Consider the following 57,671-nt stretch of genomic DNA (forward strand, 5'->3'; position numbering starts at 1 on the left):
CCATGGTTATCGAGCACTTGATATTTGACATTAAGTTGCGAGCCCATTTGGTTCACTAACTGTTGATTATTAGCTGAATTTGATGCGCATCCAGTTAATGCAAATAGGGTCGCCGCAGCAATAGCAGATAGTTTTAACACGATAAAAACTCCTCAAATTAACGCAAAGTTATCCCAAAAGCCTGAAAAAAGGGTAAGCAGGCTGTAAAACCCAGCCCGTAAGGGCTGGGAATGTGAAAAGATAAGTGTGGAGAGGTATTACGCTTTGGCGGTAGGAATACTGACGTGAGTCAAGTCTTCTGTTGCAGGAATACGTTTCATTTCAGTTGCAATAATTTCAGCTTGTGGGCCAAGAATTACCTGTAAGTTCGTTTCACCAAGCTTTACAACACCTTTAGCACCTAACGCTTTTAATACACGCTCATCAGCAAGACTACGATCTTTCATTGTTAGGCGCAGACGAGTAATACAAGCATCAACAGTTACCAAGTTTGCGTGGCCACCTAATGCTTTTAGGTACTTTTTCGCTAACTCATGGTTATCACTTGATACAACCTCAACCAGTGAATCCTCTTCGTCATCTTCACGGCCTGGTGTTTTCAGGTTGAATTTAACGATAGCGAAACGGAACACAAAGTAGTAAATCGCTGAGAATGCAAAGCCTTGCAGGATTAGCATATACCACTGTGTTGCTAACGGATTACGTGAAGAGAGCACCATATCGACCAAGCCTGCACTGAAACCGAAACCAGCAATCCAATGCATAGAGGCAGCGATAAAGACAGACACACCTGTTAAGAATGCATGGATAACATACAGTACAGGTGCAACGAACATGAAGGAGAACTCTAGCGGCTCAGTAACACCGGTAAAGAACGCAGCAAATGCCGCAGCCAACATAATAGAAGCAACTTTATCGCGGTTCTCAACTTTTGCAGTGTGGTAGATAGCAAGTGCAGCACCTGGCAAACCAAACATCATAATTGGGAAGAAGCCCGCTTGGTACATACCCGTGACACCTACAACAGCTTTACCTGCTTCAATAGATGCTTGGCCACCCAAGAAATTAGGAATATCGTTGATACCTGCCACATCGAACCAGAACACAGAGTTCAGCGCGTGGTGCAGACCTACAGGGATTAGCAGACGGTTGAAGAATGCATAGATACCGGCACCTACAGGGCCCATACCTTGAATGCCTTCACCGAAGTTTACCAGACCGTTATAAATCACTGGCCAAACGTACATCAGCACAAAGGCAACAGCGATCATCAGGAATGAGGTTAAAATAGGGACTAAACGGCGGCCACTGAAGAAGGCTAATGCTTTGTGCAGCTCAACAGTGCTATAACGGTTATACAACTCAGCAGAGATGATACCAACCAAAATACCGATGAATTGGTTGTTAATTTTACCAAATGCGGCAGGTACTTGATCCATCGGAATACCTTGGATCTGAGAAACTGCTGCAGGAGAGAGCAGAGTGGTTAACACCAAATAACCGACAAAGCCGGTCAGTGCAGCAGAACCATCTTTATCTTTAGACATACCGTAAGCAACACCGACTGCGAACAGTACTGACATGTTGTCGATAATTGCCGAACCTGATTTGATGAAGAATGCTGCCAATGCACTATTGCCACCCCATGCAACAGGGTCAATCCAGTAACCCACTCCCATTAAAATGGCAGCGGCTGGCAATGTGGCAACAGGTACCATCAATGCGCGGCCTACTTTTTGAAAGTATCCTAAAATATTCACGTTGGTATCCCCTATTTCGGTTTCCAAACCAATAATATCTGTCGTCCAGATGTGTTGTTTTTTGTTAGCGATTCGATATGTAAACATGCATTTCAGTGTGTTTACTGTTGAATGCCACTTTCGACATCGCTTTTTATACCAATCTTCTACTAATGTATGACCGAGTGTAATAGTTTTATTTTGCCTCGCAAATTAAAACCCCTTTGTTTGTGATCATAGTCACCGAGGATGAGTGGTAAGTAGGCAATTTGCTAGCGAGATCATAAAACTTATTTTATCATTCAAAACATGCTCCAATTTGCGATAAGCTCACACAATAAATACGATTTTACTCAGTTTTAATCCGTTAAAGAGGTATATAATGCGTTTGATTCCGCTTGCAACAGCTAAAGATGTTGGCCTTTGGTCTGCCCGTTACATTGCTGATCGCATTAATGCGTTTAAGCCGACGACCGAACGCCCATTTGTGTTAGGGCTACCTACCGGTGGAACACCATTGGCAACCTACAAACGTCTGATTGAGCTGTATCAAGCAGGTGAAGTGAGCTTTACCAATGTTGTTACCTTTAACATGGATGAATATGTAGGCTTACCGAGCCATCACCCGGAGAGCTATCACACATTCATGCACAGTAACTTTTTTAATCACATTGATATTAAACCAGAAAATATTAATTTACTCGATGGTAATGCTATTGATGTTGATGCTGAATGCCGCCGTTATGAAGATAAGATCAAATCTTACGGTAAAATTAACCTGTTTATGGGCGGTGTAGGCAATGATGGCCATATTGCATTTAATGAGCCGGCATCCTCTCTTTCTTCACGTACGCGCATTAAAACACTGACTGAAGACACCCGTATTGCCAACTCCCGTTTCTTTAATGGCGATATGACTCAAGTACCAAAGTATTCACTTACTGTCGGGGTTGGTACACTGCTTGATTCAGAAGAGATTATGATTTTGGTCACCGGTCATGGTAAAGCACAGGCTTTACACGCCGCGGTAGAAGGTAGCGTAAACCATCTATGGACTATTTCAGCTCTACAATTGCATCCAAAATCAATGATGGTGTGTGATGAACCATCAACAATGGAGCTGAAAGTAAAAACGGTAAAATATTTCCGTGAGCTTGAAGCTGTGAATATCAAGCACTTGTAAGAGCTAAAAATTCAACAAAGGTTATAAGCGCATGAAATACGCACTCATTAATTGCCGGATCTATACCGGCTACCATATTTTAGATAACCATGCAGCTGTCATTAATAACGGCATGATTGAAACTGTGTGCCCGATTGCTGAGTTGCCAGCAGGTATTGAAACTCACGATCTTGAAGGTGCAAACCTCAGCCCTGGGTTTATTGATCTACAACTGAACGGTTGTGGCGGCGTGATGCTCAATGATGATGTCTCTGAACAAACTATTGATATTATGCATCGTGCCAATCTCAAATCTGGCTGTACCAGCTTTTTGCCAACACTTATTACGACCAGTGATGAAGAGATGAAGCAGTCTATTCAGGTGATGTGCAGCTATCTTGCCCAGCATCAGAATCAGGCATTGGGTTTGCATTTAGAAGGCCCATATTTGAATATCGCAAAAAAAGGTATTCACAGTACTGATTTTATCCGTCAGGCCGATGCGCAAATGGTGCAGTTTATTTGTGATAACGCAGATACCGTGACCAAGGTGACATTAGCCCCTGAACTAGCACCGAAAACACTGATCAGCCAGTTGAATAATGCCGGTATTGTTGTTTCCGGTGGACACACCAATGCAACCTACGCAGAAGCGCGTGCAGGTTTTGATGCTGGTGTATCATTTACCACCCACCTGTTTAATGCCATGACCTCAATCACTGGCCGTGAGCCAGGTATGGTTGGCGCAATTTTAGATACGCCAGATGTCTATACCGGTATTATTGCTGATGGATTCCATGTTTCATGGTCAAATATCCGTTTAGCACACAAAATGAAAGGTGAAAAACTGGTTTTAGTCACTGATGCCACTGCACCAGCAGGAGCAAACATTGATCACTTTATTTTTGTGGGTAAAAAAGTATATTACCGTGATGGGAAGTGTATCGATGAAAATGGCACGCTAGGCGGGTCAGCACTGACTATGATTGAAGCTGTACAAAACTGTGTACAACACATCGGCATCGCACTTGATGAAGCACTGCGAATGGCTACGCTGTATCCGGCTCGGGCAATTCACGTTGAAGATCGTTTAGGTCAAATCAGCGCCGGAAAAGTGGCTAACCTTACCGTGTTTGATCGTGACTTTACAGTCAAGGCGACTATCGTCAACGGACACCTAGAACGGCACTAATTTTATGAGCACTGGCGGACAAATTGGCAATATAGATCTGGTTAAACAACTCAATAGCGCAGCGGTTTATCGTCTGATCGACCAACAAGGGCCGATTTCGCGTATTCAGGTTGCCGATCATAGCCAACTTGCTCCTGCCAGTGTGACAAAAATTACCCGTCAGTTACTTGAACGTGGCTTGATCAAAGAAGTTGAGCAGCAGGCCTCAACAGGTGGTCGCCGTGCCATTTCTATTGTCACTGAAAATCGGCCTTTTCACTCTGTTGCTGTTCGCCTTGGACGTACTGATGCAACAATTGCATTATATGATTTGAGTGGTAGAACCTTAGTAGAAGAGCGTGCAGTATTACCTCAAGAGAGCCAAATACAGTTACAAACGGATCTCTTTACGTTAATACAGGGCTTTATTAATACGCACCAGCGTAAAGTTCGCCAGCTTATTGCGGTTTCTGTTACGTTACCAGGCTTAGTTGATCCTGAAACGGGTGTGGTTGAATACATGCCACATGTCAGTATTACACATTGGCCATTAGCAGATGCCTTAACTCAGCATTTTGGCGTTAGCTGTTTTGTAGGAAATGATGTACGTAGTTTAGCCTTAGCCGAGCACTATTTTGGTGCAGGCCGAGATTGTGAGGACTCTATTCTCATTCGTCTACATCGTGGTACAGGCGCAGGTATTATTGTTCATGGGCAAATTTTTCTTGGTTATAATCGCAATGTTGGTGAAATAGGGCATATTCAAATAGATCCATTAGGAGCACAGTGCCATTGTGGTAATTTTGGCTGTTTAGAAACGGTTGCTGCTAACAGTGCAATAGAGCAACGAGCACATCAATTATTATCGGCAGGATATCCAAGTAAATATCTTTCACTTGATGACACCCGTATTAATACTATTTGCCATGCAGCAAATAAAGGTGATTTACTCAGTGTTGAGCTAATAGAGCAAGTCGGGCGTAAATTAGGACAAGCAATAGCAATTACGGTCAATTTATTTAATCCACAAAAAATTATTATTGCAGGTGAAATTACCGAAGCACAAAAAGTATTATTTCCCGCAATCTTGAGTTGTATTCAAACACAATCACTTAAAGCATTTCGGCAAAAATTAGTGATCGTTGCTTCTGAGCTCTATGATAAACCAACAATTGGTGCATTTGCGCTGATTAAGCGTTCGATGCTTAACGGTATATTATTGCAGCGTTTACTTGACCAATAACTGATAAAGAGAAAATACTATTTATATATCACGTAAATAGAGTTCTTTCTCTATCGAGAGGCTCCGTGCATGGTACAATATAAGGCTACGTAATCACGCAGTCTTATAGCTGTGACGGAGATGGCATGAAAAAAAGTGTGATCTGTGATATTGATGGTGTATTACTGCACGACAACACCGCAGTGCCCGGTGCAAAAGAGTTTTTAGCCCGTTTGATAGAGCACCAAACCCCATTGGTTATTTTAACTAATTACCCCGTTCAAACTGCACAGGATCTGGCTAATCGTTTTCATTCGGCTGATTTACATGTACCCGAAAGTGCTTTTTATACCGCAGGTATGGCCACAGCCGATTTTCTCAAGCGTCAAGAAGGGAAAAAAGCCTTTGTGATAGGTGAAGGGGCGTTGATCCACGAACTGTACAAAGCTGGATTTACCATTACTGATATCAACCCAGATTTTGTCATTGTAGGTGAAACGCGCTCTTATAATTGGGATATGATCCATAAAGCGGCATATTTTGTGGCTAACGGAGCGCGCTTTATTGCTACCAATCCTGATACTCATGGGCCTAGCTATTCACCTGCGTGTGGTGCATTGTGTGCACCGATTGAAAAAATCACAGGCCGGAAACCCTTTTTTGTTGGTAAACCTAGCCCGTGGATTATTCGTGCCGCATTAAATAAAATCCAAGCCCACTCAGAAAATACACTGATTATTGGTGATAATTTGCGCACAGATATTTTAGCAGGATTTCAAGCTGGATTAGAGACTGTATTAGTCCTCTCTGGCGTATCAAAACGCGCGGATATTGAAACGATGCCATTTCGACCTAATCATATTTTTGATTCTGTTGCTGAAATTAATATCGTCTAAATAGGATGTTTTACAGTATTAATGTTATTAGCAATAAAATATTGCCATAACATTTTGTACGAGTTTTCACAGATTATTATGGATAGGTCAGCATAGCTGACCTTTTGTAAGGATACAATGACAGACACTCACTCCCTATTAGTTCTTATTGGTGTAGCATTTATTGCGGGTTTTACCGTACAACGATTAGGATTACCTCCGTTAGTAGGATTTTTATTAGCTGGATTTGGCCTGCACTCATTCGGTTTTCAATCAATGGCCCTGCTTACTGATATTGCCGATATTGGTGTCATGTTGTTATTGTTTACGATTGGATTGAAATTAGATATTTGTCAATTATTACGTCGAGAGGTGCTTGCTGGAGCTACAGGTTATACCGCACTTTCTACGGTGACTGTTGCCTTATTCCTCGTATTACTTAAAATTGGCGGATTAGCACTGGTACAACATGTAAATGCTGGCCATGGAATATTACTGGGATTTGCACTGAGTTTTTCCTCTACTGTACTTGCTGTAAAAAACATGCAAGAAAAAGGGGAATTAAACAGTACATATGGGCGTTTAGCGTTAGCTATTTTGGTGATCCAAGACCTGTTTGCTGTCATTTTTTTAACGGTGTCAACAGGGAAAGCACCTGAAATATGGGCAATAGCACTGTTACTACTTCCTTTCTGCCGCCCACTGATGTTTCGTATTCTTGATAAATTAGGTCATGATGAACTCCTTGTGTTAGGGGGCGTATTCTTTGCACTTATCGTCGGTGCTGGGTTATTCAGTTTGTGTGGATTAAAACCCGATCTCGGGGCATTGATATTAGGAATGCTCTTAGCAAGACATACACGTGCTTCAGAGCTATCAAAATCACTGTTTAATTTAAAAGAACTTTTCCTCATCTGTTTTTTTCTTAATATTGGCCTAGAAGAGAGCCCTACATGGGAAGGATTGGGAATGGCGCTGTTGTTAGTGCTGTTTTTACCATTGAAAGCCGGATTATATTATGTCATTGCTCGGTTATTTCGTTTTCGCATCAGAACTAGCTTACAATTAGCTATTACGCTTTGTAATTACAGTGAATTTAGCCTAATTGTAGGGGGGATTGCAGTAAAACAAGGGTTAATTAGCAGTCACTGGTTAGTTGTATTAGCTTTAAGTACGGCGATATCTTTTCTGATAGCAGCACCCATAAATCGACAAACTGATCGTATTTACGCCTATTTGCGTGCAAAAGCAAAACCGGATGAAAATCAGCAACTTCACCCAGATGATCGTTTGATTGATCCTGCTCAAGCAAAAGTACTTATTTTAGGGATGGGCAGAATCGGTACTGGGGCATACGATGAATTACGTGAACGCTACGGTGATATTTTACTCGGCGTTGAATCGAATCCTGATACCGTATTGAAACACCGGAATATCGGTAAAAACGTTATTCAAGGGGATGCTACTGATCCAGATTTTTGGGAGCGAATCCGACCTCACAGTAACGTTCGCTTAATTTTATTGGCTATGCCACACTGGCAAGGAAATCACTTTGCACTCGCCCATTTGCAAGGGCAGCACTTTAGTGGTCGGATCGCAGCTATTGCTGAATATCAAGATGAGATGAGTACATTAATGGCATCAGGTGTTGATGCTGCATTCAATATTTATCATGAAGCCGGTAGCGGTTTTGCCCGCCATGTCATCTCACACCTAAATACTGATCAACTGCTTAATCGTTTTGATGATGATATAACAAAAATACCTGCAGTACGTTTGCATAACATGTAAATCTTTGCAGATATCAGCTCAGTACTCTCTTTTACTGGGCTTTTTTTTCGTAAAATGCTTGCAAAAAATTCATGCATTGGCACATTGAATATATAAATATTTAGCAGGAAAATAACATCAATAATCTTGGTATTATTCTTTGGCTGACCAACACCATTACGAGCAAGGAAAGAGCGTATGTGTTCCATTTTTGGTATTTTAGATCTTAAATCAGACCCTGTAGAGTTGCGCAAAAAAGCCCTTGAACTCTCAAAATTACAACGTCATCGTGGCCCTGATTGGTCTGGTATATATGCTACGGATAATGCCATTTTAGTGCATGAACGTTTAGCTATTGTCGATGTAAATAATGGTGCACAACCTCTATTTAATGCAGACAAAAGTCATATTTTGGCAGTGAATGGTGAAATTTATAATCATAAAGATTTACGTGATGCTTTGCCTAATTATACGTTTCAAACAGAATCCGATTGCGAAGTGATTCTGGCACTGTATCAGGAAAAAGGCATTGAGTTTCTTGATGATCTCTATGGCATGTTTGCTTTTGTTTTGTACGATGAAAAGCAAGATGCCTACCTGATTGGCCGTGACCATATGGGTATTATTCCGCTGTATATGGGCTATGACGAGTTCGGCAATCTCTATGTTGCCTCAGAAATGAAAGCACTTGTACCTGTTTGTCGAACCATTAAAGAGTTTCCAGCAGGGTCATTTTTGTGGAGTAAAGACGGTCAAATCCGTCAGTATTACCAGCGTGATTGGATGGAGTATGACAACGTCAAAGAGAACCATACTGATAAAGCGGAATTAAAAGAGGCCTTTGAAGAAGCAGTAAAAAGCCATTTAATGTCAGATGTTCCGTATGGCGTACTGCTGTCAGGTGGATTAGATTCATCAGTGGTCTCTGCAATCACCAAAAAATTTGCCGCCCGCCGTATTGAAGATAATGAGCAGAGCGAAGCATGGTGGCCTCAGTTGCACTCGTTTGCTGTAGGGTTAAAAGGTTCACCTGATTTGGTTGCAGCGCGTGAAGTGGCCAATCATTTAGGCACGGTCCACCATGAAATTCACTTTACGGTACAAGAGGGGCTCGATGCTATTCGTGATGTGATCTATCACATTGAAACGTATGATGTCACCACGATTAGAGCGTCTACTCCCATGTATTTGATGGCCCGAAAAATTAAAGCAATGGGCATTAAAATGGTACTGTCAGGTGAAGGTTCAGATGAAGTCTTTGGCGGATACCTTTATTTCCATAAAGCACCGAATGCCAAAGAGCTGCATGAGGAAACGGTACGGAAACTGGCTGCACTACACATGTTTGACTGTGCTCGAGCTAATAAAGCGATGGCTGCGTGGGGTGTGGAAGCACGCGTGCCTTTCCTTGATAAGCGTTTTCTTGATGTTGCAATGCGTATTAACCCACAAGATAAAATGTGCGGTAACGGTAAAATTGAAAAACATATTATTCGTGAATGTTTTGAAAGTGATTTACCTAGTAGTATTGCATGGCGGCAAAAAGAGCAATTCTCTGATGGTGTAGGATATAGCTGGATTGATTCGCTAAAAGCACAGGCCGAAGCGCAGATAACAGAGCAACAAATGGAAACTGCACATTTTCGTTTTCCTCACAACACACCAACAACGAAAGAAGCGTATACTTACCGAGTCATTTTTGAAGAGCTGTTCCCACAGCCGAGTGCTGCTGAGTGTGTTCCAGGAGGCCCTTCAGTTGCGTGTTCATCAGCAAAAGCTATTGAGTGGGATGCGGCATTTAAAAATATGGCCGATCCTTCTGGACGTGCAGTTTCTGGTATTCATGTTGATGCTTATATAGCTAAATGATTGTTATCATAAATTTGTTTATTACATAAGTGTAATATTAACAGCACTGAGACATACAAAATGTACAGTGCTGTGGTTTACGTTTAGATTAGAATCGTTTTGTTAAAACAACCAAATAACCGATTAATTTTTAACCTGTTATTGTCTTTTTTGCAGCAAACTGGTTGCAAGACAAGCAAACAGTCTAAAATTGGAAAGTTGCTTATAAAAAAGGGTTGACGGTTTTCGTTAGGATACGCATAATGCGCCCCGCAACGCCGATAAGGTGATGTGAAATTTGAGATGGCTATGTAGCTCAGCTGGTTAGAGCACAGCACTCATAATGCTGGGGTCACAGGTTCGAATCCCGTCATAGCCACCATAAATTCGCGGAAGTGGCGAAATTGGTATACGCACCAGATTTAGGTTCTGGCGCCGCAAGGTGTGTGGGTTCAAGTCCCACCTTCCGCACCATATCGCTTTAAAGGTTGTTGAGTAACACGGTTTTAGATAATTGGGGTGTCGCCAAGCGGTAAGGCAGTGGGTTTTGATCTCACCATACCCAGGTTCGAATCCTGGCACCCCAGCCATATTTCCTGATGAAATATCTGTTAAAAGGCATTTAGTCAGTAAAAAGGTTAATCTGAGACAATAGAATTTGCGAAAATTGAATGGCTATGTAGCTCAGCTGGTTAGAGCACAGCACTCATAATGCTGGGGTCACAGGTTCGAATCCCGTCATAGCCACCATGAACGAAAATTCACCATTTGGGGTGTCGCCAAGCGGTAAGGCAGTGGGTTTTGATCTCACCATACCCAGGTTCGAATCCTGGCACCCCAGCCAAATTATACAAATATTGAATGCCCAGATGGGGTGTCGCCAAGCGGTAAGGCAGTGGGTTTTGATCTCACCATACCCAGGTTCGAATCCTGGCACCCCAGCCATTCAATAATAGCGTTAAAGAAATATGTGTAGGCTATGTAGCTCAGCTGGTTAGAGCACAGCACTCATAATGCTGGGGTCACAGGTTCGAATCCCGTCATAGCCACCATTGTTTAGATTTTGCGGAAGTGGCGAAATTGGTATACGCACCAGATTTAGGTTCTGGCGCCGCAAGGTGTGTGGGTTCAAGTCCCACCTTCCGCACCATTAATTTAAGTAAGTATTACAGCATTGGGGTGTCGCCAAGCGGTAAGGCAGTGGGTTTTGATCTCACCATGCCTAGGTTCGAATCCTAGCACCCCAGCCATTTTACGATTGATTATCTTCAAAGATAAGATTGATTTTATTTAAGTTTATGGCAAAGTTACCATTGAAAATTTATGGTATTAAATTAAGTTTTAACAAAAAGCTCACTTATTTATAAGTGGGCTTTTTGTTGTTTGTTGTTTGATGATGGAATAGGGTTAATTACTAAGGGAATACTGTGTAATCAACACATTGTCTGTGCTGCTTATTTATACTATAAGCCTAATGCATATTTCAGTGCTTGTTGTTTTAATGGGCCCGATTTATTTGCAACTAATAAACTTAGATTTCTGAAGAGTTGTACAGGCTTTAATTCATTACTGAATAAAGTGTAGAAAAAATCCATTCCTGACTGCATTAACAGGTTATCGGGCTTGCGACGCCGTTCATAGCGTTGTAATACCTGTAAACTGGCAATATCTTCTTGGTGCGTTAATGCTTTGTTAAGTACATTGAGTAGCACTTGAACATCTTTAAAACCTAAGTTTACACCTTGCCCTGCAAGCGGGTTAATGGTGTGCGCTGCATCGCCGATAATAGCTAATCCAGGAAGCACGTAGCGTTGGGCATGCTGCCTGACTAATGGAAAATGTCCGCAGGCGATCACTTCACACTCACCAAGACGAGAGGGAAAAGCTTGCTTAATTTGGGTATGTAACTGTTGTGGGCTGAGTTTGGCCAGTTGTTGTATTTTGCTTGGGCTGTCATACCATACCAGTGAACCATAATTTCCATGCAGCGGTAAAAATGCACGCGGGCCAGTAGGGTAGAATTTTTGCCAAGTAATATCTTGCTGAGGCTGTACAGTTTTTATATTGATAAGTAAACATGATTGCCGATATTGCCAACCAGTTAGGCCAATATGTGCTTGCTGCCTAACCTGCGAATGTGCACCATCAGCACCAATTAATAGGCGAGGCAGGAGTGTTTGCTGGTTATTTAATGTGATACTCCAACCTGTCGGTGTTGAGCGCATCTGTTGAATATGCTGCGGGCAAAGTACAGTAATATTAGGCTCACTTTCTAGAGCTTGCCACAGTGCAAGTTGAATCAAACGATTTTCAACAATATGTCCAAGCTCTGCAATATTCAGTTCATTTGCTGAAAAGTGAGTACTTGCACCTTCCCATTCCCAAGTTTCAAGATGGCGATAGGGACAGGTGCGCATCGCCAGAATGGTTGACCATACATTAAGCTTTTCAAGCAAGTGAATGGAGGCCAAGCTAATTGCTGAAACACGCAAATCAGGTAATGCGTTAGCATTCCATGGTTGTGGCTTAGTTTGTTCAATCAGCGTAACGTGCAAGCCTAAACGCGCTGCGCCAAGCGCAAGTGCTGCTCCGATCATTCCAGCACCGACCACAAGCAAATCAGGTTGTGCGAAGTCAGGTTGTATTGTTGATAGGAGGGGGAGAGTATGAGCGAGAGTAGAACTGTGCACTATGGTGAGTACCTTGATGATTAAGTGGTTATTATTAATAAATAATTATTGTTAAATCGTCAGATGAGTTTACCGTGTTTTTATCTTCTTTGCTGTGTGTTGCAAATCAGCACGAATAAAAAAACCCGTAAAAACGGGCTTGTTTGTTGTTAATTATTGCTTAGTTATCAAGTTCAGCCAAGCACATCTCTTCGTAAACTTGTTTAACCCAGCTATCAACGCGTTGAGCTGTTAACTCTGGCTGGCGGTCTTCATCAATACACAAACCGACAAAATGTTTATCGTCACTTAATGCTTTTGACGCTTCAAAATGATAACCCTCAGTTGGCCATTGTCCTACAAGGATTGCACCATGGGCTTCAACAATATCACGAACAGTACCCATCGCATCGCAAAAGTACTCGGCATAGTCTTCTTGATCGCCACACCCAAAGATAGCAACTAATTTATTAGTAAAATCAATTTCTTCAAGAGTAGGGAAGAAGTCATCCCAATCACACTGGGCTTCACCGTAATACCATGTGGGGATGCCAAGCAGTAACAGATCAAAGTTATTAATATCCTCTTTGCTGCTTTTGGCAATATCTCGGACATCAACCAGATGTTTGCCAAGCTGTTTTTGGATCATCTTGGCGATGTTTTCGGTATTGCCAGTATCGCTGCCAAAGAAAATTCCTACACTTGCCATTCTCTCTACCTTAATGTCTATTTTGTGCTGTCAGTATGATTAAGTGCGAACTCTGCCGCGTCTAAGCCTAATCTTTCCAACAAAATACGTTCAATTAATTCACCACGGCTCAACGCATGATCGTGAGCCAGTTCATTTAATGTTGCGACCACTCGGCTATCTATTTTTAGCTCGATTCTGCGTAGCCCTTTTGACTTATCTCGCTTAAGTTGGTTACGTTTATTGATACGTAACTGTTCATGACGAGGAAGCGGATTCGTTTTCGGCCGACCAGGGCGGCGTTCATCTGCAAATAAATCCAGAGTGGTACGATCGGTATTCTCTTTTGCCATTTAAACTACACATGTTGCTCTTGCGAAGACTCAACCAATACCAGCACCCTCCCAGAGCAACTGGATCAGACCTTTGGCAACAAATCCCGCACAGCCAAGGAACAAGACTAGCCAGACAATGCAGCGGCCAAATGGAGGCACATTGCCACGTTTCAACACATCTTGTATTGCCATTCCAATAAAAAAGAAGATAACAATAAAAAAGAGATTAAGGCCAATAGCCTCAAGCGTTTCCATGTGTCGATAAATCATGTGGCAATTCCATTTTGCCGACAAATATAGATCTGAACTATATCATAGCGTCTGCAGCCTGTTAACGGGAAACCGTCAGCAAAAATCGCCGAATAGTACGCAGAACAGCATCAGGTTTTTCAGCATGTAACCAATGGCCAGTGCCAGCAACGATATGTGCTTTTGCTGCAGGAAATTGACGCATAATTTGTTCACGGTATTGATCTTGAATATAGGAGGAGCGTTCACCTTTAATAAAAAGTGTTGGCCCGTGCCATGGTAAGCCTTCTTGCCAACCGACAATGTTGGTATATTGGTGCTCTAAAGCGGTAACATTAAAACGCCAGCGGCTTTCTGCATGAGCATCAAATGATTTTAACAAAAATAAGATTACACCCTCTTCTTTTAAAAAAGGCTGCATTAAGCTAGCTGCAGTATTACGACGAGTAGGTTTCGCTTGGCTTACGGCATGTAATGCTTTAAACACGTTATCATGGCGGCGAACTTGGTAATCAACCGGTGACATATCCAAGATAATTAGATGCTCTACACGATCAGGTGCAAGTTGAGCAATCTTCATTGCCACTTTTCCTCCCATAGAGTGGCCAATAAATGTTGCTGTAGCAATATTTAGATAATCAAGGAGGGTGATAATATCTTCAGCCATCAGGCTATAATTCATGTGCTCACTGAAAAAACTTTGCCCATGGTTGCGAAGATCAACGTGTACGATATGATGATCTTTAACCAGGTCTCGTGCAAGTAATCCTAAATTATCTAATGTGCCAAATAGCCCATGAATGAGCACTAAAGTTGGACCTTGCCCCTGTTGTTTGTAGTTGATCATAAGCTAAACCAAGTTGGTGTATAGAGAATCATGGCCTGAAAAGGTATAATCACACAGTTATTCATGCAAGAGAACGATATTGGATCGACATGAAAATCATTGAAGTAGACGAAGAGTTGTACCGCTACATTGCAAGTCATACCCAGCATATTGGTGAGAGTGCCTCTGAAATTTTACGCCGAATGCTGAGTTTGTCACCCAATACTGAGCCTCGTAGCCCAGGGATCGTGGTTAGCCGCGATGCAGGAAAAGAGAATACTGTAGATCGCGTACGTGCTATTCGTGAGCTTTTGTTATCAGATGAATATGCAGTGCAGACAAAAGCCATTGGGCGTTTCATGCTGATCCTCTCTTTTTTGTATTCACTCGATGTATTAGGATTTACTGCCGCTACTGAAGAGTTGCGGGGCCGTACTCGTGTCTATTTTGCAGAAGATGAAGCAACATTATTGCAACACGGTACGCACACAAAACCTAAAGTTATTCCAAATACACCGTACTGGGTTATCACCAATACTAATTCTGGCCGCAAACGCGCGATGATCGAACAGATCATGAGTGGTATGCAGTTCCCGTCGGAACTGACAGAGAAAGTTTGCAGCACTATTTGAGTTGAGCGTTAGGGAGCAACGCCGTATGGCAATTCATCCTCGAGCTGGGCAACAAGCTCAACAAGACGATTTGATCAATATTGGTCAACTTGTTTCTGAATATTATGTGTTACAACCTGATCCGACTAACCCTGCACATGCTGTTCAGTTTGGTACATCAGGTCATCGTGGTAGTTCAGTAAACAGCAGTTTTAATCAATCACACATTCTTGCAATTGCACAAGCTATTGCTGAAATTAGGGTTAAACAAGGTATTTTAGGCCCTTGTTTTGTGGGTAAAGATACTCATGCATTGTCAGAGCCTGCATTTATTTCAGTGATCGAAGTGCTGATTGCGAATGGTGTACAAGTTATTGTTCAAGAGAATAATGGTTTTACACCAACACCTGCGGTTTCTTACAGCATACTATGCCATAACAATGCTAATGGAGCGTTGGCAGATGGTATTGTCATTACGCCTTCTCATAACCCACCTCAAGATGGTGGTATTAAGTATAATCCACCTAATGGTGGTCCTGCTGATACCAATATTACGAAGGTGATTGAGCAACGCGCTAATGATCTTATTGCCGGTAATTTAGCTGATGTACGTCGTGTACCGTTTAGCGAAGCATTAAGCAATGAGTTGTTGTTGCAAAAAGATCTAGTACAAGCCTATGTCGAAGATTTAGTCAATGTTGTTGATATGGACGCCATCCGCAATGCAGGGCTAAAACTCGGTGTTGATCCACTTGGTGGAGCAGGAATTGAGTACTGGAAACGGATAGCGACACATTACCAACTTGATCTTACTCTGGTAAATGATCAAATTGATCCCTCTTTCCGTTTTATGCCATTAGACAAAGATGGTGCGATTCGTATGGATTGTTCATCGCCCTATTCAATGGCAGGTTTGTTGGCACTGAAAGATAAATTTGATCTGGCATTTGGTAATGATCCTGATTATGACCGCCACGGTATTGTCACTCCTGTAGGCTTGATGAATCCAAATCACTATCTGGCCGTTGCCATTGATTACCTGTTTAGCCATCGTCCACAGTGGAATACTGAGGTAGGAGTGGGGAAAACGTTGGTCTCAAGTGCCATGATTGATCGTGTTGTATCTGCACTCGATCGCCGTTTAGTTGAAGTGCCGGTTGGTTTTAAATGGTTTGTTGATGGTTTACACGAAGGTTGGCTGGGTTTTGGTGGTGAAGAGAGTGCAGGAGCATCATTCCTGCGTTTTAACGGCAGTGCATGGTCAACAGACAAAGATGGTATTATTTTATGTCTATTAGCTGCTGAAATAACTGCAGTTACGGGGCTAAATCCACAACAGCACTATACACAGTTAGCAGAAAAGTTTGGTCAACCTTACTATTCACGTATTCAAGCTACGGCAAACAGTGCACAAAAAGCTATTTTAAGCCGGTTATCTCCAGAAATGGTGAGTGCAGACTCACTCGCTGGCGATCCGATTATTGCTCGTTTAACCAATGCTCCAGGTAATAATGCGCCAATTGGTGGACTGAAAATTGTGACTCCAAATGGTTGGTTTGCAGCGCGCCCTTCAGGTACTGAAAACGTCTACAAAATTTATTGTGAAAGTTTTGTAAGTGAAGAACATCTGAAATTGATTGAAACACAAGCTGTGCAAATTATTGATCGTATTCTATCTGAGGCGTTGGTGGTTTAAAGCTGTAAAGTAACGCTCTGATCAAGCAAAGTAATGATGAAATTTTAATGTTTTAGCTTTAACTTCATCGATTTTATTGTATCTGTTGTATTTTGAATAAAGATATCACATATAAAGCACACTGTTTCTGACAGTGTGCTTTTTTATTATCTCACTGGTGTTTATTTCATGTAATTTATTTGTAAATAAATTACATGATTAATCTATAATTGCTGCCTTTCAGCACAAATTGATTAAAAAATGTGTAGTAAACTTACGTATTACTGATTACACTGAAGATTATAAGAGTAAGAATAGTTTCTTATTTAGAGGGTGTTCTATGTACCAGAAGTTTCCACGTGCTCAGATTCTTCTTCGTCGTATTGGCGTATTGGTTGCAGGCTCTCTAGCATTGCCTGTAATGGCGTTTCATCCTAGTCGTGCTCGATTTTATAGCTATTTACACCGAGTTTGGAGTAAAACGAGTAGTAAGCCGGTATGGTTAGCAAACTCTGAGCGTAGTATCCGCGATTTTTATTAAGAATGTTTTTGTTTATAACGTAGGGCTTATTGAGCCATTACGTGATAAATACAAAAAGCCTTCATCATGATGAAGGCTTTTTTATTGCAAGCATTGATGCAAAATAATGTAATTTTATAATTTTGCATCAAAATAGATACGCAAACTAAAAATATCTTTCATAGTGTATATACTCTGTTTTGATACCCCGTGGTTATTCATAAAATGGTAAAGCAGCCAACTGTTTTACAAATATAAATCGGAAAGTAACGTGTTGTCTGCATGGAGGTATGGCAATGAGTACATTAATTCCAATAGGCGTAAGTGCTTGTACACTGGGTGAAAAAGTGCGATTTGATGGTGGGCATAAACGGCTTGCTTTCGCAACTGATGATTTAAAGCCATATGTGCGGTACTACCCTATATGCCCAGAAATGGCGATTGGTTTACCAAGCCCACGTCCAGCAATTCGACTGGTTAATACCAAAGAAGGGATTCGACTTGTTGGTAGTAGCCACGATATTGATGTTACGGATGCTATGTCCACATTTGCGCAGAACAAAGTGCCTGAGCTGAGTCATTTGTGTGGTTATATTGTCTGTGCTAAATCACCCTCTTGTGGTATGGAGCGGGTGAAAGTGTATGATGCCGAAGGCAAAAATGCAGAAAAAAGTGGCATTGGTATGTTTACCCACATGTTGATGGAGAAACTGCCATGGTTGCCGGTAGAAGAGGACGGGCGCTTAAATGATCCAGTACTGCGCGAGAACTTTGTTACCCGTATTTTTGCCCTACATGATTACAATCAGCACTGTGCTGCGGGTATGACACGCGGTAAGCTTGTGACATTTCATAGCCGCTATAAATTGCTACTTTTGGCGCATAATCAGGCCGAATATCGCACATTAGGTCGAATGATTGCCGATCTTGATGCTATGCCATTTGATCAATTATTGATTGAATACCGTAATAAACTGATGGCTGCACTTACCCATAGAGCTTCACGCCGTAACCATACTAATGTGTTATACCATATTCAAGGTTATTTCACTGATAAGCTCTCTGAAAAACAACGAGCTGAACTTTCTAAATTAATTGAGCGTTATCATTTAGGTACTCAACCCTTACTTGCTCCTATAACTTTATTGCGTCACTACCTACAAGAACACCCTAATGAATATTTAGGGCAACAAGTTTACTTTGATCCTTATCCAGAAACGTTACTATTGCGTTATGGCCGTTAACTCACACAATAGGCTAAGTATTTATTATTTAATAAATACTTGGCCATAAAATAGGATAATAGGTCTCTATGCGTCATTTAGTCTGGTTTAGACATGATTTACGCATACAGGATAACCGTGCATTGTTTGCTGCATGTGCTGATCCGAAAGCACAGGTGTTTGCACTGTTTATTGCTACGCCACAGCAGTGGGTAGAACATGCAATGTCATCTCGCCAAGCAGAATTTATCCGACAAAATATTGAATGTATTGCAAATAAATTAACTTCGATGAATATTCATTTCTTGTATCGTGAAGTTGCATTATTTGCTGATATACCAGACGTATTAGCTGCAATTATCACAAAATATAACATTAATGCTCTGTTTTTTAACCGCCAATACGAGTGGAATGAGCAACAACGTGACACGGCTGTTATCTCAATACTTACGCCAAACTTACCGTGTTATTCTTTTGATGATCAATTGCTTACGCCACCAGGAACAGTAAAAACAGCGTGTGGTGAAATGTTTAAGGTATTTACGCCTTTCCGCCGTGCACTACTTACACAACTCTTTGCTGATGGTGTCCAATGCTTGCCTGCTCCAACGGCACGTTTAGCTCCTCAAGTAGGTACACTTATTACTGAAACTATAACGCCATTTAGTTATCCGTGTGAAACAAATCCTTTTTTCCCGGCAGGAGAGCAGGCCGCACTACAGCGTTTACGTCTGTTTTGTCATCAATATGTATCTGATTATCATCAGTACCGGGATATTCCTGCACTCTCTGCAACTAGCCGTTTATCCGCTTATTTAAGTATTGGTGTACTCTCGGTTCGACAGTGTTTTAATCGATTACGGTTAGCACATCCAGAAGATTGGAACAAAGAGGAAACCGGTAGTTTCAGTTGGCTTAATGAACTCATTTGGCGAGAGTTTTATCATCACTTATTAGCCGCACATCCTAAGTTATGCCGTTATCGCCCCTTTATTGCATGGACAGACTATGTACCTTGGAAAGATGATGCGACTTTACTCAACGCATGGCAACAAGGGAAAACAGGCTATCCTATTGTTGATGCAGCCATGCGTCAGCTTAATGCGACTGGCTGGATGCATAATCGTTTACGCATGATTACAGCAAGTTTTTTTACTAAAGATTTACAACTTGATTGGCGTTTAGGTGAGCGTTATTTTATGCAGCAATTAGTCGATGGCAACTTTGCAGCCAATAATGGTGGATGGCAGTGGTCAGCATCTACCGGTACAGATGCCACACCATATTTCCGCATATTTAACCCTACGACACAAGGGCAACGGTTCGATCCACAAGGTCATTTTGTCCGAGAATGGTTACCTGAATTGAGCAATGTACCTGATAAGTTTATTCATACCCCACATGTATGGGCCGAAAAAACGCAGATAGAACTTATATATCCTAAACCTATTATTGAACATGCTATTGCTCGTCAAGAGACATTACTTGCATTTGAACAGGCAAAGTTATACTCAAAAATATAATTGATAGATATTTCAATATTTAACCTAAACAGTAAAACTTAACAATTTCACAGTGTAGCCCTGTATTTTGTTAAAAACCACGCATGGTATGATACAAACTATCAGTCTTTTCCTTTTTAGAGTGATTTTTGGCCATGATAATGAAAAATAAAGAGTTAGAGCGTTTACTAAATAGTGAGCTTAGTGTAAATGCAATACATGATTATTGCCCTAATGGGTTACAAGTAGAGGGTTGCCCTGAAATTAAACGGATCATTACGGGTGTTACTGCAAGTCAAGCGTTAATTGATACAGCAGTCACCCAAAATGCTGATGCTATTCTTGTTCATCATGGTTATTTTTGGAAAAATGAATCTCCTGTTGTAAAAGGCATGAAAAAACAGCGTTTAAAAACGTTATTACTCAATGATATTAATTTGTTAGCCTACCATTTACCGCTTGATGTTCATCCTGTTTTAGGTAATAACGCCCAATTAGCACAACATCTTGGTATTGAAGTTAGCAGTGGTTTAGAGCCTGATAATCGTTTTTCAGTCGCACTACAAGGGCATTTTGCGCTGCCGATTACAGCTGAACAATTAAATGAACGTTTAGCTCACGTGTTACAACGTGCACCATTGCAATGCAGTAGTGATAATGCCCCAGCATTAATTCAGCGAGTGGCTTGGTGTACTGGCGGGGGGCAAAGCTATATTGAACAAGCTGCAGAAGCTGGGGTTGATGCCTTTATTACTGGTGAGGCTTCTGAACAAACTATTCACGTAGCACGTGAAATGGGTATTCATTTTTTTGCAGCGGGCCATCATGCTACAGAACGTTTTGGTATTAAAGCTCTTGGTAAGTGGTTACATAGCTCATATGGTTTACATGTGACATTTATTGATATTGAAAACCCTGTCTAGTTAATTAAGAAATCAAGTTATTAGCGTCTAATTTTATTTTTAGTATAGGGATAGGCGCTACATAGTCTCTTTTCATATAAAGTCTTGTGCATACGGTCACTATAGTGAAATATTCAGTCAGTAGCATGCAGTGCTTCGCATGGTTACTCTTGAAAGTTTATTTATTGCATGGTCATGCTACGAAAAATATTGTTAGATAACACAGTATTTAGGTTTTTATCGCCTGACTTTGGGAGAGGGCATTTGGTCATAAAATAATGCATAACGTTATCTGTCAGTATTATTTTCTGCTGTTTTACCTGATGAGTTTTGTCGGTTAAGCCCCAACTTATTCAGGTAATCAATTGATAATGTAATAAAGCTAATATTTATTTTATACTTTACACGGATGAGGACTTGCTCATGGATAAATCACAAGTATGTTTGGTTACAGGTGGTGCAGGCGGTATTGGTCGTGAAATTTGTCGTCGCATGGCTATTGAAGGGTTTACTGTTATTGCCGGTTGCACCAGTCTTGAAAGTAACAATGCACGCGAATTTGTGCAAGAAATAGAGCAAAATAATCTTAATATTATACTACGTGCGTTTGACGTTAGTGATTTTGAGATGTGTCAACGAACCATTTTAGATATTGAAGAGACCATTGGCCAAATAACCGTATTAGTTAATAATGCAGGTATCACGCGTGATGGTACTTTACGTAAAATGAGCCGTAATCAATGGGATGAAGTGCTCTCTGTAAACCTAGACAGTGTATTTAACCTTTCGCGTGCGGTGATTAATCCGATGCTTGAGCGTCAATATGGCCGAATTATCAATATCTCATCAATTAACGGGCAAAAAGGGCAATTTGGACAGTGTAACTATGCAGCAGCAAAAGCTGCTATGTATGGTTTTAGCAAATCACTGGCACAAGAAACCGCATCAAAAGGGATCACCGTTAATTGCATCTCCCCTGGTTATATTGAGACGGACATGATCTTGGCTATTGACGAGCCTATTCGTGAAAATATCCGCAAGCAAATTCCAGTACAACGCTTTGGTCAGGCAAGTGAAGTGGCTCGTTCAGTTGCTTTTTTAGCTGCTCCTGAAGCCGGCTTTATTACCGGTGCCAATTTAGCCATGAATGGTGGCCAGTACATGGATTAACTTGCCACAATCAATGGCACACGTAAAATTGTAAAAATAGAAGCAAAGATAGAGATAAAATAAACAGATTTCTAAAGTGATATCGAAAAGAAAAGCCTCAATGTAAATGCATTGAGGCTTTTTTCGGTCTGTTGCTTGAGGCGTTATTTCTGCAAAGCTGTTATTTTGTCATCGTAGTGATATCGTTTAAAAATAGCTTTGCGTTTATGAGCGTTACTGCCATACCGCATTTAAGTACAATATTTATACTATTCAGCTATTCAGCTATTCAGCTATTCAGCTATTCAGCTATTCAGCTATTCAGCTATTCAGCTATTCAGCTATTCACGTTCATGCATTGATTTAAACTCACGTTGTGCTTCACCCGTATATAACTGACGTGGGCGAGCAATGCGTAATGCACCCTCACTGTGCATCTCATTCCAATGAGCGATCCAACCTACTGTACGAGCAATAGCAAAAATCACTGTAAACATTGATGTTGGAATACCCATCGCTTTTAAAATAATGCCGGAATAGAAATCAACGTTCGGATACAGTTTTTTCTCAACGAAGTAAGGGTCTGATAGTGCAATACGCTCAAGCTCCATAGCTACATCGAGTAGAGGATCACGGATATCCAACGTTTTTAGTACTTCATGACATGTATCACGCATAACAGTGGCGCGCGGATCGTAGTTTTTATACACACGATGGCCAAAACCCATCAAGCGGAAAGGGTCATTCTTATCTTTAGCTCTGGCGATAAATTCAGGAATGCGATCAACTGAGCCAATTTGCATCAGCATATTTAAACAAGCTTCGTTTGCCCCACCGTGAGCAGGCCCCCATAAAGAAGCGATACCCGCTGCGATACAAGCAAACGGATTTGCACCTGAAGAGCCAGCTGTTCTAACGGTCGATGTTGAGGCATTTTGCTCGTGATCAGCATGTAAAATCAGGATTTTATCCATTGCACGGGCAAGTACCGGATTCACTTCATACTCTTCACACGGCGTTGCAAACATCATATACAGAAAGTTAGCAGCATAAGAGAGATCATTGCGCGGATAAATAAAAGGCTGACCAATAGAGTATTTGTAGCACATTGCAGCCAGCGTTGGCATTTTGGATAACAAGCGGAACGCAGCAATAGCCCGGTGTTCATCATTGTTAATATCTAATGAATCATGATAAAACGCTGCTAATGCGCCGCTTACCCCACACATCACAGCCATCGGATGTGCGTCGCGGCGAAACCCATGATAGAAACTGGATAATTGCTCATGCACCATAGTGTGGCGTTTTACAGTATGTAAAAAGTTGTCATACTGGGTTTTGGTTGGTGTTTCACCGTATAACAAAATATAGCAAACTTCGAGATAGTCAGATTTATTCGCGAGTTGGTCAATCGGAAAGCCTCGATGCAGCAATATCCCAACATCACCATCAATGTAAGTAATTTTCGACTCACATGCAGCAGTAGACATAAATCCGGGATCGAAAGTAAACAAGCCGTGCGTCCCTAACGGGCGAACATCGACCACATCATTACCCAATGTACCTTTATAAATGGGCAAATCAATGGACTCATTGTCGCTCAATTGCAGAGTGACTTTTTGTTCTGCCATAACATTCTCCTTTGCTCTTATTTTTTGAATCCCGATGCAGAATCTAGCCTAAAAATAGAGTGACGTAGGGTGTATCGAATCATTTGGTACTGCTGTGCCGCCGTTCACCCCAGCTAGTTTGAATTGCTTTTGCCAATGTTGCACAAGTTCACGAGTAGGAAAAGAGGTATCTGGTTGAACTTTGCACATTAGCAGCATTTTTAATGCGTATTTTGTAACCGACCGTGATGATACATGTCAATTTTGTTTGTTATATTTCATTTAATAATAAAACACGGTCTATGTCTCATAGTTTGTTTAAAATTTATTAACAACTCTTTCTTGAATTGTAATGCCATGTTGCGAAAAGTATACTATGCACAGGTCTTCAGGCTAATAAATATGTTACTACGCTGTAAAACAAACTTGTTTATACGCAGGGTTACTGTACTGCACGTTGACATGTCGTTTAAGCGCGTCGTGTTGTTGTGTATGTTGTTATTATCAATGTGGTTATATAACAGCATTATCGAGTTGCGGTACTGAACAATACTGAAATGAACAATGTGGCCAGTAACGTTGAGTGGCATGAAGGTTAATAAGGAAAACAAACTGAGCTCACATGGAGCGGCATGGGCAGAACCGTGAATAAGCAAAGACCTGTTAACCTTGATCTGAAAACGATCAGCTTCCCGATTACCGCTATCGCCTCTATTCTTCATCGAGTTAGCGGTGTTATTACCTTCATCTCTCTGGGAATACTTTTATGGTTACTCTCGCTTTCGCTCTCGTCTGAGCAAGGTTTTGAGAGTGCCCGCGCTATTGTTGACTCTTTTTTCGTCAAACTGATTTTATGGGGCATGCTAACTGCACTGGCTTACCATGTGGTCGGTGGTATTCGCCATTTATTGGCTGATATGGGATATGGCGAAGAGAGTCTTAGAATAGCAAGCCGTACTGCAAAAATTGCTTTTATTATTACCGCTATTTTATCTCTATTAGCAGGAGTCTTGGTATGGTAACGAATGCAACTGCGTTTGGCCGTAGTGGGATACATGACTGGCTGTTATTGCGTGCTACAGCAATTATCATGACCTTGTATATCCTGTACTTATTAGGTTTTATCATCTCTGCACCAGCCATAACTTACGGTATCTGGAAAAGTTTTTTTTCATTGGGTATCACGCAAGTTTTTACACTTTTAGCTGTAGTGTCGGTACTGGTACATGCATGGATTGGCCTATGGCAAGTGCTAACCGATTACATCAAACCTTTGGCGTTACGCTTAGCACTGCAATTTGCTGTGATCATTGTTTTGTTGGTTTATGTCATTGCAACTGCTGTTATTGTGTGGGGTGTTTAAGTGAAGATTGCAACGAAACAATTTGACGCTGTCGTGATCGGTGCAGGTGGAGCTGGCATGCGTGCTGCACTGCAAATCTCACAATCAGGCCTAACCTGTGCGTTGATTTCTAAAGTTTTTCCAACGCGTTCACACACGGTTTCTGCACAAGGCGGAATTACAGTTGCACTGGGTAATGCCCATGAGGACAACTGGGAATGGCACATGTATGACACCGTTAAAGGGTCTGATTACATTGGTGACCAAGATGCTATTGAATACATGTGTAAAATGGGCCCAGAAGCTATTTTAGAGCTGGAAAATATGGGGCTACCATTTTCCCGTTTTGATAATGGGCGGGTTTATCAGCGCCCATTTGGTGGTCAATCACGTAACTTTGGTGGTGAGCAAGCCGCTCGTACAGCGGCAGCCGCAGATCGTACTGGCCATGCTTTGTTGCACACGTTGTATCAGCAGAATATAAAAAATAAAACCACAATTTTCTCTGAATGGTATGCCCTTGATCTGGTTAAAAACCAAGATGGTGTGATTGTAGGGTGCACTGCAATTTGCCTTGAAACAGGTGAAATTGTCTACTTCAAAGCCAAGGCAACCGTACTTGCAACCGGTGGTGCTGGGCGGATTTTTTCCTCTACAACCAATGCACATATCAATACCGGAGATGGCGTTGGCATGGCTGTGCGTGCAGGCGTTCCTCTTCAAGATATGGAAATGTGGCAATTCCACCCAACAGGTATTGCAGGTGCTGGAGTCTTAGTCACAGAAGGTTGCCGCGGAGAGGGCGGTTACCTGTTAAACAAAGATGGCGAACGCTTTATGGAGCGTTATGCACCGAATGCCAAAGATCTGGCTGGGCGTGATGTAGTTGCCCGCTCAATGATGATTGAGATTCGCGAAGGCCGTGGCTGTGAAGGCCCGTGGGGGCCACATATTAAATTGAAGCTCGATCATCTGGGTAAAGAGGTGCTCGAGTCACGCTTACCAGGTATTTGTGAACTGTCACGCACCTTTGCGCATGTTGATCCGGTTAATGAGCCCGTACCGGTTATTCCAACCTGTCACTATATGATGGGGGGTATTCCAACACAGGTCAGTGGGCAAGCGTTAGGGCAACATGCTGATGGCACTGACTATGATATTCAAGGTTTGTTTGCTGTCGGTGAAATAGCCTGTGTATCGGTACATGGTGCTAACCGTTTAGGCGGAAACTCCTTGCTAGATCTTGTGGTTTTTGGCCGAGCTACCGGGTTACACCTTGGTGAAACGCTAGCGGCGGCTGCCGAAGCACGCGAAGCTAGCGAATCTGATATTGAAGCCTCCTTGAGCCGAGTTAATCGCTGGAATAATACCCGCCAAGGCGAAGATCCTGTTCAGATTCGTAAAGACCTGCAAAGCTGTATGCAACGTAATTTCTCGGTATTCCGTGAGGGCGATGCGATGGCCGAGGGGCTAGCAGAGTTAAAAACCATCCGTGAACGTCTACAATCTGCGCGGCTAGATGATACATCGCCTGACTTTAATACCCAGCGAGTAGAGTGTTTAGAGCTAGATAACCTGATGGATACGGCTTATGCCACTGCAGTAGCGGCAAACTTCCGTACAGAAAGCCGGGGGGCACATAGCCGCTTTGATTTTCCTGACAGAGATGACAGCCAGTGGCTATGCCATACCCTGTACAACCCTGTCACTGATACGATGAGTCGCCGTCAGGTCAACATGGAACCGCATTTACGTCCGGCATTTCCACCAAAAGCGCGTACTTATTAAGTCAGGGATAAGGAATTTACTGAATGAACGTTCATTTTTCAGTGTATCGCTATAATCCAGAAACAGATAATGCGCCTTATATGCAGGATCTGACCCTTGAGACAGAAGAGGGGCGCGATATGATGGTACTCGATGCGCTTATTAAGTTAAAAGAGAGCGATCCGACGCTGTCATTCCGTCGTTCTTGCCGTGAAGGTGTGTGTGGTTCTGATGGCCTCAACATGAATGGTAAAAACGGGTTGGCCTGTATTACACCACTGTCGGCATTAACGGGATCTTCGCAGGGTAAAGTAGTGATACGCCCTCTGCCAGGATTACCCGTAGTGCGTGATCTGATTGTTGATATGACTCAGTTCTATACACAGTATGAAAAAATCAAACCGTATCTGATTAATGATGGCAAGCAACCACCTGAGCGTGAATTTATTCAGATGCCTGAAGAGCGTGAACATCTTGACGGGCTGTATGAGTGTATTTTATGCGCTTGCTGCTCTACATCCTGCCCATCATTTTGGTGGAATCCGGATAAATTTGTTGGCCCTGCAGGACTGTTAGCTGCATATCGTTTTCTGATTGATAGCCGTGACACTGCTACATCGGAACGTTTATCTGAATTAGATGATGCTTTTAGTGTTTTCCGCTGCCATGGCATTATGAATTGCGTTAATGTTTGTCCTAAAGGGTTGAATCCGACAAAAGCTATCGGGCATATTAAATCGATGCTTTTGAGTCATGCGGTATGATTGTTCACTTTTTGACAAATTTGTGGCTAAGTTCTGACATTTCATACCCTATTAACGGTATGTTAACGGAGTGTAGAGCAGATACAGTAGAACAGTGCGAAACACCAATATAAAACACCTTGTAATACGTGATTAAAGCAATAGTTACATTAAGTAACAGGTATAAACCATAATCAGAATGTTCGGTTTTCCCACCCGAACAGAAGCCACGGCAAAACAACAAATAATATAAAAGGGATCAAGATGGAAAACGGAGCTATTCAAGACTGGTTAGAATCATCACCTCTGGCCGGAGCTAATCAAACCTATGTTGAGCAGCTCTATGAGGACTACCTCACTGACCCTACAAGTGTAGATGATAATTGGCGTGCGGTATTTGATCGTTTACCCATGGTTAATATTACACCTGAACAGCCACATTCACGAGTAAGGGATTACTTTCGCCGTTTAGCACAAGATCCTTCACGTTATAGTGGCTGTACAGTGACAGATCCTGAGGCTGATGCAAAACAAGTCCGTGTATTGCAATTGATCAATGCATTCCGTTTTCGTGGACACCAGCAAGCAAATTTAGATCCACTCGGTTTGTGGAAACAAGATCCGGTTGCTGATCTTAACCCTGATTTCCACACGCTAAATACAGAGGATTTCTCGACAAGTTTTAATGTCGGTTCATTTGCTTGTGGGCAAGATACCTTAAAATTATCAGCACTTTATCAAGCATTAAAAGAGACTTATTGTGGTTCGATTGGTGCAGAATATATGCATATCACAAGTACTGAAGAGAAACGTTGGATTCAGCAACGTTTAGAGTCAGTACAAGGAAAACCTGAATTTACACCATTAGAGCAACAGATGTTTTTGGCTGAGCTAACGGCTGCTGAAGGGCTAGAGCGTTATATTGGTGCTCGTTTTCCTGGAGCAAAACGTTTTTCTCTTGAAGGCGGCGATGCCATGATCCCGATGGTTAAAGAGCTAATTCGTGGTGCGGCAAAACACGGTACCCGTGAAATTGTTATGGGTATGGCACACCGTGGCCGTTTGAATATGCTGGTTAACGTTCTAGGTAAAAAACCAGCAGACTTGTTTGATGCATTTGCTGGTAAGCATGATGAAGGCTGGGGAACCGGTGATGTGAAATATCATCAAGGGTTCTCTTCTGATTTTGCAACTGAACAAGGTTCTGTTCATTTAGCATTGGCGTTCAACCCTTCACATCTTGAAATTGTTAACCCTGTCGTGGTGGGTTCAGTACGTGCTAGACAAGATCGTTTAGGGGATACAGAAGGCAGTACGGTATTACCCATTACTATTCATGGTGATTCAGCGATTGCAGGGCAAGGTGTAGTACAAGAGACATTTAATATGTCTCAGGCGCGGGGTTATAAAGTTGGCGGTACCATTCGTTTAGTGATTAATAATCAGGTTGGCTTTACTACCTCTAACCCAAAAGATACACGTTCAACCCAGTATTGCACTGATATTGCAAAAATGGTGCAAGCACCTATTTTCCATGTCAATGCCGATGATCCTGAAGCAGTAGCTTTTGTCGCCCGTTTAGCACTTGATTACCGTTTTGAATTTAAACGTGATGTGGTGATTGATTTAGTCTGCTATCGCCGTCACGGGCATAACGAAGCTGATGAGCCAAATGCAACTCAGCCTCTGATGTATCAAAAGATTAAAAAGCATCCTACACCACGTAAAATCTATGCTGATCGTTTGATTGAGAAAGGCATTATTTTGCAGGAAGATGCAACTGAAATGGTCAATGGCTATCGTGATGCGCTTGATAAGGGTGACTGCGTTGTTCCTGAATGGCGACCAATGCAGATGCATTCTGTTGATTGGGCACCTTATTTAGGGCACGACTGGAATATTGAGTATCAGTCTACGGTTGATCTAACCCGTTTGCAGGAGCTCGGTCGCCGAGTTTGCCAATATCCTGAAAACCATGTGCTGCACCCGCGCGTTGAAAAAATTTATGCTGATCGCAAAGAGATGACCGAAGGCAATCGTCTGCTTGATTGGGGCTTTGCTGAAACACTGGCATATGCCACTTTGCTGGATGAATCCGTTGATGTGCGTTTATCTGGTCAAGATGCCGGTCGCGGAACATTTTTCCACCGCCATGCTGTCTTACACAATCAAAATGATGCCAGTGTGTATGTTCCGTTATCGAATATTCATCATGGTCAAGGGCAATTTGAAGTTTGGGATTCAGTACTCTCTGAGGCTGCAGTGCTGGCATTTGAGTACGGCTATGCGACTGCAGAACCAAGCTCTTTGGTTATTTGGGAAGCACAGTTTGGTGATTTTGCTAACGGTGCACAGGTGGTTATTGACCAATTTATCAGCTCAGGTGAGCAAAAGTGGGGTCGGATGTGTGGCGTCACCTTGTTATTGCCGCATGGCTATGAAGGTCAAGGCCCAGAGCACTCCTCTGCCCGTTTAGAACGTTATTTACAATTGTGCGCAGAACAAAATATGCAGGTTTGTGTGCCTTCAACTCCGGCACAGGTTTACCACATGCTGCGCCGTCAATCTGTACGCCCGATGCGTCGTCCGCTCGTGGTTATGTCACCGAAATCGTTATTGCGTCATCCGCTTGCTGTTTCAAGTTTAGAAGAGCTCGCTCATGGTGCATTCCTTCCGGCTATTGGTGAAATTGATGCACTTGATCCGAAAGGGGTCACGCGCGTTGTATTGTGTTCAGGCAAGGTGTATTACGACCTGTTAGAACAACGCCGTAAGAATGGGCAGACTGATGTTGCTATTATGCGGATAGAGCAGCTATACCCTTTCCCTTACGATACTGTGCGTGAACTATTACAACCTTATGTGCATGTGACTGATTATGTGTGGTGTCAGGAAGAGCCGTTAAATCAAGGCGCTTGGTATTGTAGCCAACATAATTTCCGTCAGGTGATCCCTGCCGATGCGACATTGGCGTACGCAGGGCGTCCGGCATCCGCATCACCGGCTGTCGGGTATATGTCTTTGCACACGAAACAACAAAAAGATCTAGTAGAAGATGCCTTGCGCACGGAATAAGAACGTATAACGAAGGATGTTAGATATGAGCAGTATTGATATTTTAGTTCCCGATTTGCCTGAGTCTGTGGCAGATGCCACGATTGCGACTTGGCGTAAAAAACCAGGTGATAATGTAGAACGTGATGAAGTTTTAGTTGAAATTGAAACTGATAAAGTGGTGCTAGAAGTTCCCGCAACAGAAAACGGTGTGCTTGATAGCGTGTTAGAAAATGAGGGCGCAACGGTGGTTGGTCGTCAATTGATTGGCCGCGTTCGTCCGATTGCTGTGGCTGGTGAGCCAACATTAGCAAAAGTATCTGAGCCAGAATCAACACCGGCACAACGCCATACCGCCGGGTTGGTTGAAGAGTTTTCTGATGCATTAAGCCCTGCTGTACGCCGTTTAGTTTCAGAGCACAATATTGATCCAGCACAGATCAAAGGTTCGGGCGTGGGTGGTCGTATCACCCGCGAAGATGTCGAGAAATTTGTACAAGATATGCGTAGCTTAAAAGCTACGCCAGCGGTAAGTGTGGTTAGCAATACTAAACCGGTATCTACTCCTGCACCTTTAGCGCATCGCAGTGAAAAACGCGTACCGATGACACGTTTGCGTAAGCGTATTGCTGAGCGTTTGTTAGAGGCGAAAAATACAACGGCAATGTTAACAACCTTTAACGAAGTTAACATGAAACCTATCATGGATTTGCGTAAGCAATACGGTGATGTGTTTGAAAAGCGTCACGGTGTCCGTTTGGGCTTCATGTCTTTCTATGTAAAAGCCGTGGTTGAAGCGTTAAAACGCTTCCCTGAAATTAATGCCTCTATTGATGGTGATGATGTTGTTTATCATAACTATTTTGATATTAGCATGGCCGTTTCTACACCACGTGGATTGGTGACACCGGTGCTGCGTGACGGTGATGTCCTTAGTCTGGCGGATATTGAAAAAAGCATTAAAGCACTGGCAGAGAAAGGGCGCGACGGTAAATTAACGGTTGAAGACCTTACCGGTGGTAATTTCACCATTACCAATGGTGGCGTGTTTGGCTCATTAATGTCGACTCCGATTATTAACCCACCACAAAGTGCAATTCTTGGTATGCATGCGATCAAAGACCGCCCAATGGCGGTAAATGGTCAGGTGCAGATTTTACCAATGATGTATCTGGCACTCTCTTATGATCACCGCTTAATTGATGGCCGTGAATCGGTCAGCTTCTTGGTGACAGTAAAAGATCTGCTTGAAGACCCAACCCGACTTTTACTCGATATTTAATCAGAGTAAGAAGGCCCGGCAGTCGAAAAAGACCGGGCTATTTCAAGCAATGACACCCAGGAATAGATCATTAACACGGATAGAACATCATGAATTTGCATGAATATCAGGGTAAACAGTTGTTCGCACAGTATGGCCTACCAGTATCGGAAGGTTATGCGTGCCGTTCTCAGCAGGAAGCTATTGATGCTGCCGATAAAATTGGTGGAGATTGCTGGGTTGTAAAATGTCAGGTACATGCGGGTGGCCGTGGTAAAGCGGGCGGTGTGAAACTGGCAAAATCAAAAGATGAAATTCGCGCGTTTGCCGATCAGTGGCTGGGTAAAAATTTAGTTACTTATCAGACTGATGCCAAAGGTCAGCCAGTCAATACCATTTTAGTTGAGAGCTGTACTGATATAGCTAAAGAGCTGTATTTAGGCGCGGTGGTCGATCGTGCTACGCGTCGGGTGGTGTTTATGGCATCAACCGAAGGCGGTGTGGATATTGAGACGGTGGCAGCAAAAACACCTGAGCTCATCCACAAAGCTGCACTTGATCCTATTTGTGGGCCACAGCCGTATCAGGGCCGTGAGCTGGCGTTTAAATTAGGCTTAACTGGTGAGCAAATCCGTCAGTTTACTCATATTTTTATGGGGCTCGGTAAGCTGTTTATCGAAAGTGATTTGGCTCTGCTAGAGGTGAACCCACTGGTGATCACTACCGCCGGAAATTTACACTGCCTTGATGCAAAAATTGTGGTTGACTCTAATGCGTTGTATCGCCAACTGGCACTGCGTGCAATGCAAGATCCGTCACAAGAAGATCAGCGTGAAGCATATGCTGCGCAGTGGGAAATCAACTATGTTGCACTTGAGGGCAATATAGGTTGTATGGTTAATGGCGCAGGTTTGGCGATGGGTACCATGGATATCGTTAAGCTGCATGGTGGTGCACCGGCTAACTTCTTGGATGTTGGCGGTGGTGCAACGAAAGAGCGTGTGACTGAGGCTTTTAAAATCATCTTATCTGATGAGAATGTGAAAGCGGTACTGGTCAATATTTTTGGCGGAATAGTGCGCTGTGATCTGATTGCTGACGGTATTATTGGTGCTGTGGAGGAGGTCGGTGTCAGTATTCCGGTGGTTGTGCGTTTAGAAGGCAATAATGCGGAGTTAGGTGCGAAAAAACTGGCAGACAGTGGATTAAATATCATTGCTGCAACCAGTTTGACTGATGCTGCTCAGCAAGTTGTTCATGCTGCGGAGGGTAAATAATGTCTATTCTGATTGATAAGAATACCAAGGTTATTTGCCAAGGTTTTACCGGCGGGCAGGGCACGTTTCACTCTGAACAGGCACTGGCATACGGCACACGTTTAGTCGGTGGTGTTTCACCGGGTAAAGGTGGTTCGTATCACTTAGATTTACCGGTATTTAATACTGTGCGTGATGCAGTCGAAGTGACTGGTGCTACTGCATCAGTGATTTATGTTCCCGCACCATTTTGTAAAGATGCCATTTTAGAAGCCATTGATGCTGGTATTGAACTGATTGTTTGTATCACTGAAGGCATTCCAACGCTGGATATGTTGCAGGTTAAAGTACGCCTTGAGCAAAGCGGTGTGCGGATGATCGGCCCTAACTGTCCAGGAGTGATTACACCGGGTGAGTGTAAGATTGGGATTATGCCTGGCCATATTCATCTTCCAGGACGTGTAGGTATTGTGTCCCGCTCTGGTACATTGACTTATGAAGCGGTGAAACAGACAACAGATGAAGGTTTTGGCCAGTCTACCTGTGTAGGTATTGGCGGTGATCCGATCCCTGGTTCTACATTTATTGATATTTTGCGCCTGTTCCAAGATGATCCCAAAACAGAAGCTATTGTGATGATTGGTGAAATCGGTGGCAGTGCAGAAGAAGAAGCGGCCGCCTTTATTAAGGCGAATGTGACCAAGCCTGTAGTGTCTTATATTGCCGGTGTTACTGCACCAAAAGGTAAACGCATGGGGCATGCGGGGGCGATTATCTCTGGTGGAAAAGGAACAGCAGATGAGAAATTTGCTGCACTTGAAGATGCTGGCGTTAAAACGGTACGTTCATTAGCTGATATCGGTGCTGCATTGCGTGAAGTTACCGGTTGGTAAGCGCGGAATGAAGCTTGCTCGGTCATGAAATTTAAGCGTACAGTGACTGAGTGAAGTGATTTCCCAAATATGTATCCATAAAAACGCCTCTTTAAAGAGGCGTTTTTTGTTTTATGCTTTTTGTGTTTTACATAAGCTGAGTATAAACAACGCTGCAGAGCAGATAACAACCGAAGGCCCTGCGGGTGTGTCATATTCCCATGAGAGCAGTAAACCACCGGTAACGGATAACATACCAAACAATGTGGAAAAACCGGCCATTTGTTCTGGTGTGCGTGAGAACCGGCGTGCTGTTGCGGCAGGGATAATCAATAACGAGGTGATTATCAGAGCGCCAACAAACTTCATGGCTAATCCGATAGTAATTGCGGTTGTCAGCATCAGTAACAGCCGCATTTTATTTAGGTTAATACCATCAACATAGGCCAGTTCTGGGTTAATGGTGACAGAAAGCAGAGCATCCCATTGCCAGCGAAGTACCGCAAGCACAGCTAGTGAGCCAATACAGATCCAGCTGATATCTCCCCATGTGATGGCGAGCAGATCGCCAAACAGATAGGCCATCAGATCAACACGAACATCGCTCATCAGGCTGACGGTCACAAGACCTAACGATAAGCTACTGTGTGCCAAAATGCCCAGCAGGGTATCAATGGCGAGATAAGGTTTACGTTCTAACCAAACAAGACCAGCACCTAATACTACTGTAAGCCCTAAAATCGTAAAGTAGGGGTTTACATCCAGCAAAAATCCAAGTGCAACGCCCAATAATGAGGCGTGTGCCAGCGTATCACCAAAATAGGCCATCCTGCGCCAAACCACAAAAGAGCCTAATGGGCCAGTTGCCAGCGTTAACAGCATTCCGGCCAGCCAGCCGGGGAGCAAAATCTCAATCATGCTTAGCTCCTTTGGTGATGGAGTGAATCACACAACCATTTAGGCCATGCGCATGATCATGATGATGTTGGTATACCGCTAATTTCTTTGGCAATTGCCCACTAAACATAGATAAAAATTCGGGATGATGCGAAATATGTTCGGGCGTGCCTGAACAGCAAATGTGCTGGTTAATACAGAGCACTTCATCCGTTTTTGCCATCACTAAATGCAGATCATGCGAAACCATCAGTACACCGCAACTGAGTGTATCGCGCAATACAGTAATCAGGTCGTACAGTGCCATTTGACCATTAACATCAACACCTTGCATAGGTTCATCAAGTACTAAAATATCAGGTTGGTTGATTAATGCACGAGCTAGCAAAACCCGCTGTGTTTCACCGCCAGAGAGTTTTTGCATAGGCTGATCAAGTAAATGAAGTGCTTTGACTTGTGAAAGAACCGTAGAGATATCACTTAGATGGCCATTTTTTTTCAATGAAAGAAAGCGTTTGACAGTCAGCGGAAGAGTAGTGTCAAGGTGTAATTTCTGTGGAACATAACCAATTTTTAACCCATTTTTACGAATGACGTGGCCTGCTGATGGGGTAATTAAACCTAAAACGGTACGAACCAGTGTTGATTTTCCAGCCCCATTTGGCCCTAAAAGCGTAATGATTTTTTTCTTATGGATGGCGAGTGAAATATTCTTGAGTACCGTTTTATCACCAAAAATGACATTGATATTCTTAAGCTCAATCAAAGCAGAAGAGGGTTCAACCGTATTTGGTATGGCTGAGTGGGATAGAGTTGATTGCGACATAATAGGCGTTAAACCAGTGCTCCTGAAAAAGGATGCATAAAGGGAATTTATCTTCAAAAGATGTAATGTTATATTATAACACCAGCATTCCGGCTAGAGCAGAGATTTTTGTATGATTAAGCGAATTTGTCTACTAAGTTTACTATTACTCCCTACATTTCATGCAGCAGCGTATGTACTCACGTCAGTAAAACCGTTAGGTTTTATCGCTTCAGCCATTTCTGATGGTATAACGACAACAGAAGTCTTGTTGCCTAATGGCGCTTCACCGCATGATTATGCACTACGACCTTCTGATATTCAGCGTATTCAGGGTGCTGATTTGGTGGTGTGGGTAGGTAGTGATATGGAGTCTTTTTTAGTGAAGCCACTCGCGAAAAAAGACAGTGCACAACAAATTCAGATAAAAACATTGCCATCAGTCATACCACTTTTACATGATGATGACGATAATAAGACTAGAGCAAAAAAAGATGCTGATGTTAAAGAGACTATCAAGCCTCATTTTACTGATCAAAATAGCATTGGCTCTCATGATAAGCATAAACATGCAGACATTAACAAAGTGGATGAACATCGTATATATCCAGATAATCATGATGGGCACAATCATGGTTCAGTTGATTTACATGTCTGGATGTCACCTTCGATTGCTTTGTATACAGCCGTTGCAATTCATGATCATTTATTGGAACTTTTTCCAGAACAAAAAGACAAATTAGATGCCAACCTTCAAGATTTTAAAATGCAAATTGCGCATTTACCTGAAAAAGTTGGTAGCATACTCCGCCCAGTTCAGAATAATGCGTATATTGTGTTTCATGATGGGTATGGGTACTTTGAGTCTTTTGCCAATTTACGTAACGTTGGGCACTTCACGGTAAATCCTGAAGTTGCGCCTGGAGCTAGAACGTTAAAGGAAATTAAGCAAAAAATTCAGCAGCAAAACGTGACTTGTGTTTTTACAGAGCCTCAGTTTAGGCCTTCGGTGGTTAATGCTGTGACTCGGGGAACGCTTGTCAATATTGGCACGCTTGATCCTCTCGGTGAGAAGGTTTCTCTCAGTAAGGACAGCTATATTCAATTTCTTGAGCAGCTTTCTCGACAATACGCGAGCTGCTTAAAAAAATAAAAAAAATTGAGGTAACAAAGTGCAAGAATTTGTCAGGTCTGTCTCACTAGCTCTCAACAGCCTGCCACGATTACATAAAATGCTTTTAGGGATGCTCACGGTGCTGACATTAACTGTTGCAACGTGGGATCCTGTATTGCATCACAACTCGTCGTTAATGCGAGAAGTGCCGCTGGATGATATTGAGACACAGCGGATATTACAGCCGGAAGCCAGTGAACCATTAGATCAGGTCATGCCTAATGATGCGCCTGAACTTGAGCCAGAGAAAGATGATCTGGATCAAAAAATGGAAGAGGCGGTACACGAGCATACAGTAGAGAGCGGTGAAACCCTCGGCAGTATTTTAACGCAATACGGTATTGATATATCGGATATTCATGCACTGACCAAAAGTAATCCTGAAGTACAAAAGCTGGGTATTGGTCAAGAGTTATCGTGGAAGTTGACAGATGACGGAGCTTTACAACAGCTCAGTTGGATTGTGAATAACCGTGATACTCGCGTTTATGATCGTAGTGCTAATGGTACGTATAAGCGTACAGTACAAACAATGCAAGGTGTGTGGAAAAATGACCGTGTTACTGGAACGGTTAATGGTAGCTTTGTAACCAGTGCAAAAGCAGCAGGCTTGTCTACCCGTGAAATTCAACAAGTAACAAAAGCACTGCAATGGCAGATTGATTTTCGTAAGCTTAAAAAGGGTGACAAATTTAGTGTATTGATGTCACGTGAGTTTCTTGATGGCAAAGTAACCGGTTCAGGTGAGGTAAAAGCGGTTCGTTTGAATACAGCAAGTAAAGATTACTATGCAATTCAAGCAGAAGATGGCCGTTTTTATAACCGAGAGGGCTCTGGTTTAGCGAAAGGTTTTTCTCGTTTACCAACATTAAAGCAGCTTCGTGTGTCATCTAATTTTAATCCACACCGCTTACATCCAATAACAAAGCGTGTTGCACCACATAATGGAATCGATTTTGCTGCGCCAATTGGAACACCCGTTTTGTCTATTGGTGATGGTGAAGTTGTGAAAGCGGGTTATCATCCTTATGCGGGTAATTATGTTGTGATTCGTTTAGGACGACAGTATCAGACTCGCTTTTTACATTTGAGCAAACTGTTGGTGAAGCAGGGGCAGAAAGTGAAAAAAGGTGATCGTGTAGCACTTTCTGGCAATACTGGCCGCTCAACAGGCCCGCATCTTCACTATGAATTTTTGCTTAATGGCCGTGCAGTTGATCCATTAAAAGTGAAACTGCCAATGTCTGATGGGCTTGCAGGTAAAGATCGACGTTCCTTCTTGGCAAGAACAAAAGAGTTTTTACCACAGTTAACCCTTGATTAAGTAGATATATTTCTCTACCCGCTATGTTCTTAGTGGGTAGAAATAAAAAAAGCAGTGCAATGAATAATTGCGCTGCTTTTTTATCTGGTAACTGCTTTTCTGTGTTTTTAGTTACTTATTCGCTATATGCGATAAGTAAAGTACGAGCAAGTTTATTTGTATTATTTAAGATCATGCTGGGTTGGGTCTTGTCGACAATCGCCATCAGCACAGTGCCCATACATATATAAACTATGGTTAGTTAGCCGAATCCCATAACGGCTAGCAATTTCTTTTTGACGCTGTTCAATGAAGTCATCACTAAATTCAATTACTTTTCCGCAATCTAAACAGATTAAGTGATCATGATGATGTTGTTGAGTTAGCTCAAAAACAGATTTTCCGCCTTCAAAGTTATGGCGGCTAACAATTCCTGCATCATCAAATTGGTTAAGAACACGATAAACTGTCGCTAAACCAATCTCTTCGCCCACATCGATTAGCTTTTTATATAAGTCTTCGGCGCTGATGTGTTGGCAATTGCCGGTTTGCAACAATTCAAGAATTTTAAGGCGTGGCAAAGTGACTTTAAGCCCCGCTTTTTTTAGCGCAGTGTTGTTATCTGTCATATATCCAGCGTTCCTGATTTTTATAGCCGAGGCAGAGGTAATCCATGCCGGAGTAAAAATGATCTTGTCAGGTATTATAAGAGTTGCTCGATCAACTTAAAACCGTTAAATCTGCCCTGTTTTGTTTAAATCAGAGAGCACAGTATGTCAGCATCCCTACAATAAGCACTGTTTGCAGAATAAACCGAGAGTTATTTCACGTTAGCTCTGTTGCTGTTATATCGTGCATAAGAGAGATAAGGCTATGATTATACCTTTATGAATTATAAGGTTATGCATATTGATACCAAATAAGCTTTCAATCAAGCTAAGTTGCAGGAGGCGCTCACGTTGATGAGCGCGTTCCCGCAATAAACGTTGTGTATTGGTGTAAAATCTACTGATTAATGAACAAACCAGCGTTTCACGGTTTGAGTCAGTACCATATACCCGCTGAGGATGAGTAATAGCCACGGGAAGTAGCTTAAAGGAAGTGCTTCAAGCTGTAAGTACGGTGCCAACGGTGAAAAGACTAGCCCGATACCCACAACGACAACAACCATTGTCATTACCATTAAAATCCACGATGGCCGGCTTTGTAGGAATGGGATCTTACGGGTACGGATCATATGCACAATCAATGTTTGTGATAACAACCCTTCGACAAACCAGCCAGACTGGAACAGAGTTTGTGCACCCACGTTATCGGCTTTGAACACATACCACATCAGACAATAGGTCAAAACATCAAAGATAGAGCTGATTGGGCCGAAAAATAGCATAAACTTGCCGAGTTCATCTGTATTCCAGCGTTGCGGAGTTGTCAGCTGATCGTCATCGACATTATCAAATGGAATGGCCACTTGTGAGATATCGTATAGCAGATTTTGGATCAGTAAATGAATGGGTAGCATCGGTAAAAAGGGCAGAAATGCACTGGCAACCAGTACACTAAAAACATTACCAAAATTCGAGCTGGCTGTGATTTTAATGTACTTCAGCATGTTGGCAAATGTTTTGCGCCCTTCAAGAACCCCCTGTTCGAGTACCATCAAGCTTTTTTCCAGCAAAATAATATCAGCCGCTTCTTTGGCAATATCAACCGCTGAATCAACCGAAATACCAATATCAGCAGCGTGCAGTGCAGGGGCATCATTAATGCCATCGCCCATAAAACCAACCACATGGCCCTCTGCCCGCAGAGTTTGCACTATCCTCTCTTTGTGCAGGGGTGTGAGTTTGGCAAAGACGGTGGTATTTGTGACGGCGCTGGCCAGCTCTACGTCACTGAGCTGATCAACGTGTGTTCCGAGTAAAATACTTCCGGCATCAAGCCCAACATCGTGGCACACTTTTGCGGCAACCAGTTCATTATCACCAGTCAAGATTTTTACCTGTATGCCGTTGGCCTTTAATGCAGAGAGAGCTGGAGCTGTGGTCTCTTTTGGGGGATCGAGAAAAGCAATGTAGCCTTCCAAAATCAACTCATACTCATCGGTAACACTGTATTGCTCACTGTGATCAACTAACGTTTTACTGGCAACGGCAACAACGCGCAGCCCTTGTTGATTAAGATCACGGGTAATAGTGCGCACCGCCTCAAGACGATCACCAGAAAGTGAAACCACCTCTTCGTTAATACGCGCATGCGTACAGACTGCAAGGATCTCTTCAAGTGCGCCTTTACAAATAAGCTCATCTGGCCCATTTGTTGCGCGAACCACAACCGACATACGGCGACGCTCAAAATCAAACGGGATTTCATCTACTTTGTGCAGACCAAGCCCAAGCCCCAAATCAAGGCCGGTCACCGCCAGATTTTTATCTGCCCCTTTTTCCAGCACCGCAACATCCAGCAGATTTTTCAGGCCGGTTTGATAGTAACTGTTTAACCACGCATAACGCAGAACTTGTTCACACGGCTTGCCTTCAATATCTGTGTAGCGTTCAAGAACGATCTTATCCTGAGTGAGGGTTCCGGTTTTATCGGTACAGAGTACATCCATTGCACCAAAGTTTTGGATTGCATCAAGACGCTTGACGATTACCTTCTGCTTTGACAGCTTAACTGCACCTCTTGCCAGTGTTGATGTGACGATCATTGGCAGCATTTCAGGGGTCAGGCCGACAGCAACAGAGAGTGCAAACAGCGCCGCTTCCCACCAGTCACCTTTGGTAAAACCGTTGATCAGCAAAACAACCGGTGTCATCACCAGCATAAAGCGGATTAATAGCCAGCTGACTTTGCTTAAACCGGTTTGAAAGGCATTCGGTTCATCATGTTGACGAATAACCCGCTCGGCAAGAGTACCAAAATAGGTATTTTTTCCGGTACCGATAACCACAGCAATAGCCGTACCGCTGACTACGTTAGTTCCCATAAAGCAGAGATTTTCACGCTGAAGAGGATCATGCATGTTGTTTTCTGCTGAACTATCAAGCTGTTGGCCAATTTGCGGGTTAGAAGGTGATTCATGATAGCGCAGTACTGATTTTTCAACTGGAATAGACTCACCGGTTAAAGAGGCTTGGCTTATAAACAGATCTTTCGCTTTGATAATGCAAAGATCTGCGGGGATCATATCGCCGGCAGAGAGTTTTACAATATCACCGGGTACCAGTTGTGACATCGGGATCTCTTGCTGGCTGCTGTAGCCGGTGAGATCATCACTTCGGATCACGGTCGCGGCATTTGAGACCATCGCCTTGAGCTTGTCAGCCGCTTTATTTGAACGCGATTCCTGAATAAAGTGCATAAAGGTTGAAATCAGCACCATAGTGGCGATAACAACAACTGCCTGTATATCTTCAGTGGCATACGAAATAATCGCTAACAGAGTGAGCAGCAGATTAAACGGGTTACGGTAGCAGTGCCACAGATGTTTCCACCACGGTAAAGCCGAGTGATCTTCGAGCATGTTTTCACCATACTCAGCTTGTTTCTCACGAACTTCTTTCTCGGTTAACCCTTTCGGATGGCTTTTACAGCGTGTAAAGAGGGTACTTTCATCATAATCTGAATGGGTAAGATAGTGCTGGGTAAGATGATCTGTGACCGGCTTTTGGGCTTTCCACTGCCGAGGGTGTGTTGGCAGTGAATCGCGGGCGACCAAGCGTCGCGGTAACTTACGGGTTAAAAAAGAGACCAGTAGTGTTGGAATTTGATTAAATTGCATAGGCTTGCACCTTTGTTACGCATGAGCATCAGGCTCAGGCTTGGCTAAAGGGTATACAAGCAGAGAGTGCGAATGGATTCGTTTCGCTCTCTGTTGCCTGTCCGTGCGTTCCGGTCAGACAACAGAATGAACTGCACTGATTTACCGGAACACAGTTGGTTGATATTGAACTAATACTGTGGGCGCTGGGTCCATATTCGGTTTGGTTAACCTCCGGTGCAGTAAGATGACAAATCAATGATTTTGCCGTAGAAATGATTTAATTATGTACATAAATCATACAAGAGAGACAAATGCATATTTTATTAATAAGCGATATATTATCTCTATAAGAGATAGTACGCTTATTGAGGTAAACAAAGAATAAACCGTGCTACAACGGCAATAAAAAGGGTGTACAAAATCACGTACAGTCAGGCTAACCACCTGAAGATAAAATATCAGGTTACAGCGGTGTGTTGATAACTGAAAAGTAGTGAGAAAACTATACGTTGAGCTAATGCTTAGATAAAACAATAAAAAGAGATAAACAAAAAAGAGAGAAAAGCAAAAGAGTGTAAAAAAACTTTGTTTACACAAGAATGGATGACTTTGTGCTAAAGGATAATGCTAAAAGAGCTCAACATTATCCACAATATTCGCAAGAAAAGTGTATTAACAAAAGTCAAACTGATGAAGGGACAAAAAATGCACTAGGCTCATCAACATAGACAGGTGCAGTATGACTGTAGGTTAAACCTAATTGAGTTAATACATTGATTGAGCGTATATTTTTAGGATCAGTAATACCAATAATTCGCGGCAATTTTAATTGTTGATAGCCATACTGTAAGCAGGCTTGTGCCGCTTCTTTTACATAACCTTGGCTCTCATAAGGTTGCAGTATGGCATAACCGATGTCTACATCTTTTAGTTCAGGCCGTTTAATTAATCCACAAATACCAATGGGTTGTTGCGTGCGTGTCAGAACCATTTTATACAAACCAAACCCAAAAGTTTGATAGCTTTGTTGCGGGCCTTGTTCAATATAACTACAAGCTTGTTCGATATTACGCACTTGTTTATCACCAACATAACGTAAAAAACCATCATCATTAAGTAAGTCACAGATAAATTGCGCATCTGTATATGTTATGTATTCAATCTGTAACCGTGCTGTTTGGAGAAGCAACCCTGTATATTTTGATGTTTGGTTTTGCATCTTTATTCTCTTATCGTTTTCTGCTGTATGGTTTAATTTTGTTATAATTACAGTATTTCTACGTAAATAAAGAGCCTGATTGCACAATGTTATTTTTGTGACAAGAACTCTTAAAGCTTGATATGCATAATTGAGAAAAAATGAATAATAGAGCATTAGATTACGGTGGTGTTATGCATTGTCTATTATTCATCTTTTAGTCTCTATTAAGTGAAATATTACCATAACCGATGAATTTCTTTTAAGCCTCTTTTAGCAAGAGTAATAAAGAGAGAAAAAAGTAATCATGACATATTATATGGATCAAAAGAGAATAGAGTAAAAAGAAATAGGTGTTAAGGTTCAATGCATTAAGCATTAAATGCTATATGTGGGATAAAATTGATGACTTAGACTTAAGCAGATTGTTGATCCTCGTCTACGCTTTACATTACGTAATGTAAATTAGGAGTAGTGTGATGCGATCACTTTGTACACTGTTCTCTTTGTCAAGTCTGATATTGGCTATGCCCACGAGCGCAGTAGAGTTTAGTTGGATGACAGGTGCACCCGATGCAGGCTATAGCCAGAAAGGAAAACCCGATGCAGTTATCAATGAACCCCCTTCAGACTATATCCTAAAAAATATCTATTCGATGTTACCAGAAGGTATTCGGGTTAAACCTGAATATATTGCCAGTAATGATTATACCAAAATTGAGATGGACTCTGATTTTAAAGGCGTTGCGACAGTAAAGCTGCGTTTTTTACGCGAAGGAGCAGGCTATCGTAACAGTGTCGGTTATTTTATTTATGATGTGAATAAACCACCTAAAACAGCCGCTGATGTTGAAAATCATGTGATTGTGTTTCCTAACGCCTCGTTACCGCCTGATGGTGAAATGGTTAGTGGCGATACTGTTGATCTTAAAGGGGTTGAGTTAACAGCAAATCAAGGTATTGGTTTGTTTGTGGTACCTAATGGCTGGGGATGGAGCGGAAGCTATGGCAAAGTGGTGAATAATACCGATTATAAAGGCCCATTTTATAACCTTAGCCAACTTAATACCGAATCAACACCGGATCTAAAATTCCATAACGTGGTGCTTTTTAACCAGCCAGGGAAAAGTCTGATTATCGGTTTTGAAGATATATTTCGTACCGGTGGTGATCACGATTTTAACGATGTTATCGCCGAGATGGTGTTGACGCCGATTGAGGCAGTTAAAGGAATCAGTAATCAAGGCACGGAAGAGAATCCAAATTATAGTGTTGATTCAACACGCTTTAAACAGTTAGTACAAATTGATAACCCTGAAATTGAGTTTGATAGCTATTATCCTGGGCAGAATCGTTGGGCTTCTGTTGCGTTTGAAGATCTTTGGCCACAGCAAGGTGATTATGATTTTAATGATGTCGCAATTGCTTACCAAATGCATGAAGTTTCTAATAATGTGAATGCACTTAAGTTACTGACGATTGATGCAAAAGTTCAATCATTAGGAGCAGGATATCATAATGGTTTTGCATGGCGTATACCGGGGATTCAAGCAAGTGAAATAAAATCTGCCGTTTTAATGAAAAACGGTGAGATAGTAAATAAATACGCTTTAGATCCTAGTCATCGTGAGGCTGTGTTTGTCTTTAGTTATGATTTAAAAGATGCCGTTCCTACCAAATGTGAGTATTTTCGCACTAAACCCGATTGCCGTGAAGATATTAATACTCAATATCAGTTAGCCATTGAGTTTGAAAAACCCATTGAGCGTTCACGTTTAGGTAGCGCACCGTATGATCCGTTTATTTTTGCTACGCCCGGTATCTATCATGGTGAAAATATCGGTTTCCAGCCAGGGCTTAAATGGCAAGTGCATTTACCACAATATGGTGGTACTGAGCTGTTTGATACCACATTGTATGGCCGGTTAGATGATACGTCTGCTGTATTCTCAAGTTCAAAGTTTATAAATAGTCGTGGTTTTCCGTGGGCAATGAATTTTATTGATGGTTGGTCACAAAGTGCTGAACGTATTGATATTGCACTGAGTTATCCTGCGTTTCCATCATGGATACAGTCAAGTGGCATTAAAGACACTGATTGGTATCACTTCTTGCGGGCGATTGTTGATCGTTTGTATCAAGGGCAGGAAGAGTAGAGGAGCATATGATGAAGCAGATAACGAAGATTATTGCACTCGCTATGTCGTTCAGCGTGGTTTTTGCTGCTACGGCACAAGATGCTGTGCCCGCTAAACCAGCTCCGGTGGTGAAACCCGCACCTGTTCCGGCTAAACCGGCTCCGGTGGTGAAATCCGCACCTGTTCCGGCTAAACCGGCTCCGGTAGTGAAACCCGCACCTATTCCGGCTAAACCGGCTCCGGTGGTGAAATCCGCACCTGTTCCGGCTAAACCGGCTCCGGTAGTGAAACCCGCACCTGTTCCGGCTAAACCGGCTCCGGTAGTGAAACCCGCACCTGTTCCGGCTAAACCGGTTTCGGTAGTGAAACCCGCACCTGTTCCGGCTAAACCGGTTTCGGTAGTGAAACCCGCACCTGCTCTGGCTAAACCGGCTCCGGTGGTGAAGCCCGCACCTGTTCCAGCTAAACCAGCTCCGGTGGTGAAACCCGCACCTGTTCCGGCTAAACCGGCTCCGGTAGTGAAACCCGCACCAGTTCCAGCTAAACCGACTCCAGTGCAGCCTGTACCAGTAGTGAAACCAGAGCCAGCTCCAGTGCAGCCTGTACCAGTAGTGAAACCAGAGCCAGCTCCAGTACAGCAGGTGCCGGAAGTGAAACCTGAACCGGTGAAGCCAGTTCCTATTCCAGTGCCAGTTCCGGTTGCACCGGTAAACAGTTCATCTGAAATTGTTGTGCCTGAAGATTTTACCTTAGCAACGGATAAACCACTGACTCTTTATTTTAAGGGCCCTGATAATGTCAGAGTAAATGTCTACTCTGCGGCTGATCCAACGGCAGCTGATCCGATGGTTCGCCCTGATTACAGTACGCTGATCGGAACGTTTTCTGCTGATGAACAACCCAAATTGGTTACGTTTAGTCCAAACTGGAAAATACTTATTCTTGAATGGTTGCCTGATCGCTCTGGTAGCGAGGCTCGTTACTCATCAATGAATGTACTGGCAGGGCAAAATAGAGCAGAGTATCCAAAGAGATAATTCTACTATAATGAACGGTGATTTATAGCCATTGTTTTTGTTATACCGCAATAGCGTGCGCAGTAAATACACTTGCTGCACACGCTATTTTTCTATATTTACTGTCAATTTTCTCTCACTGTATATAGCCTATTTTCATAGAGAGTTATCTGTTTAATGATTGGTTAAGTCTCTGTGTGTGTTCTTTTTATGGTGTCGTTTCTCTTCGAGCACAGAGAGAAACCAATGCGTATTGATATTTTGCGTGATTATCTATTCCAGACTGCGTTATATTTTATGCCGTTAAGCAGAGAATGTTTTATCTTGGAACAATATGTCATTATTTTGGAATAAAAAAGACTGCAAACAAGATGTATTCACTATGTTAATTATATTTGGTTGATAATATTAACAGGGTAGGTTGATAAGGTTCGAGAATAACGGCCTTAACCAGTATGATACATATAATCTATTGGTTTAGATAAATGTTTTGTTTGAAATATACAAATTATAATGAAGGAATTAACGATGAAAGCTAACGTTATGGCATTAAGTTTGCTGGCAATTTTTGTAGGTAGCAGTGCTTATGCTGCAAGTCATTCTGTTGCAGTACAACCTACTACAGAAGTCATTAAACAAGCAGATACTACTCATAGTGCACGTAATGCACTTGACTGGAATGGTACTTACCAAGGCGTTGTGCCTTGTGCTAGTTGTGAAGGCATCAAAACTACACTGGTATTAAATGCTGATGATACCTATAAATTAACTACTGAATATCTCGGTATAAAAGAAAACAATACCTTTAACAATAAAGGTAAATTTACCTGGAATAAAGCAGGTAATACAGTGATATTGGCTAAACAAGATGAAAATACGCAGTATTTTGTGGGCGAGAATGTCTTATTTATGTTGGATCGTTCAGGTCAGAGAATTACAGGGCCATTAGCTAAAAATTATCAACTTATGAAACAGACAATAGAATCTACAGAAGCGACTAACCCACTGTTCACACACCGTTGGGTGTTGACCGAAGTAATGGGAAAGAAAGTACCTGTTAATGTTGCTAAAAAGCAACAACCTTTTGTGGAGTTTAGTGCAAAAGAGAATCGTTTACATGGGTTTAGCGGTTGTAACAATTTTATGGGGTCATATACCCTAAATGCTCAGGCAAGCCGAATCAGTTTCTCTCCGTTAGGGATGACCCGTAAAGCCTGTATGGACGCAAACTTTGAACAACCATTGATGCAGGTATTTGCACAAGTTGATAACTATAGTCTATCGGGTGATATATTAACACTGAACAAAGCGCGTATGGCACCTTTAGCAATATTTAAAGCTGCAGATCAAGTAACAGAGGACTCAGTAGCCGCAGAGAAATCCGCGAACTGATTTTTCTTTATTCTGAATATTGACCTCGCCCCGTTTAGCGTTGGGCGAGGTTCACTTCACATTAATCTTCTGTTTTTCCTTTCTTTGTCACCGTATTTTACACTGGCCTTGCGATTTTTCGCATTAATGTGGCACAGTTGTACACCGTTAGGTATTTACAGTAATTAATAAGGGCATGTTGATGTCGAAAATTATCGTAGTTTTGGCGGCGATTATTGTGGTGATGTTGTTTATCAAAAAAATATCAGGAAACTCAGGTAATACAACAGAAAATCGTCAGGCGGGTGTTAATTTTCTCGCGCAAAACAAAGTGAAGCCGGGTGTGATAACAACAAATTCTGGTTTGCAATATCAAGTATTACAGACTGGTTCTGGCACTGAGCACCCTACAGCGACAGATACTGTTACTGTACATTATCACGGTACATTAATTGATGGCACTGTATTTGATAGCTCTGTTGAACGTGGCGAACCCATTACATTGCCTTTAAACCGTGTCATTAAAGGTTGGACTGAGGGTATTCCACTAATGGTAGTTGGTGAGAAAACCCGCTTTTTTATCCCCAATACATTGGCATATGGTAACCGTGCAGCGGGTAAAATCCCTGGTGGCGCAGCACTCATATTTGATGTTGAGCTATTGAATATTCAACGCTGAATATTCAGTAAAGTACTATAATACATTATTTATTAACCATCAAAGATAAAGGGGTATTGCCCCTTTTTTTTGCAGGAAAATATGTTAACAGTGCAGTATTAGCTAAACTGTTATAATTTACCGTGCCAGTTAACGTGCCTTATTAATTTAGAGGATAACCGTGAGTATTCAAAATAAAAAGTTCAAATGCTCCCGAAAACGGGTCAAGCAGTGCATTGTGCTGCTCGTATGGTCAATATTATCCTTTTGGGCATTTTCTGCCGTTGCTAAGGTGATGGATATGCCTGTTGTGTCATTACCAACGCTCTCTGTTCAGCAAGCGATTAGTCAAAATATTCCTCTTATTGATACTCGCCCTAGTGCTAATTATAATGGTTGGCCCGAATCGAAAAGTAAAATAAGTGGGCATGAACCTAATGCATTGAATCTAGCTGCGGTTTGGTTGCCTGATCTTGATAATCTGCAATTACGTAAACTATTAGCACAAAAAAAATTGATAGCCGAAAAACCTATTGCATTATATGGTTCAGAAGCAGAAATTAAACAAGTACAACAGCGTTTAATGGCATTGGGTTTTCACTCTATTTATCGCTTAACTGATGCATTAACTGATGTTAACCGATTGAGTGTGCTTCCCCGTTATACAAAACTGGTTCCTGCAAATTGGTTAGCTGATTTAATTTCCGGAAAACCTGTGGTGCATGCACCAGAAAAAAATTGGAAAGTGATTGCTGTTGAGTGGGGGATGCCTAAGGCCTATTTGCTTGGCCATATTCCAAACTCTGGATATATTGATACTAATTCACTTGAATCAAAACCGCTATGGAATAAGGTTGATAATATTGCACTAAATAAGTTGCTTTTAGAGCAAGGTATTACTGTTGATACGCCCGTAATTTTATATGGCCGTGAAACAATGGCTGCAGCCCGAGCAGCAAATATTTTAATGTATGTAGGTGTAAAAGATGTGCGTTTACTTGATGGAGGGTGGTCAGCATGGAAAAAAGCAGATTACCCAACAGAATTAGGATTCCCTACATCAACAATACCGGCTAAAAACTTTGGTGCTACTATTCCCGTTCATCCCGAATATCTAACTTCACTAGCGCAGGCAAAAGAGATGTTACAACAAAAAAATACATCTTTAGTCAGTATTCGTAGCTGGCCTGAGTTTATTGGTGAAACCAGTGGTTATAGTTATATTAACGCTAAAGGGGATATTCCTGGTGCGAAATGGGGCGGTGGTGGTAGTGATGCCAGCCATGTAGAAGATCTGCATAATCCTGATGGGACAATGCGTACCGCATCTGAATTACAGACGATGTGGAAGAGTTGGAATATTCAGCCTACAGATAAGATAGCATTTTATTGTGGTACGGGCTGGCGTGCTTCTGAAGCCTTTTTTTATGCATGGATTATGGGTTGGAAAAGTGTCAGTGTTTATGATGGCGGTTGGTATGAGTGGAGTTTAGACCCAACAAATCCCATTATTACAGGTGAGCGTAAAGCGCAACAGATTCAATAATATCAGTATGACTTACCATGTAATGAATAAATTAATAATAGATGCGATAAAATAATAAAAACCGGTGTAATAATCAATGTTATTACACCGGTTTTATATTAACTGCAGTGCTTGCATGATGAGAAGTAAATATCATTATTTTGATAGGGTTGATTGAGAGGAGAACATTTTCCAACCAGCATAAATACGCGTTAGGGTAGTAATTAGGCAAAGTGCTGAGAACAGATAGGCCAGCAGATTAAAGTGTTGTGGAAATAAACACATTAAAGTGAACATTAAAATGGTTTCACTCGCCTCAGTTAATCCACCCAAGTAGTAAAAACTTTTTTTCGGATAGATGGTACTGGCTAACCCCTGCTTTTCGGCAATAGTAGCAAATGCTAAGAAGCTGCAACCGGTTCCAATAAACGCATAAATTAGCGTTGCTGCTGCGAGTGCATTCTCTACCGGAGAATAGAGTGCAAAACCCAGTGGAACGGCAGAATAAAATAAAAAATCGAGTACAATATCTAAAAATCCACCCCGATCTGTTGGCTGATTTAAACGGGCAACAGTGCCGTCTAAGCCATCAAAAAGACGGTTAATCAGTATTGCTATAAGTGCCCATAATGGTAACTGAAATGCCAATAAGGGAATGACACTAATACCAATAGCAAACCCACATAAAGTAAGCCGATCTGCGGTGAAACCCAATTGTATTGCACGGTATGCCAGCCATATTTGTGCTGGGCGAGTATGTGTTAAAACAAACCGATCAAGCATTATTATACGTTCTCTGAGGGGGATATTGTCCGTGTTAGCTCAATAATTTTCCCATGAGGTGGAATATCGATATGATCATGAGTTACCAACAGTGTCGGAATTTGTCGTTTGACTATTTGTGTGTAAACAAATTCTCGTAACTGTTGCCTGTGTATTTGGTCAAGTTTAGAAAAAGGCTCATCAAGCAGTAGCGCACATGGTGCAGCAAGAAGTGTGCGTAATAGACTGACTCGTGCGCGTTGCCCACCAGAAAGTGTTTGTGGGTAGCGATGATAAAAGCCATTTAGCCCTGTTTCTGATAATGCTTGTTCGATCTCCTCTTGTCTTTCTGTTTTACTTTTTCCAGCGGGAAGTGCAAAAGCCAAGTTTCCCCCTACAGTTAAATGTGGGAAGAGCAGGTCATCTTGAAAAAGAATACCTATTTTCCGTTGTTCTGTAGGGAGTAAATCAACCCGTACCTCGTTTAACCAGATTGTACCATGAGCTTGAAATACGGGATCAAGATGACCAATTATCCAGTTCAACAGAGTGGATTTGCCACATCCTGAAGATCCCATAAGGGTTATAATCTCTCCTCCCGTAGCACTCACATTCAGTGGGCCAAGCGGTAAAAAAGTATGTGTAGAGGACGGGGCCGCTTGTAAAAAAACGTTATCAAGTTTTAAGCTGTTTGCTAAGTGGGAAGTACTCAAATTAGATAATATCCTTCAAGAGTTAAAATCAGTGTGCTGTATATCCTACAATTAAGATCTGTTTTTTTGCTTTTGTGCAAAATATGTAGCGAACACAAATGCACAAAGTGGTAATAAAGTTTGTAGTAAAGTCTGAATCGCTAATATTTGGCGATTACCACCTGAACTGAGTGTAACCGTTTCGGTTGTTACGGTAGATATTTTACCTGCACCAGCAAAAAGAGTGGGTAAATATTGCGTTACACTGACTGAAACACCCACGGCACATGCAAATAAAATAGGTTGGCGCAGTAATGGCCATTTAATATATAAGCAACTTTTCCAATGGCTATAACCTAACGTTTTTGCAGTTATCACAAACCGAGGATCAATAGCACGATAAGGGCCGCTAAGTATTAATAACATGTAAGGAAAAACCCACAGTAAATGACTCCAGATTACTGCGCTATTATTACCATCAAGTTGTGTATGTAATAAAACCAAATATTGTGCACTTGCTAGAGGAAGTGCGGGAATAACTAACGGGAAATAGAGTAATGAATGTAAGCGTTTAGAGCCCCACTCTAACCATAAAAGGGAGACCATTAACGCAATAATAACGCTGACAAGCGCAATGAAAAAAGTATGGAGCAAGGGGGTGTAATCGTGATTTAGCCACCGATGAATATTGATATGGGCAGGCCAGCCAGCAGGAAAAAACCATCCATCAGCAATAGACCAAAGTATAATAACGAGCAAACTAAGCCAGCCGAAAAGAAAAGATAACTCGCATAATAGATACTGAATACACGTTGATACATATCGCAAAATACGGGTGATTGTGCCTGTGATAATAGAGTTAGAGTGGTTTTTTTCACAACATGCGTTGTACCACCGAACACCGCTAGGGTGTTGCCAACAGGGTGTGATAATGCGCCATATTATAGTACTACACAGGTATAATCCAAATAGTAAGCAGGGAAGTAGTAACGCTGCGATATATCCTTGTTGCTGGATCTGAATATCAGGATCGTGAAGCCATTGATTGATAAGTACCGCCAATGTAGGAGGCGTTGTTGGCCCAAGAATCAACGCCATATCTACGACCGACAGGCTATAAGCAGCAACAGCAATCAAAGGCCACTTCAGTTGGGGTAGTAGCTGCGGTAGTAGAATATACCACCAAATTTGTTGATGTGCATAACCTAAGCTACGAGCAACGGTGAGTTGCTGTTGTATCGCTTTTTTTTGCAATAATGCAGACATAGCCCAAAGTAAAAACCAACTCTCTTTGATAGCCAGAGCCACGGTCAATGTGATGGCATAAGGATCATGGATGGTTTGCCACATTGGAGGGCTAGACCATGCAAAAAGAGGGGTAAGTAAACGGGAGAACCAACCTGAAGGGGCAATTAAAAACGCAATACCAACAGCAAATGCAAGGTGAGGCAGTGCTAAAAACAGTGGTAGTTGGTAGCCAGTTTTATGCCAACGCCGGTGTGGATAGGTACTAACAACGGTAAATAACATCAGCCCTAAAGCCAGTAATGTAGAGCTCATTGTTGAGCTGAGAGTTAATAAGAGTGCAGGTAAAAATTGTGGTGCAATAAACAAACTATGCCATACAGGTACAGAGAAAAAAGGGGCTGCTGTTTGTAGTAAGCCAATAATCACCGGTATAAATATCAACCCGACTAGTAGGATTGAAAAAACAGAAATCCATCTTATCTGTATGTATCGGCTCATATAATCATCAATTTTTCTGTTGTGATAACATGCACAAAAGCATGTATTGTCTTAATAAGTTAGCGTCCATAACGGCGTAACCACTCTTGTTCTAAAGGTGTAATCCAACTGACATGAGGCTCAATTAATATTGGTGTTTCTGATATTTTTAAGGGATGGCCACTGGCCGAAAGTGTTGGATTTTGTGGTATGGCCAATGTTGAGTGCGTGGAACTTAACACGGAAGGATCACCCCATATTGTGATGTCTGCTTTACGTTGTTGTGCTGAAGCAGACAGTAAGAAATTGGTGAAAACTTGTGCGGCTGCTTTGGCACTTGAATTAAATGGAATGGCCAGATAGTGAACATTACCGATCATCCCGGCAGAAAAACCAAAGCTATATGTACTTGGCGGTAAGCGATTTTGTTGCACGAAACTGGCCGCCTCGTTTGGGTTAAAGCTCAGTGACAACACAAGCTCCCCATCTGCTAACATAGTATTCATGGTGGCTGCATTTAAAGGAAAACTGTGCCCCTGTCGCCATAAAAAGGGATGCAGTTGATCAAGGTAGTGCCAAAGAGGTGCAGTTGCCTGCCTAAATACTTGTTCAGATACAGGCTGTTGCAATAACGTAGGGGTAGGTGTAAGCGCAATTAATAACTGTTTTAAGAGTGCTACACAGTGAAAATCAGGGGGCTGTGGATAAGTGACTCGGCCTGGGTGTTGACGAGCAAATGTGAGTAGCTTGGCTGCAGATGTTGGTGGCGTAGTCGTATATTGCTGGTCAGTAATAAAGGTGAGTTGTGCTAACCCCCATGGTGCTTCGAACCCCTCAGTAGGCTCAGAAAAATCAACTGTGACAGGTTTTGATTTATCCACATATTGCCAGTTAGGTAAATGCTCTACCCACGGGCCATATAGTAATCCTGATTGTTTTAATGTATGAAAGCTTTCACCGTTGACCCACAACAGGTCAACAGAACCCTGTTCTGTTTTACCGGCCTTTTTTTCTGCTTGAATACGGGCAATCGCCTCGTCAATGTTGGCTATTTTGACAAGTACAACATTAATACCGTAGCGTTTTTTCGCCTCTTTCGCTGCCCATTGCAAATAATCATTGGCATTTTCATTACCACCCCATGCATTAAAGTAGAGTGTTTGCCCTTGGGCTTGTTGCTCAAGCGTTTTCCACGATGTGGTACTTGCAGTAGTAGGCTCTATAATGGTTTTGGTATGGCCTGTGTGCAAATAGCTTAAACAAAAAATAAGGACTAAAGTGGTGAAATTGTGTAGGCGGGTAAACATGGATCATTATCCTTGCGGAAAACTAATAGCGTGAATATTAAATATACAATAGGGAAGCAATATACTCATGGTAGTATAAGCTAAATTAATACTTGTTCACGCATTTACTTATTTGTAGATTTAGTGTGCAGATTAATACATTTTTTTATAAAAACAGGAAATATACCGATAAGCAACAAAGAGCTAAAAACTGTGGGTGATAAAATATCTGTAAGATAACGAATTTGGCTAAGTTGAGTTCCTGCATTTACATAAATTAGTGCAGCAGGTAGCATGCCAAGCTGACTTACCCAATAATATGTGCGGCTACGGATCTGTGTTAACCCCATTAAAATATTAACTAAAAAAAATGGAAATAGCGGAATTAAGCGTAACGTTAATAAATACAGTAATCCCTCTTTGGTTAATCCAGCATTAATTATTTGTAAACGTGCTGGGAAATGCTGCTCTACGCTCTCTTTCAGGCAATAACGAGCAACCCAAAAAGCCAGTGTAGCGCCAATACTAGAGGCAAAAGAGACTAACAAAACGCCTTGCGCTAATCCAAACAGTGCGCCAGTAGCCAACGTCATAATAGTTGCACCAGGTAAAGAGAGCATCGCAACAGTAATATAGAGTGTAAAAGTGACTAACCATGCCTGAAGCGGGGCGGTATTACGCCAGTGCAATAAATTGGTATAACTCTCTTTGAGGTGTTCGAGAGTCAAAATATGCTGTAGTCCAAAAATAAAATAGAGTGAAATCAGCATAATAAGTAATGCACCTAGCCCTAACTTTCGGTACATAGCGAGCAGTTCCTTGCGTATATAAAATCACGGTATTACAGTACAGAAAAGAGAGTACAGAACGAAAATAGAAACGTATTGGGATAAAGTAAAAGAGAGTAAATTAAAGAATAGCTGACAATATTACGGGAAGGTACAAAAGTGAAGAGATAAGAAAGTGTATAGACCCAAGTGGCGGAGGAGGTGAGATTCGAACTCACGAACGCTTTCGCGTCGCCGGTTTTCAAGACCGGTGCCTTCAACCGCTCGGCCACTCCTCCACTTGGGTGATGTGCACTATAGAGATCTACTTTACTCATGTAAACCCCCTATAAAACTGAATGCGCATATTTTCAACATCCCGCACGTTTTATCGGCACTTTTATCTGATTTTGTGTTCAAAATGTTCAAACACATAGACTTGAACTTCGTCACACAAGCCTATATATAGGAAACATAATCCACAATAATCCGCTATGATACCGGAACAAAAACAATACTCAGGCCACTACAGCAGTAATTTTGCGTAATGTGCTTTTTGCTGTGTACATTTTTCACAACATGACGTTATTTTTTTGATTGATAAATAAGGATAAGACCATGGAACCTATCGTTATCACACAACGTGAAACGAGTTTGCTAAGTACACATAAGGTGTTGCGAAATACCTATTTTTTGCTTGGTTTAACACTCGCTTTTTCTGCCGCTATTGCAACAACCAGTATGCTGATGGGGTGGCCGCGCCCAGGTTTTCTGTTAACACTGGTGGGTTTTTATGGCCTGCTATTTATGACTGAACGTTACGCTAATAGTGCGAAAGGGCTAATCGCTGTTTTTGCACTAACAGGTTTTATGGGTTATACCCTTGGCCCATTGCTGGGTGCATTTTTAAAAGCCGGAGCTGGTGATGTTATTCTTACTGCACTAGGCGGTACCGCATTAGTCTTTTTCAGCTGTTCGGCATATGTGCTTACAACCCGTAAAGATATGTCTTTTATGGGCGGGATGCTGACCGCAGGCGCAATTGCACTGTTAATCCTGATGGTGGCGGGGATCTTCTTACAGATGCCTGCAATGAATCTGGCTATTAGCGCACTGTTTGTTCTGTTCTCATCGGGCATGATTTTGTTTGAAACCAGCAATATTATTCATGGCGGTGAAACTAACTATATTCGTGCAACAGTCAGCCTATATGTTTCTTTGTATAACTTGTTTATCAGTTTACTGAGTATTTTAGGTATTATGCGCGACGAATAATCTGCGCGATAACTGAATACGTCATATAATTATCATTTAGCCGAGTATTACTCTGCACATGAACATCAAGCCCTGCTTTTAGCAGGGTTTTTTACTCAATAACCTGATTAAGTAAGAAGCAGAAAATCCATGTTGGAATATCAAGGCCATCAGATTGAAACTGATGCGAAAGGTTATCTAAAAAATAGTCAAGACTGGCATGAAGCCTTAGCCGAGCTCATAGCACAGGACGAAGGGATTACACTTTCAGAGGCACATTGGGAAGTTATACGCTTTGTACGTGAATTTTACCAAGAATATAACACCTCACCGGCTATTCGAATGCTAGTAAAAGCCATGGCACAAAAATACGGTGAAGAGAAGGGTAATAGCCGCTATTTATACAAACTGTTTCCAGAAGGCCCAGCCAAACAAGCTACAAAAATTGCCGGTTTACCTAAACCAGTAAAGTGTATTTGATAGAATTACCACATTATCTTATCTGTTAATCACCTTATCAGTAAGCTGTGAATCGTTGTCTACTTAACGTATTTCAAACTCGGTGAGCTCACAAAAAGGCACTTCTTCAGCCATTAAACACTCTACATTGGCTGAACGAGGGCCTTCACTGAGCCAGTTGATTAGCATATTGATTGCCAGTTCATCACCACAGGCCAAAACCTCTACTCGGCCATCATTTAGATTACGTGCATAGCCTTTTAGACCGAGCCGCTGGGCTTGTTGTTGAGTAAAATAGCGAAACCCTACCCCTTGAACATAGCCTGCAATACAGATTTTCATACTGATCTTACTCATACATCATCTCTCTTTGAAAATAGTAGGCTAAGTAGCATGGCTATAAATGGTAATAAATGTGTCATCAGAACTAAATCGGTTATGTATTAACGATATTTCTGTTTATATTTTAACCTAATCACACCTAAAGTATATGACATTAATGTGAGCATTGAGCACTTATCCTGTGCGATATCAGAATATTTAACACCTTGATGATTATTGGAAAAAGCATGTTTAATGCTCTGTATTACAGCGTATTATTTTTGTTTGGCGATAAAACAACCAAGACAAAAGCAGATAGCCAAGCCTGTTGATTGCATTTATACGATAGCTCACCGAGAATAGTGATCTGTTGTGGTAAAACTTTGAGCACATAAACTATGTCTGCACGTGTAATTTTGGCAAAAGGCCGTGAAAAATCGCTGTTACGCCGTCATCCTTGGATCTTTTCAGGCGCTATTGAGCGTGTTGAAGGAAAACCACTTTCTGGTGAAA

Annotated in this window: 49 protein-coding genes, 10 tRNA genes and 1 pseudogene (2 of these 60 running past the window's edge); 40 read left to right on the forward strand and 20 right to left on the reverse strand. The window is 42.0% G+C overall.

Features of this window, described 5'->3' with window-relative positions; translation table 11 throughout:
- On the reverse strand, positions 1–140 hold the 5' end (the start) of the coding sequence (locus ACRC53_RS06235) for a beta-N-acetylhexosaminidase (RefSeq protein ID WP_438642649.1). It extends 2,548 nt beyond the left edge of the window; 140 of the gene's 2,688 nt are visible here — the first part of the coding sequence; it begins with the start codon at positions 138–140; its stop codon lies beyond the left edge, outside the window.
- Between the two features lie 120 nt (positions 141–260).
- Positions 261–1,760: pseudogene (gene nagE / locus ACRC53_RS06240) on the reverse strand (N-acetylglucosamine-specific PTS transporter subunit IIBC); the annotation flags it as partial.
- A gap of 361 nt (positions 1,761–2,121) precedes the next feature.
- Between nagE and nagB the strand changes: the two are divergent.
- The 15 genes from nagB to ACRC53_RS06315 all read left to right on the forward strand — a co-directional run bounded on the left by nagB (position 2,122) and on the right by ACRC53_RS06315 (position 11,037).
- Positions 2,122–2,922 (forward strand): glucosamine-6-phosphate deaminase, encoded by an 801-nt coding sequence (gene nagB, locus ACRC53_RS06245; RefSeq protein ID WP_438642650.1) that lies wholly within the window; start codon positions 2,122–2,124, stop codon positions 2,920–2,922.
- A 31-nt stretch (positions 2,923–2,953) separates the two neighbouring features.
- A complete protein-coding gene (gene nagA, locus ACRC53_RS06250; protein ID WP_438642651.1) occupies positions 2,954–4,093 on the forward strand; it encodes an N-acetylglucosamine-6-phosphate deacetylase in 1,140 nt (379 codons plus the stop codon).
- Positions 4,094–4,097: 4 nt separating this feature from the next.
- Positions 4,098–5,315, forward strand: coding sequence for a DNA-binding transcriptional regulator NagC (nagC, locus tag ACRC53_RS06255; protein ID WP_438642652.1), 1,218 nt, complete (start codon positions 4,098–4,100; stop codon positions 5,313–5,315).
- A 125-nt stretch (positions 5,316–5,440) separates the two neighbouring features.
- Positions 5,441–6,190 carry an HAD-IIA family hydrolase gene (locus ACRC53_RS06260; protein WP_438642653.1) on the forward strand — a complete coding sequence of 250 codons (750 nt, stop codon included), beginning with the start codon at positions 5,441–5,443 and terminating at the stop codon, positions 6,188–6,190.
- 117 nt (positions 6,191–6,307) lie between these two features.
- On the forward strand, positions 6,308–7,960 hold the full coding sequence (locus ACRC53_RS06265; protein WP_438642654.1) for a cation:proton antiporter domain-containing protein: 1,653 nt from the start codon (positions 6,308–6,310) through the stop codon (positions 7,958–7,960).
- Positions 7,961–8,137: 177 nt separating this feature from the next.
- Positions 8,138–9,808 (forward strand): asparagine synthase B, encoded by a 1,671-nt coding sequence (gene asnB, locus ACRC53_RS06270; RefSeq protein WP_438642655.1) that lies wholly within the window; start codon positions 8,138–8,140, stop codon positions 9,806–9,808.
- A gap of 284 nt (positions 9,809–10,092) precedes the next feature.
- Positions 10,093–10,169, forward strand: a tRNA-Met gene (locus ACRC53_RS06275).
- Positions 10,170–10,176: 7 nt separating this feature from the next.
- Positions 10,177–10,261, forward strand: a tRNA-Leu gene (locus ACRC53_RS06280).
- A gap of 41 nt (positions 10,262–10,302) precedes the next feature.
- Positions 10,303–10,377: transfer RNA gene (locus tag ACRC53_RS06285), tRNA-Gln, on the forward strand.
- Between the two features lie 83 nt (positions 10,378–10,460).
- Positions 10,461–10,537, forward strand: a tRNA-Met gene (locus ACRC53_RS06290).
- Positions 10,538–10,556: 19 nt separating this feature from the next.
- Positions 10,557–10,631, forward strand: a tRNA-Gln gene (locus ACRC53_RS06295).
- 26 nt (positions 10,632–10,657) lie between these two features.
- Positions 10,658–10,732, forward strand: a tRNA-Gln gene (locus tag ACRC53_RS06300).
- A gap of 30 nt (positions 10,733–10,762) precedes the next feature.
- Positions 10,763–10,839, forward strand: a tRNA-Met gene (locus tag ACRC53_RS06305).
- Between the two features lie 13 nt (positions 10,840–10,852).
- A tRNA-Leu gene (locus ACRC53_RS06310) sits at positions 10,853–10,937 on the forward strand.
- 25 nt (positions 10,938–10,962) lie between these two features.
- Positions 10,963–11,037 (forward strand) — tRNA-Gln (locus ACRC53_RS06315).
- Positions 11,038–11,250: 213 nt separating this feature from the next.
- Here ACRC53_RS06315 and ubiF read toward each other — a convergent pair.
- From ubiF to ACRC53_RS06340, 5 genes are all read right to left on the reverse strand, one after another.
- The gene (gene ubiF, locus ACRC53_RS06320; protein ID WP_438642719.1) at positions 11,251–12,432 is read right to left on the reverse strand and encodes a 3-demethoxyubiquinol 3-hydroxylase; all 1,182 of its coding nucleotides are present in this window, start codon (positions 12,430–12,432) and stop codon (positions 11,251–11,253) included.
- Positions 12,433–12,637: 205 nt separating this feature from the next.
- A complete protein-coding gene (fldA, locus tag ACRC53_RS06325) occupies positions 12,638–13,165 on the reverse strand; it encodes a flavodoxin FldA (RefSeq protein ID WP_438642656.1) in 528 nt (175 codons plus the stop codon).
- 17 nt (positions 13,166–13,182) lie between these two features.
- On the reverse strand, positions 13,183–13,497 hold the full coding sequence (ybfE, locus tag ACRC53_RS06330; protein ID WP_438642657.1) for a LexA regulated protein: 315 nt from the start codon (positions 13,495–13,497) through the stop codon (positions 13,183–13,185).
- 30 nt (positions 13,498–13,527) lie between these two features.
- Entirely contained in the window at positions 13,528–13,749 is a 222-nt protein-coding gene (locus ACRC53_RS06335) for a DUF2788 domain-containing protein (protein ID WP_438642658.1), read from the reverse strand.
- Between the two features lie 61 nt (positions 13,750–13,810).
- Positions 13,811–14,575: an alpha/beta fold hydrolase gene (locus ACRC53_RS06340; protein WP_438642659.1), complete on the reverse strand. Its 765-nt coding sequence runs from the start codon at positions 14,573–14,575 to the stop codon at positions 13,811–13,813.
- Positions 14,576–14,664: 89 nt separating this feature from the next.
- Here ACRC53_RS06340 and seqA point away from each other — a divergent pair, with 89 nt between their 5' ends.
- The 7 genes from seqA (at position 14,665) to phbB (ending at position 22,157) form a co-directional block, all read left to right on the forward strand.
- On the forward strand, positions 14,665–15,186 hold the full coding sequence (seqA, locus tag ACRC53_RS06345; protein ID WP_438642660.1) for a replication initiation negative regulator SeqA: 522 nt from the start codon (positions 14,665–14,667) through the stop codon (positions 15,184–15,186).
- Between the two features lie 25 nt (positions 15,187–15,211).
- On the forward strand, positions 15,212–16,861 hold the full coding sequence (gene pgm, locus ACRC53_RS06350) for a phosphoglucomutase (alpha-D-glucose-1,6-bisphosphate-dependent) (protein ID WP_438642661.1): 1,650 nt from the start codon (positions 15,212–15,214) through the stop codon (positions 16,859–16,861).
- A gap of 319 nt (positions 16,862–17,180) precedes the next feature.
- Positions 17,181–17,381 (forward strand): DUF2517 family protein, encoded by a 201-nt coding sequence (locus ACRC53_RS06355; RefSeq protein ID WP_438642662.1) that lies wholly within the window; start codon positions 17,181–17,183, stop codon positions 17,379–17,381.
- 275 nt (positions 17,382–17,656) lie between these two features.
- A complete protein-coding gene (locus ACRC53_RS06360; RefSeq protein ID WP_438642663.1) occupies positions 17,657–18,604 on the forward strand; it encodes a YbgA family protein in 948 nt (315 codons plus the stop codon).
- A 68-nt stretch (positions 18,605–18,672) separates the two neighbouring features.
- Positions 18,673–20,106 carry a deoxyribodipyrimidine photo-lyase gene (gene phrB / locus ACRC53_RS06365; protein WP_438642664.1) on the forward strand — a complete coding sequence of 478 codons (1,434 nt, stop codon included), beginning with the start codon at positions 18,673–18,675 and terminating at the stop codon, positions 20,104–20,106.
- Between the two features lie 140 nt (positions 20,107–20,246).
- The gene (locus tag ACRC53_RS06370; protein ID WP_438642720.1) at positions 20,247–21,008 is read left to right on the forward strand and encodes a Nif3-like dinuclear metal center hexameric protein; all 762 of its coding nucleotides are present in this window, start codon (positions 20,247–20,249) and stop codon (positions 21,006–21,008) included.
- Between the two features lie 402 nt (positions 21,009–21,410).
- Positions 21,411–22,157, forward strand: a complete 747-nt coding sequence (gene phbB, locus ACRC53_RS06375; protein WP_438642665.1) for an acetoacetyl-CoA reductase — start codon at positions 21,411–21,413, stop codon at positions 22,155–22,157.
- Between the two features lie 320 nt (positions 22,158–22,477).
- Here phbB and ACRC53_RS06380 read toward each other — a convergent pair whose 3' ends face one another.
- On the reverse strand, positions 22,478–23,767 hold the full coding sequence (locus ACRC53_RS06380) for a citrate synthase (RefSeq protein WP_438642666.1): 1,290 nt from the start codon (positions 23,765–23,767) through the stop codon (positions 22,478–22,480).
- 611 nt (positions 23,768–24,378) lie between these two features.
- Here ACRC53_RS06380 and sdhC point away from each other — a divergent pair.
- The 8 genes from sdhC (at position 24,379) to sucD (ending at position 34,062) form a co-directional block, all read left to right on the forward strand.
- The gene (gene sdhC / locus ACRC53_RS06385; RefSeq protein ID WP_438642667.1) at positions 24,379–24,768 is read left to right on the forward strand and encodes a succinate dehydrogenase cytochrome b556 subunit; all 390 of its coding nucleotides are present in this window, start codon (positions 24,379–24,381) and stop codon (positions 24,766–24,768) included.
- Entirely contained in the window at positions 24,762–25,109 is a 348-nt protein-coding gene (gene sdhD / locus ACRC53_RS06390; RefSeq protein WP_438642668.1) for a succinate dehydrogenase, hydrophobic membrane anchor protein, read from the forward strand. The genes sdhC and sdhD overlap by 7 nt, the downstream gene beginning before the upstream one ends.
- Positions 25,110–26,876: a succinate dehydrogenase flavoprotein subunit gene (gene sdhA / locus ACRC53_RS06395; RefSeq protein ID WP_438642669.1), complete on the forward strand. Its 1,767-nt coding sequence runs from the start codon at positions 25,110–25,112 to the stop codon at positions 26,874–26,876.
- A gap of 23 nt (positions 26,877–26,899) precedes the next feature.
- Positions 26,900–27,619, forward strand: coding sequence for a succinate dehydrogenase iron-sulfur subunit (locus tag ACRC53_RS06400; protein ID WP_438642670.1), 720 nt, complete (start codon positions 26,900–26,902; stop codon positions 27,617–27,619).
- Positions 27,620–27,862: 243 nt separating this feature from the next.
- Entirely contained in the window at positions 27,863–30,673 is a 2,811-nt protein-coding gene (gene sucA, locus ACRC53_RS06405; RefSeq protein ID WP_438642671.1) for a 2-oxoglutarate dehydrogenase E1 component, read from the forward strand.
- A 25-nt stretch (positions 30,674–30,698) separates the two neighbouring features.
- Positions 30,699–31,934: a 2-oxoglutarate dehydrogenase complex dihydrolipoyllysine-residue succinyltransferase gene (gene odhB / locus ACRC53_RS06410; protein WP_438642672.1), complete on the forward strand. Its 1,236-nt coding sequence runs from the start codon at positions 30,699–30,701 to the stop codon at positions 31,932–31,934.
- Positions 31,935–32,023: 89 nt separating this feature from the next.
- Positions 32,024–33,190 (forward strand): ADP-forming succinate--CoA ligase subunit beta, encoded by a 1,167-nt coding sequence (sucC, locus tag ACRC53_RS06415; protein ID WP_438642673.1) that lies wholly within the window; start codon positions 32,024–32,026, stop codon positions 33,188–33,190.
- Positions 33,190–34,062: a succinate--CoA ligase subunit alpha gene (gene sucD, locus ACRC53_RS06420; RefSeq protein ID WP_438622090.1), complete on the forward strand. Its 873-nt coding sequence runs from the start codon at positions 33,190–33,192 to the stop codon at positions 34,060–34,062. The genes sucC and sucD overlap by 1 nt, the downstream gene beginning before the upstream one ends.
- Positions 34,063–34,173: 111 nt before the next feature.
- On the opposite strand, the gene znuB is transcribed toward sucD, so the two are convergent.
- Both znuB and znuC read right to left on the reverse strand, forming a co-directional pair.
- Positions 34,174–34,959, reverse strand: coding sequence for a zinc ABC transporter permease subunit ZnuB (gene znuB / locus ACRC53_RS06425; protein ID WP_438642674.1), 786 nt, complete (start codon positions 34,957–34,959; stop codon positions 34,174–34,176).
- Positions 34,952–35,764: a zinc ABC transporter ATP-binding protein ZnuC gene (gene znuC, locus ACRC53_RS06430; protein WP_438642675.1), complete on the reverse strand. Its 813-nt coding sequence runs from the start codon at positions 35,762–35,764 to the stop codon at positions 34,952–34,954. Before znuC ends, znuB begins: the two co-directional genes overlap by 8 nt.
- 112 nt (positions 35,765–35,876) lie before the next feature.
- Here znuC and znuA point away from each other — a divergent pair, with 112 nt between their 5' ends.
- Positions 35,877–36,896, forward strand: coding sequence for a zinc ABC transporter substrate-binding protein ZnuA (gene znuA / locus ACRC53_RS06435; RefSeq protein WP_438642676.1), 1,020 nt, complete (start codon positions 35,877–35,879; stop codon positions 36,894–36,896).
- A 19-nt stretch (positions 36,897–36,915) separates the two neighbouring features.
- The gene (mepM, locus tag ACRC53_RS06440) at positions 36,916–38,241 is read left to right on the forward strand and encodes a murein DD-endopeptidase MepM (RefSeq protein WP_438642677.1); all 1,326 of its coding nucleotides are present in this window, start codon (positions 36,916–36,918) and stop codon (positions 38,239–38,241) included.
- Between the two features lie 161 nt (positions 38,242–38,402).
- On the opposite strand, the gene fur is transcribed toward mepM, so the two are convergent.
- The 3 genes from fur to ACRC53_RS06455 all read right to left on the reverse strand — a co-directional run bounded on the left by fur (position 38,403) and on the right by ACRC53_RS06455 (position 43,205).
- Positions 38,403–38,849, reverse strand: a complete 447-nt coding sequence (gene fur / locus ACRC53_RS06445; RefSeq protein ID WP_438642678.1) for a ferric iron uptake transcriptional regulator — start codon at positions 38,847–38,849, stop codon at positions 38,403–38,405.
- A 383-nt stretch (positions 38,850–39,232) separates the two neighbouring features.
- A complete protein-coding gene (gene mgtA, locus ACRC53_RS06450; protein ID WP_438642679.1) occupies positions 39,233–42,004 on the reverse strand; it encodes a magnesium-translocating P-type ATPase in 2,772 nt (923 codons plus the stop codon).
- Positions 42,005–42,668: 664 nt separating this feature from the next.
- The gene (locus ACRC53_RS06455) at positions 42,669–43,205 is read right to left on the reverse strand and encodes a GNAT family N-acetyltransferase (protein ID WP_438642680.1); all 537 of its coding nucleotides are present in this window, start codon (positions 43,203–43,205) and stop codon (positions 42,669–42,671) included.
- Between the two features lie 458 nt (positions 43,206–43,663).
- Here ACRC53_RS06455 and ACRC53_RS06460 point away from each other — a divergent pair, with 458 nt between their 5' ends.
- The 5 genes from ACRC53_RS06460 to ACRC53_RS06480 all read left to right on the forward strand — a co-directional run bounded on the left by ACRC53_RS06460 (position 43,664) and on the right by ACRC53_RS06480 (position 49,913).
- On the forward strand, positions 43,664–45,340 hold the full coding sequence (locus ACRC53_RS06460) for an LruC domain-containing protein (protein WP_438642681.1): 1,677 nt from the start codon (positions 43,664–43,666) through the stop codon (positions 45,338–45,340).
- An 11-nt stretch (positions 45,341–45,351) separates the two neighbouring features.
- Positions 45,352–46,359, forward strand: coding sequence for a hypothetical protein (locus tag ACRC53_RS06465; protein WP_438642682.1), 1,008 nt, complete (start codon positions 45,352–45,354; stop codon positions 46,357–46,359).
- A gap of 507 nt (positions 46,360–46,866) precedes the next feature.
- A complete protein-coding gene (locus ACRC53_RS06470) occupies positions 46,867–47,730 on the forward strand; it encodes a copper resistance protein NlpE N-terminal domain-containing protein (protein ID WP_438642683.1) in 864 nt (287 codons plus the stop codon).
- Positions 47,731–47,911: 181 nt separating this feature from the next.
- Positions 47,912–48,388, forward strand: coding sequence for an FKBP-type peptidyl-prolyl cis-trans isomerase (locus ACRC53_RS06475; protein ID WP_438642684.1), 477 nt, complete (start codon positions 47,912–47,914; stop codon positions 48,386–48,388).
- A gap of 217 nt (positions 48,389–48,605) precedes the next feature.
- A complete protein-coding gene (locus ACRC53_RS06480) occupies positions 48,606–49,913 on the forward strand; it encodes a rhodanese-like domain-containing protein (RefSeq protein WP_438642685.1) in 1,308 nt (435 codons plus the stop codon).
- Between the two features lie 135 nt (positions 49,914–50,048).
- On the opposite strand, the gene ACRC53_RS06485 is transcribed toward ACRC53_RS06480, so the two are convergent.
- The 6 genes from ACRC53_RS06485 to ACRC53_RS06510 all read right to left on the reverse strand — a co-directional run bounded on the left by ACRC53_RS06485 (position 50,049) and on the right by ACRC53_RS06510 (position 55,423).
- Positions 50,049–50,675 carry a CDP-alcohol phosphatidyltransferase family protein gene (locus ACRC53_RS06485; protein ID WP_438642686.1) on the reverse strand — a complete coding sequence of 209 codons (627 nt, stop codon included), beginning with the start codon at positions 50,673–50,675 and terminating at the stop codon, positions 50,049–50,051.
- A 2-nt stretch (positions 50,676–50,677) separates the two neighbouring features.
- Positions 50,678–51,367, reverse strand: a complete 690-nt coding sequence (locus ACRC53_RS06490) for an ATP-binding cassette domain-containing protein (protein WP_438642687.1) — start codon at positions 51,365–51,367, stop codon at positions 50,678–50,680.
- 51 nt (positions 51,368–51,418) lie between these two features.
- Positions 51,419–53,020: an ABC transporter permease gene (locus ACRC53_RS06495; protein WP_438642688.1), complete on the reverse strand. Its 1,602-nt coding sequence runs from the start codon at positions 53,018–53,020 to the stop codon at positions 51,419–51,421.
- Positions 53,021–53,151: 131 nt separating this feature from the next.
- A complete protein-coding gene (locus ACRC53_RS06500; protein WP_438642689.1) occupies positions 53,152–54,378 on the reverse strand; it encodes an ABC transporter substrate-binding protein in 1,227 nt (408 codons plus the stop codon).
- Between the two features lie 104 nt (positions 54,379–54,482).
- Entirely contained in the window at positions 54,483–55,163 is a 681-nt protein-coding gene (locus ACRC53_RS06505; RefSeq protein ID WP_438642690.1) for a TVP38/TMEM64 family protein, read from the reverse strand.
- Positions 55,164–55,335: 172 nt separating this feature from the next.
- Positions 55,336–55,423 (reverse strand) — tRNA-Ser (locus ACRC53_RS06510).
- 319 nt (positions 55,424–55,742) lie between these two features.
- On the opposite strand from ACRC53_RS06510, the gene ACRC53_RS06515 reads away from it, so the two are divergent.
- Positions 55,743–56,399 (forward strand): Bax inhibitor-1 family protein, encoded by a 657-nt coding sequence (locus ACRC53_RS06515; RefSeq protein ID WP_438642691.1) that lies wholly within the window; start codon positions 55,743–55,745, stop codon positions 56,397–56,399.
- A 129-nt stretch (positions 56,400–56,528) separates the two neighbouring features.
- A complete protein-coding gene (tusE, locus tag ACRC53_RS06520; RefSeq protein WP_438642692.1) occupies positions 56,529–56,858 on the forward strand; it encodes a sulfurtransferase TusE in 330 nt (109 codons plus the stop codon).
- 63 nt (positions 56,859–56,921) lie between these two features.
- Here the strand turns inward: tusE and yccX are convergent, their stop codons facing one another.
- Positions 56,922–57,194, reverse strand: coding sequence for an acylphosphatase (gene yccX, locus ACRC53_RS06525; protein WP_438642693.1), 273 nt, complete (start codon positions 57,192–57,194; stop codon positions 56,922–56,924).
- 362 nt (positions 57,195–57,556) lie between these two features.
- On the opposite strand from yccX, the gene ACRC53_RS06530 reads away from it, so the two are divergent.
- Positions 57,557–57,671: the start of a class I SAM-dependent methyltransferase gene (locus tag ACRC53_RS06530; RefSeq protein WP_438642694.1), read on the forward strand. 1,076 nt of this gene lie beyond the right edge of the window; only the first 115 of its 1,191 coding nucleotides appear in the window; its start codon is at positions 57,557–57,559; its stop codon lies beyond the right edge, outside the window.

It is taken from the genome of Plesiomonas sp., from assembly GCF_051652165.1.
Classification (GTDB): domain Bacteria; phylum Pseudomonadota; class Gammaproteobacteria; order Enterobacterales; family CAMTGL01; genus Plesiomonas.

Bases quoted from the DNA above. Each gene is read 5' to 3' on its own strand.
- ybfE (WP_438642657.1), bottom strand. From the start codon at position 13,497: ATGGCAAAAGAGAATACCGATCGTACCACTCTGGATTTATTTGCAGAT.
- ACRC53_RS06335 (WP_438642658.1), bottom strand. From the start codon at position 13,749: ATGATTTATCGACACATGGAAACGCTTGAGGCTATTGGCCTTAATCTC.
- sucA (WP_438642671.1), top strand. From the start codon at position 27,863: ATGGAAAACGGAGCTATTCAAGACTGGTTAGAATCATCACCTCTGGCC.
- ACRC53_RS06505 (WP_438642690.1), bottom strand. From the start codon at position 55,163: ATGTACCGAAAGTTAGGGCTAGGTGCATTACTTATTATGCTGATTTCA.
- znuC (WP_438642675.1), bottom strand. From the start codon at position 35,764: ATGTCGCAATCAACTCTATCCCACTCAGCCATACCAAATACGGTTGAA.
- ACRC53_RS06515 (WP_438642691.1), top strand. From the start codon at position 55,743: ATGGAACCTATCGTTATCACACAACGTGAAACGAGTTTGCTAAGTACA.
- ACRC53_RS06400 (WP_438642670.1), top strand. From the start codon at position 26,900: ATGAACGTTCATTTTTCAGTGTATCGCTATAATCCAGAAACAGATAAT.
- ACRC53_RS06265 (WP_438642654.1), top strand. From the start codon at position 6,308: ATGACAGACACTCACTCCCTATTAGTTCTTATTGGTGTAGCATTTATT.
- ACRC53_RS06370 (WP_438642720.1), top strand. From the start codon at position 20,247: ATGAAAAATAAAGAGTTAGAGCGTTTACTAAATAGTGAGCTTAGTGTA.
- sucC (WP_438642673.1), top strand. From the start codon at position 32,024: ATGAATTTGCATGAATATCAGGGTAAACAGTTGTTCGCACAGTATGGC.
- ACRC53_RS06485 (WP_438642686.1), bottom strand. From the start codon at position 50,675: ATGCTTGATCGGTTTGTTTTAACACATACTCGCCCAGCACAAATATGG.
- ACRC53_RS06470 (WP_438642683.1), top strand. From the start codon at position 46,867: ATGAAAGCTAACGTTATGGCATTAAGTTTGCTGGCAATTTTTGTAGGT.
- seqA (WP_438642660.1), top strand. From the start codon at position 14,665: ATGAAAATCATTGAAGTAGACGAAGAGTTGTACCGCTACATTGCAAGT.
- sdhD (WP_438642668.1), top strand. From the start codon at position 24,762: ATGGTAACGAATGCAACTGCGTTTGGCCGTAGTGGGATACATGACTGG.
- ACRC53_RS06455 (WP_438642680.1), bottom strand. From the start codon at position 43,205: ATGCAAAACCAAACATCAAAATATACAGGGTTGCTTCTCCAAACAGCA.
- nagC (WP_438642652.1), top strand. From the start codon at position 4,098: ATGAGCACTGGCGGACAAATTGGCAATATAGATCTGGTTAAACAACTC.
- fldA (WP_438642656.1), bottom strand. From the start codon at position 13,165: ATGGCAAGTGTAGGAATTTTCTTTGGCAGCGATACTGGCAATACCGAA.
- phrB (WP_438642664.1), top strand. From the start codon at position 18,673: ATGCGTCATTTAGTCTGGTTTAGACATGATTTACGCATACAGGATAAC.
- asnB (WP_438642655.1), top strand. From the start codon at position 8,138: ATGTGTTCCATTTTTGGTATTTTAGATCTTAAATCAGACCCTGTAGAG.
- nagB (WP_438642650.1), top strand. From the start codon at position 2,122: ATGCGTTTGATTCCGCTTGCAACAGCTAAAGATGTTGGCCTTTGGTCT.
- ACRC53_RS06460 (WP_438642681.1), top strand. From the start codon at position 43,664: ATGCGATCACTTTGTACACTGTTCTCTTTGTCAAGTCTGATATTGGCT.
- fur (WP_438642678.1), bottom strand. From the start codon at position 38,849: ATGACAGATAACAACACTGCGCTAAAAAAAGCGGGGCTTAAAGTCACT.
- znuA (WP_438642676.1), top strand. From the start codon at position 35,877: ATGATTAAGCGAATTTGTCTACTAAGTTTACTATTACTCCCTACATTT.
- nagA (WP_438642651.1), top strand. From the start codon at position 2,954: ATGAAATACGCACTCATTAATTGCCGGATCTATACCGGCTACCATATT.
- ACRC53_RS06260 (WP_438642653.1), top strand. From the start codon at position 5,441: ATGAAAAAAAGTGTGATCTGTGATATTGATGGTGTATTACTGCACGAC.
- odhB (WP_438642672.1), top strand. From the start codon at position 30,699: ATGAGCAGTATTGATATTTTAGTTCCCGATTTGCCTGAGTCTGTGGCA.
- ACRC53_RS06500 (WP_438642689.1), bottom strand. From the start codon at position 54,378: ATGTTTACCCGCCTACACAATTTCACCACTTTAGTCCTTATTTTTTGT.
- ACRC53_RS06360 (WP_438642663.1), top strand. From the start codon at position 17,657: ATGAGTACATTAATTCCAATAGGCGTAAGTGCTTGTACACTGGGTGAA.
- ACRC53_RS06380 (WP_438642666.1), bottom strand. From the start codon at position 23,767: ATGGCAGAACAAAAAGTCACTCTGCAATTGAGCGACAATGAGTCCATT.
- sdhC (WP_438642667.1), top strand. From the start codon at position 24,379: ATGGGCAGAACCGTGAATAAGCAAAGACCTGTTAACCTTGATCTGAAA.
- ACRC53_RS06355 (WP_438642662.1), top strand. From the start codon at position 17,181: ATGTACCAGAAGTTTCCACGTGCTCAGATTCTTCTTCGTCGTATTGGC.
- znuB (WP_438642674.1), bottom strand. From the start codon at position 34,959: ATGATTGAGATTTTGCTCCCCGGCTGGCTGGCCGGAATGCTGTTAACG.
- ACRC53_RS06465 (WP_438642682.1), top strand. From the start codon at position 45,352: ATGAAGCAGATAACGAAGATTATTGCACTCGCTATGTCGTTCAGCGTG.
- yccX (WP_438642693.1), bottom strand. From the start codon at position 57,194: ATGAGTAAGATCAGTATGAAAATCTGTATTGCAGGCTATGTTCAAGGG.
- ACRC53_RS06340 (WP_438642659.1), bottom strand. From the start codon at position 14,575: ATGATCAACTACAAACAACAGGGGCAAGGTCCAACTTTAGTGCTCATT.
- pgm (WP_438642661.1), top strand. From the start codon at position 15,212: ATGGCAATTCATCCTCGAGCTGGGCAACAAGCTCAACAAGACGATTTG.
- mgtA (WP_438642679.1), bottom strand. From the start codon at position 42,004: ATGCAATTTAATCAAATTCCAACACTACTGGTCTCTTTTTTAACCCGT.
- tusE (WP_438642692.1), top strand. From the start codon at position 56,529: ATGTTGGAATATCAAGGCCATCAGATTGAAACTGATGCGAAAGGTTAT.
- sucD (WP_438622090.1), top strand. From the start codon at position 33,190: ATGTCTATTCTGATTGATAAGAATACCAAGGTTATTTGCCAAGGTTTT.
- ACRC53_RS06475 (WP_438642684.1), top strand. From the start codon at position 47,912: ATGTCGAAAATTATCGTAGTTTTGGCGGCGATTATTGTGGTGATGTTG.
- phbB (WP_438642665.1), top strand. From the start codon at position 21,411: ATGGATAAATCACAAGTATGTTTGGTTACAGGTGGTGCAGGCGGTATT.